The organism is Haloarcula terrestris, assembly GCF_031624315.1.
In the GTDB taxonomy this organism is placed as follows: domain Archaea; phylum Halobacteriota; class Halobacteria; order Halobacteriales; family Haloarculaceae; genus Haloarcula; species Haloarcula terrestris.
On sequence record NZ_JAMQOM010000005.1, the window covers coordinates 1 to 57,671 of the forward strand.

General features: G+C 58.0%; 45 protein-coding genes and 13 pseudogenes (1 of these 58 running past the window's edge). 28 read left to right on the top strand and 30 right to left on the bottom strand.

The window, feature by feature from the left end; all coding sequences use genetic code 11:
• Positions 1 to 95 (top strand): annotated as a pseudogene (locus NDI54_RS13075) (IS5/IS1182 family transposase); the annotation flags it as partial.
• A gap of 123 nt (positions 96 to 218) precedes the next feature.
• On the opposite strand, the gene NDI54_RS13080 reads toward NDI54_RS13075, so the two are convergent.
• Complete coding sequence (locus tag NDI54_RS13080) at positions 219 to 1,382, bottom strand: RNA-guided endonuclease InsQ/TnpB family protein (protein WP_310897111.1); 1,164 nt, start codon at positions 1,380 to 1,382, stop codon at positions 219 to 221.
• Between the two features lie 198 nt (positions 1,383 to 1,580).
• Positions 1,581 to 4,283: a cation-translocating P-type ATPase gene (locus tag NDI54_RS13085; RefSeq protein ID WP_310896885.1), complete on the bottom strand. Its 2,703-nt coding sequence runs from the start codon at positions 4,281 to 4,283 to the stop codon at positions 1,581 to 1,583.
• 198 nt (positions 4,284 to 4,481) lie between these two features.
• Between NDI54_RS13085 and NDI54_RS13090 the strand changes: the two genes are divergently transcribed.
• On the top strand, positions 4,482 to 5,063 hold the full coding sequence (locus NDI54_RS13090; protein WP_310896886.1) for an SDR family NAD(P)-dependent oxidoreductase: 582 nt from the start codon (positions 4,482 to 4,484) through the stop codon (positions 5,061 to 5,063).
• A 23-nt stretch (positions 5,064 to 5,086) separates the two neighbouring features.
• On the opposite strand, the pseudogene NDI54_RS13095 reads toward NDI54_RS13090, so the two are convergent.
• Positions 5,087 to 5,491 (bottom strand): annotated as a pseudogene (locus tag NDI54_RS13095) (site-specific integrase); the annotation flags it as partial.
• 79 nt (positions 5,492 to 5,570) lie between these two features.
• Between NDI54_RS13095 and NDI54_RS13100 the strand changes: the two are divergent.
• Positions 5,571 to 6,083 carry a TspO/MBR family protein gene (locus NDI54_RS13100; RefSeq protein WP_310896887.1) on the top strand — a complete coding sequence of 171 codons (513 nt, stop codon included), beginning with the start codon at positions 5,571 to 5,573 and terminating at the stop codon, positions 6,081 to 6,083.
• A gap of 127 nt (positions 6,084 to 6,210) precedes the next feature.
• Here NDI54_RS13100 and NDI54_RS13105 read toward each other — a convergent pair.
• The 4 genes and pseudogenes from NDI54_RS13105 to NDI54_RS13120 all read right to left on the bottom strand — a co-directional run.
• Positions 6,211 to 7,041 (bottom strand): annotated as a pseudogene (locus tag NDI54_RS13105) (HAD-IC family P-type ATPase); the annotation flags it as partial.
• Positions 7,042 to 7,051: 10 nt separating this feature from the next.
• Entirely contained in the window at positions 7,052 to 7,480 is a 429-nt protein-coding gene (locus NDI54_RS13110; protein ID WP_310896889.1) for a universal stress protein, read from the bottom strand.
• Positions 7,481 to 7,771: 291 nt separating this feature from the next.
• Positions 7,772 to 8,656 (bottom strand): CPBP family intramembrane glutamic endopeptidase, encoded by an 885-nt coding sequence (locus NDI54_RS13115; protein ID WP_310896890.1) that lies wholly within the window; start codon positions 8,654 to 8,656, stop codon positions 7,772 to 7,774.
• A gap of 279 nt (positions 8,657 to 8,935) precedes the next feature.
• Complete coding sequence (locus NDI54_RS13120; protein WP_310896891.1) at positions 8,936 to 9,787, bottom strand: CPBP family intramembrane glutamic endopeptidase; 852 nt, start codon at positions 9,785 to 9,787, stop codon at positions 8,936 to 8,938.
• A 346-nt stretch (positions 9,788 to 10,133) separates the two neighbouring features.
• On the opposite strand from NDI54_RS13120, the gene NDI54_RS13125 reads away from it, so the two are divergent.
• The 5 genes from NDI54_RS13125 to NDI54_RS13145 all read left to right on the top strand — a co-directional run bounded on the left by NDI54_RS13125 (position 10,134) and on the right by NDI54_RS13145 (position 15,603).
• Positions 10,134 to 10,751, top strand: a complete 618-nt coding sequence (locus NDI54_RS13125) for a DUF998 domain-containing protein (RefSeq protein ID WP_310896892.1) — start codon at positions 10,134 to 10,136, stop codon at positions 10,749 to 10,751.
• A 102-nt stretch (positions 10,752 to 10,853) separates the two neighbouring features.
• The gene (locus NDI54_RS13130; RefSeq protein WP_310896893.1) at positions 10,854 to 12,809 is read left to right on the top strand and encodes a serine hydrolase domain-containing protein; all 1,956 of its coding nucleotides are present in this window, start codon (positions 10,854 to 10,856) and stop codon (positions 12,807 to 12,809) included.
• A 57-nt stretch (positions 12,810 to 12,866) separates the two neighbouring features.
• Complete coding sequence (locus tag NDI54_RS13135; protein WP_310896894.1) at positions 12,867 to 13,751, top strand: CPBP family intramembrane glutamic endopeptidase; 885 nt, start codon at positions 12,867 to 12,869, stop codon at positions 13,749 to 13,751.
• Between the two features lie 53 nt (positions 13,752 to 13,804).
• Entirely contained in the window at positions 13,805 to 14,614 is an 810-nt protein-coding gene (locus NDI54_RS13140; protein ID WP_310896895.1) for a CPBP family intramembrane glutamic endopeptidase, read from the top strand.
• Between the two features lie 95 nt (positions 14,615 to 14,709).
• On the top strand, positions 14,710 to 15,603 hold the full coding sequence (locus tag NDI54_RS13145) for a CPBP family intramembrane glutamic endopeptidase (protein ID WP_310896896.1): 894 nt from the start codon (positions 14,710 to 14,712) through the stop codon (positions 15,601 to 15,603).
• Between the two features lie 81 nt (positions 15,604 to 15,684).
• On the opposite strand, the gene NDI54_RS13150 is transcribed toward NDI54_RS13145, so the two are convergent.
• Both NDI54_RS13150 and NDI54_RS13155 read right to left on the bottom strand, forming a co-directional pair.
• Entirely contained in the window at positions 15,685 to 17,367 is a 1,683-nt protein-coding gene (locus NDI54_RS13150) for an alpha/beta fold hydrolase (RefSeq protein ID WP_310896897.1), read from the bottom strand.
• A gap of 5 nt (positions 17,368 to 17,372) precedes the next feature.
• Positions 17,373 to 18,122 carry a hypothetical protein gene (locus NDI54_RS13155; RefSeq protein ID WP_310896898.1) on the bottom strand — a complete coding sequence of 250 codons (750 nt, stop codon included), beginning with the start codon at positions 18,120 to 18,122 and terminating at the stop codon, positions 17,373 to 17,375.
• Between the two features lie 291 nt (positions 18,123 to 18,413).
• Here NDI54_RS13155 and NDI54_RS13160 point away from each other — a divergent pair, with 291 nt between their 5' ends.
• Together NDI54_RS13160 and NDI54_RS21435 are read left to right on the top strand one after the other, a co-directional pair.
• Positions 18,414 to 18,995: a flavodoxin domain-containing protein gene (locus tag NDI54_RS13160; RefSeq protein ID WP_310896899.1), complete on the top strand. Its 582-nt coding sequence runs from the start codon at positions 18,414 to 18,416 to the stop codon at positions 18,993 to 18,995.
• Between the two features lie 39 nt (positions 18,996 to 19,034).
• A pseudogene (locus NDI54_RS21435) lies at positions 19,035 to 19,250 on the top strand (hypothetical protein); the annotation flags it as partial.
• Between the two features lie 10 nt (positions 19,251 to 19,260).
• Here NDI54_RS21435 and NDI54_RS13165 read toward each other — a convergent pair.
• Positions 19,261 to 20,260 (bottom strand): annotated as a pseudogene (locus NDI54_RS13165) (IS630 family transposase).
• A 75-nt stretch (positions 20,261 to 20,335) separates the two neighbouring features.
• Here NDI54_RS13165 and NDI54_RS13170 point away from each other — a divergent pair.
• From NDI54_RS13170 to NDI54_RS13185, 4 genes and pseudogenes are all read left to right on the top strand, one after another.
• Positions 20,336 to 20,806, top strand: a pseudogene (locus NDI54_RS13170) (YqjF family protein); the annotation flags it as partial.
• A 111-nt stretch (positions 20,807 to 20,917) separates the two neighbouring features.
• Positions 20,918 to 21,367 (top strand): CPBP family intramembrane glutamic endopeptidase, encoded by a 450-nt coding sequence (locus NDI54_RS13175; protein WP_310896900.1) that lies wholly within the window; start codon positions 20,918 to 20,920, stop codon positions 21,365 to 21,367.
• Positions 21,368 to 21,391: 24 nt separating this feature from the next.
• Positions 21,392 to 21,637: a hypothetical protein gene (locus NDI54_RS13180; RefSeq protein ID WP_310896901.1), complete on the top strand. Its 246-nt coding sequence runs from the start codon at positions 21,392 to 21,394 to the stop codon at positions 21,635 to 21,637.
• Positions 21,638 to 21,670: 33 nt separating this feature from the next.
• Entirely contained in the window at positions 21,671 to 22,327 is a 657-nt protein-coding gene (locus tag NDI54_RS13185) for a hypothetical protein (protein ID WP_310896902.1), read from the top strand.
• 73 nt (positions 22,328 to 22,400) lie between these two features.
• On the opposite strand, the gene NDI54_RS13190 is transcribed toward NDI54_RS13185, so the two are convergent.
• Positions 22,401 to 22,823, bottom strand: coding sequence for a hypothetical protein (locus NDI54_RS13190; RefSeq protein ID WP_310896903.1), 423 nt, complete (start codon positions 22,821 to 22,823; stop codon positions 22,401 to 22,403).
• On the opposite strand from NDI54_RS13190, the gene NDI54_RS13195 reads away from it, so the two are divergent.
• Positions 22,806 to 23,138, top strand: a complete 333-nt coding sequence (locus tag NDI54_RS13195; protein ID WP_310896904.1) for a CPBP family glutamic-type intramembrane protease — start codon at positions 22,806 to 22,808, stop codon at positions 23,136 to 23,138. The two genes, NDI54_RS13190 and NDI54_RS13195, sit on opposite strands and share 18 nt — an antisense overlap.
• Before the next feature lie 70 nt (positions 23,139 to 23,208).
• Here the strand turns inward: NDI54_RS13195 and NDI54_RS13200 are convergent, their stop codons facing one another.
• The gene (locus tag NDI54_RS13200) at positions 23,209 to 23,511 is read right to left on the bottom strand and encodes a DUF7521 family protein (protein WP_310896905.1); all 303 of its coding nucleotides are present in this window, start codon (positions 23,509 to 23,511) and stop codon (positions 23,209 to 23,211) included.
• Positions 23,512 to 23,837: 326 nt separating this feature from the next.
• Positions 23,838 to 24,182 carry an ArsR/SmtB family transcription factor gene (locus tag NDI54_RS13205; protein WP_310896906.1) on the bottom strand — a complete coding sequence of 115 codons (345 nt, stop codon included), beginning with the start codon at positions 24,180 to 24,182 and terminating at the stop codon, positions 23,838 to 23,840.
• Between the two features lie 100 nt (positions 24,183 to 24,282).
• On the opposite strand from NDI54_RS13205, the gene NDI54_RS13210 reads away from it, so the two are divergent.
• Complete coding sequence (locus NDI54_RS13210) at positions 24,283 to 25,233, top strand: CPBP family intramembrane glutamic endopeptidase (RefSeq protein WP_310896907.1); 951 nt, start codon at positions 24,283 to 24,285, stop codon at positions 25,231 to 25,233.
• A gap of 423 nt (positions 25,234 to 25,656) precedes the next feature.
• Entirely contained in the window at positions 25,657 to 26,547 is an 891-nt protein-coding gene (locus tag NDI54_RS13215; RefSeq protein WP_310896908.1) for a hypothetical protein, read from the top strand.
• Here NDI54_RS13215 and NDI54_RS13220 read toward each other — a convergent pair.
• The 3 genes from NDI54_RS13220 to NDI54_RS13230 form a co-directional block, all read right to left on the bottom strand.
• A complete protein-coding gene (locus tag NDI54_RS13220; RefSeq protein WP_310896909.1) occupies positions 26,512 to 27,126 on the bottom strand; it encodes an LURP-one-related/scramblase family protein in 615 nt (204 codons plus the stop codon). The two genes, NDI54_RS13215 and NDI54_RS13220, sit on opposite strands and share 36 nt — an antisense overlap.
• A 1,097-nt stretch (positions 27,127 to 28,223) precedes the next feature.
• Positions 28,224 to 28,778, bottom strand: coding sequence for a DUF4188 domain-containing protein (locus tag NDI54_RS13225; RefSeq protein ID WP_310896910.1), 555 nt, complete (start codon positions 28,776 to 28,778; stop codon positions 28,224 to 28,226).
• A gap of 1,080 nt (positions 28,779 to 29,858) precedes the next feature.
• Positions 29,859 to 31,034 carry an FAD-dependent oxidoreductase gene (locus tag NDI54_RS13230; RefSeq protein WP_310896911.1) on the bottom strand — a complete coding sequence of 392 codons (1,176 nt, stop codon included), beginning with the start codon at positions 31,032 to 31,034 and terminating at the stop codon, positions 29,859 to 29,861.
• Between the two features lie 243 nt (positions 31,035 to 31,277).
• Here NDI54_RS13230 and NDI54_RS13235 point away from each other — a divergent pair, with 243 nt between their 5' ends.
• Positions 31,278 to 31,655 carry an ArsR/SmtB family transcription factor gene (locus tag NDI54_RS13235; protein ID WP_310896912.1) on the top strand — a complete coding sequence of 126 codons (378 nt, stop codon included), beginning with the start codon at positions 31,278 to 31,280 and terminating at the stop codon, positions 31,653 to 31,655.
• Positions 31,656 to 31,755: 100 nt separating this feature from the next.
• On the opposite strand, the gene NDI54_RS13240 is transcribed toward NDI54_RS13235, so the two are convergent.
• A complete protein-coding gene (locus NDI54_RS13240) occupies positions 31,756 to 36,165 on the bottom strand; it encodes a PAS domain S-box protein (protein WP_310896913.1) in 4,410 nt (1,469 codons plus the stop codon).
• Between the two features lie 379 nt (positions 36,166 to 36,544).
• The gene (locus NDI54_RS13245) at positions 36,545 to 36,760 is read right to left on the bottom strand and encodes a hypothetical protein (RefSeq protein ID WP_310896914.1); all 216 of its coding nucleotides are present in this window, start codon (positions 36,758 to 36,760) and stop codon (positions 36,545 to 36,547) included.
• Positions 36,761 to 37,400: 640 nt separating this feature from the next.
• Here NDI54_RS13245 and NDI54_RS13250 point away from each other — a divergent pair.
• A complete protein-coding gene (locus tag NDI54_RS13250; protein WP_310896915.1) occupies positions 37,401 to 37,601 on the top strand; it encodes a hypothetical protein in 201 nt (66 codons plus the stop codon).
• 384 nt (positions 37,602 to 37,985) lie between these two features.
• Here the strand turns inward: NDI54_RS13250 and NDI54_RS21440 are convergent.
• Positions 37,986 to 38,375: pseudogene (locus tag NDI54_RS21440) on the bottom strand (hypothetical protein); the annotation flags it as partial.
• Between the two features lie 3 nt (positions 38,376 to 38,378).
• Positions 38,379 to 38,969 carry a DUF7342 family protein gene (locus NDI54_RS13255; protein ID WP_310896916.1) on the bottom strand — a complete coding sequence of 197 codons (591 nt, stop codon included), beginning with the start codon at positions 38,967 to 38,969 and terminating at the stop codon, positions 38,379 to 38,381.
• 465 nt (positions 38,970 to 39,434) lie between these two features.
• On the opposite strand from NDI54_RS13255, the pseudogene NDI54_RS13260 reads away from it, so the two are divergent.
• Positions 39,435 to 39,712, top strand: a pseudogene (locus tag NDI54_RS13260) (hypothetical protein); the annotation flags it as partial.
• A gap of 40 nt (positions 39,713 to 39,752) precedes the next feature.
• On the opposite strand, the gene NDI54_RS13265 reads toward NDI54_RS13260, so the two are convergent.
• From NDI54_RS13265 to NDI54_RS13280, 4 genes are all read right to left on the bottom strand, one after another.
• The gene (locus NDI54_RS13265) at positions 39,753 to 41,402 is read right to left on the bottom strand and encodes a histidine kinase N-terminal 7TM domain-containing protein (RefSeq protein ID WP_310896917.1); all 1,650 of its coding nucleotides are present in this window, start codon (positions 41,400 to 41,402) and stop codon (positions 39,753 to 39,755) included.
• Positions 41,403 to 41,574: 172 nt separating this feature from the next.
• On the bottom strand, positions 41,575 to 42,513 hold the full coding sequence (locus NDI54_RS13270; protein WP_310896918.1) for a UbiA family prenyltransferase: 939 nt from the start codon (positions 42,511 to 42,513) through the stop codon (positions 41,575 to 41,577).
• Positions 42,514 to 42,898: 385 nt separating this feature from the next.
• Positions 42,899 to 44,125 (bottom strand): MFS transporter, encoded by a 1,227-nt coding sequence (locus NDI54_RS13275; RefSeq protein ID WP_310896919.1) that lies wholly within the window; start codon positions 44,123 to 44,125, stop codon positions 42,899 to 42,901.
• Positions 44,126 to 44,268: 143 nt separating this feature from the next.
• Positions 44,269 to 45,081 (bottom strand): aldo/keto reductase, encoded by an 813-nt coding sequence (locus tag NDI54_RS13280; RefSeq protein WP_310896920.1) that lies wholly within the window; start codon positions 45,079 to 45,081, stop codon positions 44,269 to 44,271.
• Positions 45,082 to 45,200: 119 nt separating this feature from the next.
• On the opposite strand from NDI54_RS13280, the gene NDI54_RS13285 reads away from it, so the two are divergent.
• Entirely contained in the window at positions 45,201 to 45,593 is a 393-nt protein-coding gene (locus NDI54_RS13285; protein WP_310896921.1) for a DoxX family protein, read from the top strand.
• Positions 45,594 to 45,649: 56 nt separating this feature from the next.
• On the opposite strand, the pseudogene NDI54_RS13290 reads toward NDI54_RS13285, so the two are convergent.
• The 3 pseudogenes from NDI54_RS13290 to NDI54_RS13300 all read right to left on the bottom strand — a co-directional run.
• Positions 45,650 to 45,745 (bottom strand): annotated as a pseudogene (locus NDI54_RS13290) (VapC toxin family PIN domain ribonuclease); the annotation flags it as partial.
• Positions 45,746 to 46,337: 592 nt separating this feature from the next.
• Positions 46,338 to 46,549: pseudogene (locus NDI54_RS13295) on the bottom strand (hypothetical protein); the annotation flags it as partial.
• 9 nt (positions 46,550 to 46,558) lie between these two features.
• A pseudogene (locus tag NDI54_RS13300) lies at positions 46,559 to 46,819 on the bottom strand (hypothetical protein); the annotation flags it as partial.
• A gap of 502 nt (positions 46,820 to 47,321) precedes the next feature.
• On the opposite strand from NDI54_RS13300, the gene NDI54_RS13305 reads away from it, so the two are divergent.
• Positions 47,322 to 48,488, top strand: a complete 1,167-nt coding sequence (locus NDI54_RS13305; protein ID WP_310896922.1) for an ISH3 family transposase — start codon at positions 47,322 to 47,324, stop codon at positions 48,486 to 48,488.
• Positions 48,489 to 49,499: 1,011 nt separating this feature from the next.
• Here NDI54_RS13305 and NDI54_RS13310 read toward each other — a convergent pair.
• Positions 49,500 to 50,330: a hypothetical protein gene (locus NDI54_RS13310; protein ID WP_310896923.1), complete on the bottom strand. Its 831-nt coding sequence runs from the start codon at positions 50,328 to 50,330 to the stop codon at positions 49,500 to 49,502.
• Between the two features lie 24 nt (positions 50,331 to 50,354).
• Here NDI54_RS13310 and NDI54_RS13315 point away from each other — a divergent pair.
• From NDI54_RS13315 to NDI54_RS13325, 3 genes and pseudogenes are all read left to right on the top strand, one after another.
• A pseudogene (locus NDI54_RS13315) lies at positions 50,355 to 50,671 on the top strand (PadR family transcriptional regulator).
• Between the two features lie 598 nt (positions 50,672 to 51,269).
• The gene (locus NDI54_RS13320) at positions 51,270 to 52,013 is read left to right on the top strand and encodes a hypothetical protein (RefSeq protein ID WP_310896924.1); all 744 of its coding nucleotides are present in this window, start codon (positions 51,270 to 51,272) and stop codon (positions 52,011 to 52,013) included.
• A 189-nt stretch (positions 52,014 to 52,202) separates the two neighbouring features.
• Positions 52,203 to 52,400, top strand: coding sequence for a hypothetical protein (locus NDI54_RS13325; protein WP_310896925.1), 198 nt, complete (start codon positions 52,203 to 52,205; stop codon positions 52,398 to 52,400).
• Positions 52,401 to 52,550: 150 nt separating this feature from the next.
• Here the strand turns inward: NDI54_RS13325 and NDI54_RS21445 are convergent.
• Positions 52,551 to 52,785 (bottom strand): annotated as a pseudogene (locus tag NDI54_RS21445) (ABC transporter substrate-binding protein); the annotation flags it as partial.
• 213 nt (positions 52,786 to 52,998) lie between these two features.
• On the opposite strand from NDI54_RS21445, the gene NDI54_RS13330 reads away from it, so the two are divergent.
• A complete protein-coding gene (locus NDI54_RS13330; protein ID WP_406600181.1) occupies positions 52,999 to 55,158 on the top strand; it encodes a dipeptide ABC transporter ATP-binding protein in 2,160 nt (719 codons plus the stop codon).
• 34 nt (positions 55,159 to 55,192) lie between these two features.
• Here NDI54_RS13330 and NDI54_RS13335 read toward each other — a convergent pair whose 3' ends face one another.
• A complete protein-coding gene (locus NDI54_RS13335; protein WP_310896927.1) occupies positions 55,193 to 55,954 on the bottom strand; it encodes a class I SAM-dependent methyltransferase in 762 nt (253 codons plus the stop codon).
• 76 nt (positions 55,955 to 56,030) lie between these two features.
• Between NDI54_RS13335 and NDI54_RS13340 the strand changes: the two genes are divergently transcribed.
• Positions 56,031 to 56,885, top strand: a complete 855-nt coding sequence (locus tag NDI54_RS13340; protein WP_310896928.1) for an HpcH/HpaI aldolase/citrate lyase family protein — start codon at positions 56,031 to 56,033, stop codon at positions 56,883 to 56,885.
• Between the two features lie 116 nt (positions 56,886 to 57,001).
• On the top strand, positions 57,002 to 57,671 hold the start of the coding sequence (locus NDI54_RS13345) for an acetate--CoA ligase family protein (RefSeq protein WP_310896929.1). Its footprint extends 1,496 nt past the window's final position; the window shows 670 of its 2,166 coding nt (coding positions 1–670); it begins with the start codon at positions 57,002 to 57,004; its stop codon lies beyond the right edge, outside the window.

Sequence of the window (57,671 nt, forward strand, 5' to 3'; positions counted from 1 at the left end):
GCGACGCCGTGCGTGCGCGAAGTTGGTACGGTGAATTTCGTGAACTTGTCCTGATGTGTGCAGTTCACAACATCAAGCAATCTCTGAAACAGTGAAATCAAGCTACGTCTGGCGATTCACCACGGCCCCCGGCCTCTGTATAGCCAGTTGACATCCTCCCGCGCCTGAAGACGCGGGAATTCCACGGTACCGCTACCGCTGATTTGGGATATTAGGGTTTACGACACTACCTGTTCTTGAGGTGCGAATACACCAGTTTCCTTGTCAAACAGGAGCGTTGATGGCTGTGCCAACCAGCCGTTACTCCTATCCTCGCTACGAGGATTCGGAGATACTTGTTGTCGAATATTTTCAGCACCATTCACGTCAGCATTCGCAACCAGTTCACACTCATTGCACACGTACAACCCACGCTCAACGCGATTCGTGTCACGGTCACAACCACACGAGGAACACGACTTTGAGGTGTTCTCTTCGGACACACGCTCGACAGAGATACCAACTTCTTCAGCCTTGTATTCAAGCATGTCTGTGAATCGGTCGAATGCCCACGAGTGCAAGTCCAAGTTCCCGTGCTTGCCCCAATCCTTCATTTCACCGTCTTCGTCCTCGCGGATTCCACTGAGGTCACCGATTGCAATCACACCAACGTTCTCGTCAACACATCTTTCCACGATGTGCTTTGAGAGCGTGTGGAAGTAGTGAGTGCGACGATTGGATTTCTTGGCGTGCAACCGTGTTGCCTCCTCAGAAGATGAATCATGACAGCGAGCAATATGCTTGCTGTAGTAGTAATCATCTTGTTTGAGGCAGTTCAACGGGTATAGCTCAGACTCCTGATTCTCAAAGGCAAGGGCGGCAAAGTTACAGATTCCAAGGTCAATACCGACAGTTTTCTCGGCGTCGTTCTCTGAAACACCGATTTCGACATTGCAGACGATGTGGAGTTCCCATTCGTTTCGTTGCTTATTCCAGACAGCACGAACCTGCTGGACATTCTCAATCGCAGAGAGGTCAGTATCAGGTCGTGTTTGGATGTCACAGAGAACGAAGTCCGACCAGTATTCTTTCAGGTTCTCGCCCTTGGATAGTCGGATTCGACCGTTGGTAGTATCGAGCTTGAAACCAGCGCCTTTGAACGTGAGCGTTGAGCGTGGATGCTCGTCGTTGTGTTTGCGATATGCTGGTGGATTCGCTTTCGAGTCTCCGTTCTGGCGTTTCCCGAACCATCCGTTGAACGCTTCAGAGAGTTCTTCGAGAACTCGCTGACTTGACTGTGAATGCAAGTCACTATAGCGTTCGTGAGATTTGAGGTACGATTTGAGTTCGCCATCCTCGGGGATGTGGCCAGTTTCGTTCCAGACCCGCCACGGCGGCAACAGACGACCTCTGTTGCGGTGGGACTCCCAGTGTGTTCGGGTGTCACTGGTTCCACGCGAGTCCTCGCAGAGACGAGGGCGGGTGGAATTAAATTCGCCATCGGTCGTTCCGCTGGCTTCGCGCCAGAGATCACGGCGAAGCCACGGGCCACCGCGCCTGTGGTACTTCACCGAGGCAATAAAGAGACCGTGACTCGCGTTTCATTCTTCATCAGAGTGCTTCGGATAACGCAGTCGCCAGCTCACTTTGTGAAGTTCCATTGCTGCTACTAGAATCAGGGCGATACCAGCAAGGGTGACCCAAACGCCGATATCAACGGGGGCCGTCCCGAGCACGAGTTGTGCTGGGGGGAAGTAGAGCGCGCCGAGGTGGATCAAGAAGGCCCCCGCAGCACCGACAAGGAGGACCGGGCTCTTCCACGGCGGCATCCGGAAGATCGACCGGGTTTCTGACCGTGTGTTCCCCAAGTGAACGTTCTCGAACAGCACCATCAGGAGAAGCAGTGCATTCCGCGCTGCCGGTTCATCCCACCCGGTGTCAAGCAGCCACCCGAAGGTGAGAAGGCCAGTAATCCCCATCACGATGGCAGCAACCACCGTTCGTTCGATCATAAGTTGGTTAAAGATGCGTTCGGTAGGGGAGCGCGGTTTCCGTTCTAGGACGTCTTCTTCCTTTGGTTCGAATGCGAGCGCTACGTCCTGAATGCCGTTTGTGACGAGATTAAGCCAGAGAAGCTGGACGGGCAGTAATGGCAGCGGTAATCCCGCAGCGAGACTGAGGAGGACGAGGACCACCTCCGCGGCGCCTGTGGAGATGAGGAGATAGATCACTTTCCGGATGTTGTCGTACGCAACCCGGCCCTGCTCAATTCCAGCGACGATAGTTGCGAAGTTGTCGTCTGAGATTATGAGTTCGGCTGCATCCCGAGCCACATCGGTGCCCTCCTGCCCCATTGCAATCCCGATATTTGCAACGCGAAGAGCAGGGGCGTCGTTGACACCATCGCCCGTGACGGCAACGAAGTGCCCCGCCTGTTGCGCGGCGGTCACGATATCAAGCTTCTGATCCGGGGAGACACGGGCAAAGACGCGGATCCGTTCGACCGCAGCAGCGAGTTCCTCTGGCGTGAAGTCAGCCAGGTCAGCACCCGTCAGGACTTCCTCACGACTGGATGCTAACCCAAGTTCACGGGCGATGGAAAGCGCGGTTTCCGGGTGGTCGCCAGTCACCATCGAGACCGAGATTCCCGCCCGGTGTGCGGACGCAATTGCGTCTTTTACACCGGGTCGGAGGGGATCAACCATCCCCACGAACCCAAGAAACGTCAGCCCCGTCGGATCAGGTAGCACCTCCTCAGCGGTGATATCTGTATCAAACGTGCCCTCTGCAAGCGCGAGCACACGATAGCCCTGTTTCGCCATCTCTGTGGCCCTGTCAAGCACCTCTTGGCGAGCACCATCGTCTGACCACGTACACATCTCTAGAACCCGCTCGGGTGCACCCTTGGTGAAAACGCGTGTCTCGCTGTCGGTTGTATGAAACGTCGCAGCGAATCGACGTTCCGGTTCGAACGGGATCTGATTGGTCTGCGGGGCGGCAACGAGTTCGGATTCGCGATCACGGCCTGCTTTTCGAGCAAACGACAAGAGCGCAACATCGGTCGGATCACCACTCCACGTCCACTCACCATCACGTCGATGAATGCTTCCCTCGTTACACAGTGTAGCCGCTTGGGCAAGGTGAGCGATATCGTCCGCCACATCCGGATCGGGCTGACTCCCGTCCTGTAGGATCGTCCCGTCGGGGGTGTATCCAGCACCGGTTACTTCCAGCGTCGTTCCATCTGGGAGTCGGAGCTGCCGAACAGTCAGTTCATTCTCGGTCAGTGTGCCCGTTTTGTCCGTGGCAATCATCGTACAGCTTCCCAGGCCTTCAACAGCGACGAGCTGACGAACGATGACGCCGACTCGCACCATCCGGTTGGTCGCGACGCCGAGTGCAACCGTCATAGCGACTGGGAGACCCTCAGGAATCGCAGACACAGCGAGAGCCACAGCAAACAGGAACATCTCGACGGCTCCGAAGCCGCGAACGAAGATCCCCAGCAGCGCAGCGACGATAGCCGCGAATAGAACCACGACGGCGACGAGCCGAGTGAATCGCTCCATCCGGACCACTAGCGGTGGGTTGCCGCCCTCAACGGCCGACACATCGCGAGCGAGGCGTCCGATCACCGTTTCGGAGCCGGTCTCGACGACGAGGCCACGTCCTCGTCCCCGGGTGACAGTTGTGCCAGCGAAGGCCATGTTACGGCGATCTCCGAGCGGGGCGTTTTCCTCACCCCGCCAATCGGGGTCTTTCAGGACCGGAGCAGATTCGCCGGTCAACGCTGATTCGTCGACTTCTAGGTTCGTCCCCGATGTCAATCGGATATCTGCAGGGACCCGGTCGCCTGACTCAAGAAGAACCACATCGCCAGGGACGATATCCTCGCCATCGATATCGATCGTCTCACCGTCGCGAATGACAGTTCCTCTGGTCCGAAGCAACTGCTGTAGTGCACGACTACTCCGTTCAGCCTGAAACTCCTGAGTTCCGCCAATAATCGCGTTGACGACCAGAACAAGCGCGATAAATCCCGCATCGGTAGTTTCTCCAACAGCGATGGAGATAATCGCCGCCACAACGAGGATGTAGATAAGCGGGCTCCGAAACTGTCGAAGGAAGATGAGCCACGCTGGGGTAGGCTCCTTCTGCGGGAGTCGATTCGGCCCATATTCTGCCCGCCTGGCGGCGGCATCCTCGGAAGAGAGTCCCGAACTATCACCAGCTAACCGAGAGTATACCGCCTCGAGGCACACTGTGTGCCATGATGTATCCTCCTCAGTGGCGGCAGCAGTCATATTCAAATTCCTTGTGTTTTGACAACACTAGGAAATAGTATATACGTTTGTATGCTCGACGACAAAATCGCAATCGTCACAGGGGGGTCGACAGATATCGGGAAAGCGATCGCGAAAAATATCTCGAGTACGGTGCAAAAGTCGTTATCGCGAATCGCTCAGAAGAAGCGGGCCGTGAGGCGCCCGCAGAGTTAGGCTGTGACTTCCAGCAATGCGATGTCCCCAAATTACGAACAGGCTCAGCATCTCGTCGAGAGCACGATTGACGAGGACGATCGGCTGGATGCCATAGTGAACACTGCGGGGATCGGACGGGTTGGGACGGTTGAAGATATGACGCTCAAAGACTGGACCGACGCCATTCAGATCTTTCTCACTGGAGTGATGTACGGCACCCGCGCTGCGCTTCCCTACCTCAAACAGACCGACGGTTGTATCATCAATGTGGCCTCTATTTACGGACTCGTCGGCAGACCGGGGGCAGCGGCGTATTCAGCAGCCAAAGGTGGGGTCGTGAATCTGACCCGGGAAATCGCCGTCGACTATGCGAGCGATGGGGTACGGGCCAATGGCATCTGTCCCGGCTTCGTCGAAACGTCAATGACCGACGAGTATCTCGACCAAGAGCAGTTCTACGAGCTCTTACGCGGGCAAACACCGATGGCTCGTGTTGCCCAACCCGAAGAGATCGGTGGGATAGCGATGTTCTTGGCGTCGGATGAGGCGTCCTACATCACAGGGGCGAACATTCCAGTGGATGGCGGATGGATTGCCCATTGAAATCCAATATCACCTAGAGCCAGCTACCCGTCAACCTCTGAGAGTGCCTCGGTCGCAACATCCCCGAGTTCGCCGGTCCCAATATGGGAGTCCCGCTCGCGAACCATCTCCTCCGAGTTGTCGAGGTAGCGGGCTGCCACAGTGTATCCGAATGCCCGAACGAGAACCTCACCCATCCCCCGGCGACCGCCGTGCGGTGTGAGATAGTCGTGTTTCGGGTGGTCAACGTCGATCTCCACGGCTGTCGGGAGTCGCTGGAGAATCGACCGAGCGCCGTCCGTCGTGATCGACGGCGGGCGGGTGTCCTCGTCGAGCGCCAGCAGGCGGACGCGAGCGTACTCCTCACGCCGCTCTTCAATCACATCCGGATGTGCCCCACGATCAGCTAGCACCTCCTGTATGAGTCCTGAGAGCGTCCGTTGGTCGAATCACGATGGAATGGAATTGCAGTTGCTTCTTGAGTCCGGCTAAACATACGTATTTGACGCCTCAACCTGAATTATACATATGCCATCATACAGAGCCAAGGCCAGCCAGCTCGCTCGGACTCACCCGCTTCTCGCGCTTGCGCTTACTATTCTAACTGTCGAGATTATCGGCGCTTCGGGGGCTATATTCACCGCCCAGGGACTCAGCGAGTGGTATGGAACACTACAGCGTCCCGCACTTGCGCCACCGAACTGGGTGTTCGGCCCCGTGTGGACTTTTCTGTTCGTCCTGATCGGGGTCGCCCTGTGGCTGGTCTGGCGACAGGCCAATTCGGCACCTACTGCGGTCCGTCTCGCATTCAGCGTCTTTGCTCTCCACTTTGTGTTTAATATAGGCTGGTCGACAGTCTTTTTTGGAATGCAAGAGATTGGCCTCGGCCTTGCGGTCATTCTCGTTCTCTGGGTGCTCATCGTGGCAATGATGTGGGTCTTCAATCGAGTTGACCGACGTGCGGCCCTGCTACTTGTTCCATACCTCCTGTGGGTCTCCTTTGCCGCATATCTCAACTACCAGTTTTGGGTGTTGAATTAGATTTCTGGAGTGGATGTGTTGGTGAAGGAATCGTCCAGAAGCGATGGGAGGGCATGGGCGTGGACTCCCGACGATACTAGCTGTTGCTGATCGGCGTCATCGGTCCATTCGTCGCCTTCAGCGACCGCTATTCGCGAGATCCGAGTGACCGGAGACCGTTCAGGGACACGAGGACCGTCGAACCCTCGTGACCGACCACGGCAAGCGGCAAGGGAATGCCTCGCAACAGAATCGTGCCAACCATCAGCGCAATCGCACCAAAGGCGATTGCGAGGTTGACTGTCAGCGTCCGGCGCGTCCTGCGACCGAGTCCGAGCACGTAGGGAATCTTCCCGATGTCGTCGCTCATCAGGACGACGTCAGCCGTTTCGAGAGCAACGTCAGTCCCAGCGCCACCCATAGCGATCCCGAGCGTCGCCGTCGCCAGTGCCGGTGCGTCGTTCACCCCGTCACCCACCATCGCCACGTTCTCGTATCGTTCAACCAGATCTTCGATGGTTGCCACCATCTCTTCCGGCAGCAGTTCCGCCTGCACCCCGTCGATACCGACTTCGTCGGCGATCTGCTTGGCGACGCGTTCGTTATCGCCGGTCAGCATGACGATGTGCTCCACGCCGAGCGACCGGAGGTCCTCGATCATTTCTGCAGCCCCGGGACGGGCTGTGTCGGTAAACGCAAGCCAGCCCAGTACTGTGACATCGTCGCCGTGCTCGCGGGCGACAAGGACGCTCGTCTTCCCCTCCGCCTCCAGAGTCTGAAGCCGATCGAGCCCCGGTTCGAGACCCTCGATCGCAGCGTCTTCGAGAACCGTCTGGACGTAACTTCGATCCCCGATGTGGATGATCACGTCGTCGACGTCGGCGCGGACGCATTTCCCGGCCTCCGACTGAAACCGCCGTGCATCGGGAACGTCGAGTGCGCGGTCTTCAGCTTCCGAGACGGTCGCACGAGCGAGATAGTCGGGGATTTCATCCAATAATTGTTACCGGGATCTGTGCTCGGCGGGTGACTGTCTCGGCGACACTTCCGAGGAACGTCCGATCTAGGCCTGACCGGCCGTGACTACCCATAACAATCTGGTCGATGCCGTGGCTGTCAGCGTAGTCGAGAATCTCACGCACCGGTTTCCCGACTTCGGTGACGGTGTCGAGAACACAATCATGTTCCACTGCGAGATCTGTCGCCGTCGTGTGAATGTTGGTGGCACGTTTCTGGGCGTTGTCGTACCAATCCTCAGCGACTGGCAAGCCACCAGCTTCCACGTCGATTATCGAGTCGATGGGGTTGATGACGTAAATCGTGGTGATCGTGGCGTTCGGAAAGGTCTCGAGTGCGTACGTGAGTGCACGCTCGGCAAGCGGGGAACCGTCCAAGGCGACGAGAACGTTGTCAGGCATACGATATAGGTCGAGAGGGAGTGAGAAGAGTGTGCTGCCGAAAACACAGTAGCTCGGAGATCCGTTAACTGTGACGTGTCCACGGGTGGTCGTCTCACGTTTCGAGGTGTTGATGACCGTCGGGCTATGACTGTGTTCGGTGAGCATATTCGACAGGGGCTGCCACCTTTCGGAGTTTGGCCTTCACCGGTTCCGCAGCACACCAGGACGGATGCCATTCGGTAGATTCCAAAACCGGTTGGGTGAGTCTTTATCCGATATCCATTGAGAAGGTGAGATGTCCTGGTAGCGTCAATCGAGGCCGACGACTTCGGGCCCGGGAATCTCACCATCTGCGAGCCGTTCGCCCCCGTAAACGACTACGAGAAGAACCGCGAACAAGAGGAGCGGGACGGCGCCAGTCACTTCGGCGAGGAGGTTCAACGCCGTATCCGGAACTCCGCCGGGGGCCAACGCTTCCACGTCAGCGGGATGGAAGATGCCCATTCCGTTGATGCCGGCGTGAACCACGGCGACAGCCAGGACGCTGCCGGTACTGTTGTACATCCAGGTCCAGATGATCGCACCGGAAAGTATCGAGACGACCCAGATAAGCTGCTGGGAGAGCGGCCACGCGCCCTGGGTCGTGGCTGCGTTGAGGAACAATGGGAGGTGCCAGGCGGCCCAGGAGACGCCGACGATGAGACTGGAGACCAGTGCACTGTACTTGTCTTGGAGGAGTGGGAGCATAAAGCCACGCCAGCCGAGGTCTTCCTGGCCACCGCCCCAGATAGTGCCCCAGACCAGCACGAAGAGATAGATCCCCGGGAACGGGAACGAGTTCAGGTCGATAGGGCCGCCCAGCGCTACGAACAGGATGACTCCCGAGCCAAGCAGTACAAATGGCAGTCCGAACACGATCACCCACCACTTGACACCGATACGCCATTTGAAGAACTGCCCAATCCACTTGCGGAGGTCGCCACCGCTGGCCCAGATGACGACGGCGGCGCCGACGGGTGGCCCGAACCCGCCGAATCCAATGAGAATCGACTGGGTCCACGACGCCTCGAGCCCCATGGCCGCAACGATTCCCTGAACCACCCACGTGAACGAGTAGGTGATCAGCAGGAAGGCGACGAGGCGGTGGCGGTCTATCCACGACCGGACTCCGGTCTGTTGGGCCTCGTCAGTCATCTGACCCCACCCGTTCTCTGGAGAATTTGACAACCTATTTTTGTGAGTGCCATACGCGTAGCCGATTTCCAGCGTCCATTAAGAAAAGGATTGTTATTATATCGACATTTAATCAATTCTGAAACTCAAAGATTTTGGAGGACTTACAGACGCTGTAGGTTTACTGAGTTTGAGAGGTGTTGAGTGTGAGAGTCTTGTTGACTCGAGGATCTCTACGATGAAGTTATGGAATATATCTTGGCGTCTCTTGAGTTCGATGTTCGGTCGTATGGATACTTGCTACTTGCTTACTGGTGACGGTTGAGGTGCTACAGATGCGTGAGACAGCTGGCCGCTGACGACGAGAACGGCGACAACCAGCACGAGTGCAGGAAGCTGAAACGGGAACATCTCGTCCGCGAGACCGAAGAACTCGCCGGTGAGGTTCATCAGCGAGTGGATCAGGAGGACAGCGAGAATACTCCGTTCCGTGTTGTTGTAGATCCAGACGAAGATTAGCGTGTGCAAGACGATACTTGGCATCCACCACCAGAGCGCTGGGTCGTAACTGGTGTTTGCGTAGTAGCCCGGAAAGAAGACAAACGCCGCGTGCCAGGCGGCCCATGTGCTTCCATTGAGTATTCCGGCGACGACTGGACTGAACCGTTCCTGGAGGCGGTCGAGATAGTAGCCTCGAAGACCGATCTCCTCGATGGCAGGAAACAGCAGCCCAAGTGCCAGCATAAAGCCGAGCGTCGCAGGATCAGTCAAGATTGCCCAGACGACGCTAATCGGCTGATCCGTGACTCCCAGTGTGATTGCAGCCCCTGCGGTGACGAGATTGAAGAGCGGCCAGAATACGAGGATGACGAGCCACCATTTCGCGGAGATTCGCCCAACGTCAACGAGCCGATGACCTAGGTCACGCACGCGTTCTGTGCCGCCCGTGAGCCATCCCATCGTGAGCGCGGCGAGCAGCGGGCTCGCGCCGCCGATGAGGAAGAGCAGGAGGTTCGCTCCCTCCCAGACAGAGGTTTCAGAGCCGAAAATCGGGAACCAGAACAGGTACGCCCACCCGAGATAGAGGACGGGGAACCCCCACGGAGTGAGCGACTGTGCCAGGGTTTCCAATCGGGTGGTGGTCGTCGTCATCGTGATAGCCCTACTGTATTACCACCTATCATCGGAATAAAAACACGGGCATCTATCAGTTAGGAGGACTCGGAACAACCGTGCTGCTATGCCGTTCGTCCACATCCCGACGTGGACCGGTGGGCTCGATCTGCTGGTCGAAAAAGGAGCCGTCAGCGTTCTCATAATCTCGCGCTCGTCGCCTGGCTTTCCGGCCAGCAATATCGCCACACATGCCACGAGATCTGCAAATCAGCCCTCTCAGGGTGGTGAAATCACCCTTCTAGCTTAAGCCCTCGTCAGACCAAAGTGTATAGATGACTGAAATATGACGAAATTCAAATCCTACGACGGAAAAACATTCTCGATGCATGGCATCACGGTCGAGACGCAACAGCTGGCGGGTGTGTTCTTCTTCGCACTCGCTGCACAGTTCATGACCGTCATCATGCTCGGGGCGGCGATGGTCCCTGGCTACGACTTCGGCGCGGCTGCGATTAGCGACCTCGGCGTATTCCCGGAGACGGCGCTCCTGTTCAACGTCTCACTGATCGTCGTCGGCATTTTAAACCTTCTCGGCGGGTACTTCTTCTATAGAACCCACGGCAAACGCTGGTTGCTGGCCATCTTTGCACTGGCGGGCATCGGTGCGATCGGTGCTGGCTTCTTCCCACTCGACACCGGCGGGCTCCACGGACTCGCCGCGCTCCTCGCGTTCGTGTTCTTCAACGTGCAAGCCATCGGGAGCGCGACCCGCCTCAGTGGCGTCATGCGAGTACTGTCCGTCCTCGCCGGCGGACTCGGCCTCGTCTTTGTCGTGCTGATGGCCCTCGGCGATGGGGGTAACACTGCGGCATTTGGCCCCATCGGTCACGGTGGGACCGAGCGGATGATCGTATACCCCGTGATGCTCTGGCTGGTCGCCTTCGGTGGATACCTGTTGGGAATGACTGACCGATTAGACGACGTTCAGGAGCCGGCATGACGCGAGTCAGCGTACTTTTATAACCTGCCACTGTGGCCAATCAGGTTTCGCTACGGTCCGATTCTGGTGTCACTCGAACTAGCCCACGAAACAGGAAATGCCATGCAATATCGACACATCCGATCCATCGTCGTAGTCGCCCTGAGCATCGCTCTCGTGAGCACACCGGTTGGAACGACAACAGCCCCCGCCGTCCGCTCTGCCGATACCCTTTCTGACCAGATTGAACTGACCAATCGAACGGAGACAGAGGCGTGGCTCGACGAGACGATGGCTCGCCAGTTGGAGGAGGATCACGTCCCGGGTGCGGCCGTGGTCATCGTCAACGACGGAGAGGTAGTCCTCGCGAAGGGTTACGGGTACGCGGAACTCGGATCCCAGCGACCGGTCGTCGCGAACGAGACTGTCTTCAGTATCGGCTCGACTGGTAAGCTCGTGACGTGGACCGCCGTGATGCAAGGCGTCGAGGACGGGCAACTCGAACTCGACCGCGATGTCAACGGGTACCTGACTGACTCTACGGTCACGGTGCCGGACACCTACGCCCGACCCGTCACGCTCGAACACCTCGGTACGCACTCGGCGGGGTTCGAGGATACTTTCTCGGGAATGGTCACCGACGACCCCGACGAGATACGCCCGATGGAGGAGATTCTCACCGACCACCAGCCGTCGCGGGTCAGGCCGCCGGGTCAGTACGTCGCGTACTCGAACTACGGGACGGCGCTGGCCGGACACGCCCTCGACGAGCGGTCCGACGCGAGTTTCAGTGAGCTGGTCGACGACCGCATCTTCATCCCGCTTGGCATGACCGATACGACGTACGCCCAGCCACTCCCCGACCGACTGGAGTCACGCCGAGCCATCGGATACACCCACCAGAACGGCGAGTACCAGGCCCATGAACCGGTTACCTGGACGCTTCCGCCCGAAGGTGGATCGCTCCGCACGACTACGACCGACATGAGCCGTTTCATGATTGCACACCTGAACGAAGGTTCTTACAACTCGGAGCGGATCCTGAAGGCTGCGACGGTCCGCGATATGCACCGGCGGCACTTCACGAAGTCCGAGGAGGTGCCGGAACTCAACGGAATGGCCTACGGGTTCATTGAGATGGACCGCAACGGCGAAACGATCGTCGGCCACTGGGGCGATACACCACGGTTCAAGAGTCTACTGGCACTCTATCCCGAGCGCGATACAGGGGTTTTCGTCGTCTACAACAGTCCCGGTGGCGGCCCCGCTCGGTTCGAACTCCTCCAGGCATTCACGGATCGGTACTACCCACGGGCAGATACTCCCGTCGTGGAACCACCGGCTGGTGCCGCCGAACGGGCGCGCGAACTGACTGGTGACTACCGCTCGCTAACTATCTCGGAGTCCTCTTGGGAGCGCGTCCTCGGCGTGATGACGCGGACCTACACCGTCGGAGCCACCGATGAGGGATATCTGACGACCGCTTCCCTAGGGGAAGAAACTCGTCGGTGGGTCGAACGACGACCTGGCGTCTACGAGGAGGTCGGTGGGGGCGATCTGCTGGTCTTCCAGTTCAACAAGAACGAACGCGCGACCCACCTGTTCCGACACTCCTTCGGGCCAGCTACGTACGAACGCGTCCCGTGGTACGAGAGTCAGACTGTGCTCCAGTCCGTTCTCGGAGCAGGCATCGTGGCCTTCCTCTCTGTCCTTTTGCTATGGCTCGGCGGGCCGGTGTGGCGACGCTGGCGAGGGAGGGGAATTCCGAGCGACCACGAGCGGGCAGCCCAGTGGGTTCTGGGAACGACGAGTCTGCTCTGGCTGGTCGTCCTCGCTATCTTCCTGTTCGCCTGGATCAATTTCAACGCCGAAGCCGCCTCGCCGTCGTTGGCGCTTCAGGCCGGGAAGGTCCTTCCGTACGTCGCCCTCGCCGGTACAGTCGGCGCCGTCGTGGCAACGGGCTTCGCGTGGCGCGATGGTTACTGGAATCGGCCCGCTCGAGTGCATTATTCGGTGGTGACGGCACTCGCCCTGCTGTTCGCCTGGCAACTGTCCTTGCTCGGCATCCTACCGGTGTAAAACCTATCCAAGGAACATGATACTAGAAGCAACAATCGTCCCTCGGAGTATTGCACAATGAGACAGCAGATTCGCGAGCGTGTCGATGCCCATCCAGTTGCGGCGTTTTTCGCGTTCGCCTACGCCATCTCGTGGGTGGCGTGGCTAGGTCCCGTCCTAGAACTGTCCGAGCCAGTCGAAACCGTTGGATTCATCGTCGGGGGGTATGGCCCGTTCCTCGCGGCCCTCGTCGTCACGTGGCTCGGGAGCGATTCGGTTCAGGCGTGGTCACGCCAGATCGTCGACTGGCGCGTCGCGCCGCGGTGGTACATCGCTGCGGTGACCCTCCCACTTCTGATCATCGCACTAACGAGCGTCGGCCTCACCGTCGTCGGCACGTCCGTCGACCCCGGACTGCTCCCTGAGCGCGTAACACTCGTCTTCGCCTCGTTCGTCACAATCGCGCTCGTTGGTGGTGGGAACGAGGAACCCGGCTGGCGAGGGCTCGCGCTCCCGAAGCTTCAGGAGCGATCCGCTCCCGTGCCAGCGACGCTCATTCTCGGCGTGGTCTGGGCGTTCTGGCACCTTCCGTTGTTGGCGACCGGTCCGACAACGTTCCACGGGCTGGCGTCGTTCGTCGAGGTCGCGCCGACGACCACCGTCCGAATCCTGAACATTGTCGGTGTCGCATTCATTCTGACGTGGGTCTACAACGGGACCGGGAGCGTCCTGCTCGCCATCCTAGCACATACTGGGTTCAACACTGCCAACAACACGCTCGTCCCGCTTCCACTGGACATCATCAGTGCCGGAGACTCCACGACGATTCTCGTTGTCACGACGGTCGCTATTTGGGTGGTTGTCGCCGTGTTGCTCGTCGTCACTCACGGTCGTCTCGGGTACGAAGCCGAGCCAGATACAGTGACGACGCCGACTCTCGATCATAGTTCGGAGATCCAATGATGGAAGACAACAGTTCCACAACTGCTATCTCGACGCTGGGAGTCGACGAACCCATGACCCCGACTCCGAACAACCCTTCCTTCAGCAAGCGGTTCGGTGTGGCCCTGCTGTTGGGCGTACCTGGAATCGTGGCGCTCGCCGGTTACATTTACTTCACGACGCCGCCGAGCGCCGTCCCGACCGGCCTGACGCTCTCGCTGCTCGCCGTCTCGTCGGGCGTCAACTCCTTGCTTTTCCTCGGCGTCGCATGTCTACTCGGCGCATATGCAGCGCCCCGCGTGGGATTGCGGTCGTACGTCATCGACGGGACGGGGGCTGACGGCGGACGCTGGCAACGTCTCCGGAACGATCTCGGACTGGCCGTCGGGATGGGCATCGTCGGAGGCGTTTTGATCGTCGTCCTCGACGCGGTGCTGATGCCCTTTGTCGCCCAGGACCTGCCGCAGTCGGTAATCGGAGCGACGAGGCCGAATCTCCTAAACGTCTTCGCGTACGTACCCGTCCGCTTCCTCTACGGAGGAATCACCGAGGAACTGATGCTCCGGTTCGGGCTCATGTCGGTCCTCGCGTTCGTCGGGTGGCGTGTCACCGGCCATCGGTCGGATGGCCCGGGACCGGCCGTCATGTGGGCCTCGATCGTGGTCTCCGCCGTGCTGTTCGGCGTGGGTCACCTCCCCGCGCTCGCCCAATCGGTCGATCTCACTCCGGCACTGATCGCCCGGACGGTCCTTCTGAACGCAGTCGCGGGGATCCTCTTTGGATGGCTCTACTGGCGACGGCGTCTCGAAGTCGCGATGATTGCACACGCTGCGTTTCACGTCCCTATCGTCGTGCTCTCGCTCGTCCAGGTTGCGTTGGTCTGAAAGGACTGCCTCCGGCTGTAGCTTCGTTCTCTGTCCTGGAGAGCCGGGAATAGCGTTATATCAGGCATTCTCGAAACAGTATCCGTGAGTATGATATGGTAACGCTCCGCGATTTCGTCCGCGAACGTCGATTCTCAACGTTCGTCGCTCTCACTTTTGTCCTGACCTGGGTTCCCTGGGGGATCGTCGCGATGGAACTTCAGTCCGGCCGGTCGGCTCTCGTTACCCCGCTCATTCTGCTCGGCGGATTCGGTCCCTTATTTGCGGCCAGTATCGTCGCCGTGGCCAGCGGTGACATCCGCTCGTGGGCCAGGAATCTCGTCGACGTGGGAGCACCCCTGCACGTATGGGGCGCCGCAGTCTTCGTCCCAATCGTCCTCTATGCCGGTGCGCTCGTGCTGTTCGTCGGCGTCGGTGGCGGATTCGACCGCGCCGGCGTCCTGCCGGCCGCGGCAATCCCCGCAATCGCGTTCGCGACGCTCATCAGAGGTGGCCTGGAAGAACCGGGGTGGCGCGGTCTCGCCCTGCCGGTCCTGCAGCGACGGATCGGTGCGTTCCAGGCAAGCCTCGTCATCGGGGTCATCTGGGCAGTCTGGCACGTCCCGCTGTTCCTAATGCCCGGAAGTTCGCAGGCGGGGACGCCCTTCGCACTGTACGCCGCCGCTGTCCTCGGCATCAGCGTCATCACAACGTGGCTCTACAACGCGGCCGGCGGTCGGACGCTCGTCGTCGTCGTCTTCCACACGCTCTCAAACGCGGTGTCGGTGACGACCGCCGGCGGCGTCATCGGCGACGACGTGGCATCACAGATCGCGCTGCTCGCCGTCGTCTGGACGGTCGTGGCAATTCTGGTCTGGCGGTACGATACTGACTGGCTATCCCCGAACCCGCTCCCAGACGGTGGACTCGCCCTCGCGACACCCACTTCTGAACCTGAGCAGGATGGGAATCCAAGTGACACGCCGCCTCGGCCGGACAGCTCGAGGTGATTCCCTTTGGCGCCCTTCGTCGCTTCGTGGCTTTCGACTGGGCCGGATTCATTCTCCGCTTAAGAACCTCTGGCCGGCGCTTTAGAGCACCTCGCGAAACGAATCCCCGTCGCATTCACACCGTGTTGTAACGAGTTCGCGGACGATGTCTGTGTAGGCCGCTGGTCGTTCGAGATTCACGGTGTGGCCGGCATCACGGACGACGACCGGGGTAGCGTTTAACAGTTCCATACACCGGTCGGTTGCTGCCGGGCGATTGATCCGGTCGTCTTCACCGTTGATCAGACAGATTGGCCCACCGAACGTCGAAAGTCGCGACGGAAAATCCTTCCCGACGAGTGCTAATCCGGACTGTCCCCACGCGTCTAGCGAGAGTCCCGTTCGCAGAATCTCGTCGATCACCGCGTCCGAAAGCGGGAGTGACCGGAGCCGCTGGGCCATCGTTCGCTCGAATCGGCCTTCTACGCCGGGAATCCTGGCCCCAAGTCGAAACAGAATGCTACTGCCGGTCGTCCGGATTCCTAGCAGGCCGCGGTAGTCGGCACTGCTACCGGAGAGGACCAGCCCCGCCACCTCGTCGGGGTTACGAGCCGCTACTTCAGTCGCGACGTAGCCGCCGAGCGACTGGCCGACGAGCACAATGCAGTCGCTCTCCACGTCGGCCAGGATCGCTTCCACGGTTTCGACAGCCCCCTCGAATCGGAACGGTTCGTCGATCCGGTCACCGTGTCCCGGAAGGTCCGGTGCTATGGTTCTGTACTGGCCCGAGAGTGATTCGATCTGGGGAACCCAGAGCTTCCGCGAAATACCGGCACCGTGGACGAAGACGACAGCGGGCGCGCCGACTGGGCCACAGATATCGACCGACGACGTCGAGGGTCCTCGGATCACACCGTGAAGGTGCTCGCGGAGCGGCGTCGGGTTCAGCGTTGCAGTGATGTGCCCGCGCTCGACGACCGCTATCTCGGACTCGCCGTAGCATTGCCGCTGGAGGTCGTACTCGACGTATCGGTCGTGTCTCGCCAGCAGCGGATAGACCGTCCCTGCATCACTGCGTCGGAACTCCTCGTCGAAATCCAACGTCTGCTCGACTGCTTCGGGATTGGCACGTCCGGCTCGACCCAGCAGCCTGCGGTAGGCCGACTTGGTGAACAGTTTCCCGAGAGCTGCCCCAGCGAGCATCGGGACGTACAGGTCTGCAGTCCCCTCGTATGCGCGATGCAGGTTCGTGACCCAGCCACCGAGACTCACGCCTGCGACGATCACCGGCCCTTCCGCTCGTTGGTCGAGAATTCCGTCGACGGTCCTCACGGACGTTGCGAGCATTGCGACGAAGTTAGCCAGGTCACCCATCTTTCGTGCGTAGTCCCGAGTCATCCCATCGTGAAACGGGGCTCTGAGCCCGACGATGTTCGCTTCGAGTTGGTCCGCGTGATCGACAAGGATATCTCGGAACGTGTTCGGCGTGAAGCGACTCGAGGAGAACGGCCGTTCGTCGTTTCCGTGGTGGTAGACGACGGTCGGATAATCTGTACCGACCCACTGAGCCACTTTGATGCCAACGTCGAGGGTACCAACGGGCATTTCTGCGGATAGTTTATGTATCCCCTCGCCGGTTAGGGATGGCACTGAAACGCTGACCGACTGGAGCATCTCGTCGAATCCTGGGGAGTCGACACTCCGAGCGAAGAAGCCGTCGTCACCGACGAGTAATGAACCGAGTCGGACAGTCGCCCTGTCGACGATTGCGTGGTGAGATGGCATCACTCTCACGGCACAGGCGAGGGATAGTTTCCACGTCCCGTTTCAGTGTATCCGTCAGCGGTGGTCCACCCGTTCTGCGACCCGGTGGCCGTGAAGTTGACGCGGTCAGTGTACTCGTTGCCAGTCCAGCCGCCAGTGAACCATTCGTTGTAGCCACCGAACGTCACGATTCCTTCGACGCTCGCGTTCGCCGGTGCGTCGTAAGCGAGATACATGGGTGCGTTGTACTCGAAACAGACCGATTCGCCCTGGTTCGGAAGCCGACATTCGGTCGCGTTTCGCGTTACTGTATCGGCAGCATAGAACGACGGTTCAGTCCCGAGCGGTGCCCGGGTTTCGATCGGATACTCGGTGTTAACCGATACGCTGGCGCTTACGGTCCTGAAGGCGACACGCTGATGGTTCGGATTGGACGGATCGTACTCTGACTGTGATATCTCCTCTCGCCGTCCCTCTTCACCTTCTTCGACGATCCGGTAGTACTGTGTTTCTACGTGTAATTGGTCGGCAGTGAGTTCCAGCATCGGACCGTACTCGGTCTCGACGACCGTTGCGTCGAACGCATCGACGACTGTTCCATTGGGTGCGACCACGCTGGCGTTGACCGCCGTCGTCCCGTTGGTCTGTGGGAGTGGTACCCGAATCGTCGCGTTCTGGATGGTCGTGTCCGCATCGATACCGACCGTGTACTCGTAGGTACTCGTGTAACTGTCTGGGTTCGGCCCGAGAAACGTACAGCCAGCCGTCAGTGTCAAACACGCAAGCAACAGTATCGAAAGAGCCCTTCTACACATAACTCATTGACGGCTACTTCTAACACAGGTGACAAAACCTTTCGCATCATTCGCGTATTGAGATCCGGTGTGCCAGCACGGTATGAATCCGACGGTCGATCAAGAACAGGGGTTCGTACCACGCGCCGCCGACTAACTCGACTGTTCTCGACAACACTTGAAACCCTGTCTACCACGACCCCATCGGATTTGAAGGTCGAACAGTACTTATTGCCGGTCGCAGTCTACAGCCCCAGTGAGGGCTACGAGCCAATGAGTTCAATTCTAATACTGTACGGGACGGGTGAAGGTCAAACGGCGAAAATAGCAGACCGAATCGCGACGACGATCAGCGAGCGCGGCCACGAGACGAGCACGCTCGACATCCGTGAGCGACCGAACTCGTTCACTCTCGATGGGTACGATGCCGTGGTCGTTGGCGCGTCGATTCATGTCGGTAAGCATCAGGGAGCGGTTCGTGACTTCGTCACCAACAATCAAACCGCCTTGTCGGGAATGCCGACCGCGTTCTTCCAAGTTTCGCTATCCTCGGCAAACGAGGAGAAACGCGAAGAAGCCGCAGGGTACGTCGAATCATTCCTTACGGAAACCGGGTGGCATCCGGATCGAATCGGTCAGTTCGGCGGCGCGCTTCGATTCTCCGAGTACGGGTTCCTCAAACGCCTAATGATGAAGCAGATCGCGAAGGACCTTCTCACCGAGAGACAAACTCCGAGCGGAGATATCGAGTTCACGGACTGGGAGGCAGTCGACGCGTTCGCAGCGGACGCCGCTGCGTTCGTCGAAAGCCGTCTCGGTGTCAGCCCGGACACCACCGAGGATTCAGCAGAATGACCGCTACGCAACATCCTCACCATCTCAGTCCCCCACTCTATAGTGGCATCGTCGCTCACCCTCCTGCTTACAGTCGTTGCGGCCAGTGTCGGACTGCTCGTTCCCGAGTTCTACCGAGACGCCGAAGTCCTCCTCCCACAGTTGTACGGGCAGGACCTACTGACGCTCGGCGTTGCCATTCCCATACTCGCCGGCGCCCTCTATTACGCATATCAGAGTTCACTCCGTGGTTACGTCGTTTGGCTTGGTGTCACTATAGTAGCAGTTAGAAATAGTTGCTCACTTTTGGGATTGTGAGTTGGTCGAGAGCGATATCGATCGCTGTGGTCAGCCCGTCGAGTGAGTCAAAGAGGCGGTTGCTAAGAAACGCTTGAAGCTGTCTCCAGCACTCCTCGACAGGATTCAGTTCCGGCGAGTACGACGGTAACGTCACGAAGGCGAGGCCGTCACGGGCCGCTAGGTCCGTGACGGCCGACGCCTGGAAATACTGCGCTCCATCTAGGACGATAATCAAATTATCTTCGAACTCTTTGCATGATGCGAGAATGAAATGTTTCGCGTGTTCAGCGGTGACGTATTCTTCGAATCGGGAGAAAAAGCGATCACCGTTCTCGGTGATCGCACCCAGAAGACATGTCCAGTCGCGTTGGCCAGAGAGTTCGACGGAGGGCCGCGTGCCGCGCGGAAACCACGCGGCACGCGGCTCGACTTGCACGGATTTCTTGGTTTGATCGATACAGACTACGGTGGCGTCCATCTCCCGCCGCTTTTTTTGAGAGTGTCGTGGAACTCCTCTTGCTCATCTTCGTCGGCTTCGGCGGCTGAACGGCGCGGTTTTTGATAGCTCAATCCCGCTTCTTTCAGCAACCGATGACAACTCGGGATTGAATACGTGACACCGTACGTTTCTTCGAGATAATCTTGAGCGAGCGCCGGCGTCCACGCCGGCGCGTCGATCCCAGCTTTTTCCGGCGGTTCGTGAACAGTCTCTTGAAAATCTTGCTGCTCTGAATCTGATAATTTTCTCTTTCTACCAGTTCGCTTATCATCAGTTACAGCCTGCTCAAGCGACTCGTCAGTGTCGAGTCGCTTGAGCCAGCTATAGATCGTTCTTCGACCGGTGTCGTGCCACGCAGCAAGTTCGGTCTGCGTGACACCTTTTTGTACGCGATTGCCGCTAACAACCGTTGTGTCGGCTTGTTTCCGTCCACGTTTTCGAGAGCGACTTGAGGTTCCTTGACGGAGATTTTGTCAAGATGATCGATTAGATCACTCAACGTATTACGGGCGGTAAATTCTAACGGCTACTATAGCTACCTTCTCTATACGTACGCTTCGTACGCGTTACTCACGGCGGCCACGAGGGAGTGTACTTCTTCAGTCTTGACGCCCAGGGCATCCTCGGCGTCGTCAGCGCTCGCCTCTTCCACCACCTCCCGTACTATTACGCGCGCTGCTCACTTGCCGAAGACGACGGCAACATCCAGTTCAAGAGCAGGCGGTTACATCTCGGTTCTCTCCCCGCTCACTTCGAGGGAACCTACGGCCCAACCAACTCGAAGGTCGATGTAGAGTCGGGATCGCTCGAAGAGTTTCTCACAGAGCGGTACCGGTACTACACAGAGGCGCAAGACGGCTCGTTGCGGTACGCGGCCATCGACCACGAGCCGTGGCCACTGTACAAGGCCGACCCGACAATCGAGACCAACACGCTTTTCGAGGCTAATGGGTTTGCATACCCGGAGACCGAGCCAATGCACTACTACAGTCCCGACGTGACGACGATCGCATCCCAGAATCGCCGGGTGTGACTGAATGCCCGGTCATTCGCATATCGTCGCTGACGAAGACTGGTCGTCCCAAGGAACCCTCTTCGGATTCACCTCCCTCACGTACGCCATCTCGTGGTCGCTCTGGGATGTGTGGGCGATCAGTGGGGATCGAGCCCCACAGGGACAGTCCTGTTCGTATTCGGCGGGCTTGGGCCATTCGCCGCGAGTGCCGTCCTCGTTTGGGTATCTGGGCGCTCCGTAAAGTCGTGGTTTCGTGGCATCTTCGAAGGCCGCATTGCACTACGGTACTACGTACTCGCGCTCACGATTCCGATCCTCCTATTGCTCGGTGCTGCCGTGATCCACGTCATTTTCTTCGATGGCGTCGTGACACCGGACTTGCTCCCCGGCGTTATCGAGTATCCGCTATTCCTCGGATTCGTGATCCTATTCGGCGGCGGTCTGGAAGAACCCGGCTGGCGCGGGTACCTCCTGCCAGCACTCCAAGAGACATATTGGCCGCTCACGGCCGGGCTCATCGTCGGCATCATCTGGGCCGGGTGGCATCTCCCGCCGGTCTTCATCCCGGGCACTATCTAGCACACGCTCCCACTCGGGCTCTATATGCTCCAGCTCGTTGAGCTCTCGATTCTATTGACGTGGCTTACGAACCGGGTTGGCGAGAGCGTTCTGCCGGCCATACTCTTGCATGCGGGCGCCAACGCACTCCTGAACTACCCCGTCGGCGGTGTCGCGGGTGCGACGACACCGCTTGGACTCGGACTTCTCGTGGCGGCACTCACCGTCGTAGTCACTGCCCTGGTCATCACTGCTGGGAAGTCGCTTGGCGCAGACCATCCAACTCGCTAACGCATTTATCAGGAGCGAACGATGATTGACCGTATGGCGGCGTCGAACGCCACCGGGGCAATCGGTCGGGTATCGAGACGAATCGGTCGATACGTCAACCACGACGACGTCCTCGTCCGGTTCGTCTCCCTGTGGGTCGTCGTCGCGAGCGTGTTCACGGCGGCGTGGATCCTCAGCTACCTGTTTCTCCCCCAGGGACTATTACGCGGCGGGAACCCGGGCGCAGCCACTGGGTATGCGGGGAGTATCACGCAGGAATTCCTGTGGCTGTTCGGATGGAACGTCAGCGTTTCTCTGATCGCCGTCGGCGCGAACACACTTCGATCGGTGAACACACCGATGGGCTATATCATCGAGGTCGTCCAAGCGCCCTGGTACGGTGCAGTCTGGGGGACCGGGTCGCTCGTTATTGGGACAGGAGAGCGCATTTCACCGTCTTTGGCCGTGCTCGTTGAACGGAGCGGTCCGATGGAGATCACGGCAATCGTTGCGATCGTGGTCGCGACACGGGGTGTGATGCTCTGGCACCAGCAGTCCGGTCTTCGATGGCGAGAAGAGTTCGAACGCGTCCAATCACCCACCGACTGGTCGCTGACCCGCCGGGAGTGGACGCTTCTCGCTGGAGGATACCTGCTGTTGGCAATCGCTTGCTATCGGGAGGCCGTCGCAATAGCACAGGTCGCTGGGTGAGCATGCGATCTTGCGAACATGGGTAGGACAGGACATCCAATATCGGGAATGTAATAGTTCGCAACAACTGACTCTAATTTTGTATTCGGAATCTGGGCGTCGTCATCGGCGAGATGCCGGCGAGAATCACCACGTAGATGGGTAGATCCATTACCCAGTCGGTGCTTCCGAGTTCGGCGATGCCGTCCAGCGCTTGCCAGACCGTCCGAACGACGACGCTGACGTGATTGGCGCATGGGCGCTTTGCGGGGTCGGACGGGACGACCGCCGGGCCGGCCCACGCCGAAGTGACAACTAGGATATGATGAACTGCGTTGCGACAATCACCAAGAATTCCGGGAGCGACAGTCGCAATAGTACCGTTAGATGAGGACAGCCAAGACGTTTGGGAGAATGAGTGCATCCCGACACCCATCCGGCAATTTGGGGTGGCGAAGCCTGCCGCGCAGTCGTCACTGGCGTCGCGGTCGTAGCCGTCATGTTCGCCATCTGCCACCTCCCGAGGTGGTTTCTCGCGTTAGGACACGGAGTCGGCCTCGCACTGGCCAACCACCTCCTTGGCCTGACTCTCATGGGCATCACTTACGGGATCGTCTACGCGGTAACTGGAAACCTCTGGCTAGTCGCTTTCATCCACGCGACGATGAACAGCCCACCTGTTCTGGTTGCCATGAGCGTTCCTCCTGAGCTCCACTTTGTCGTCGGTGTCGTCGAATACGCTACCATTATCGCGGTCGTATATCTGGCCACGCGAGTGACCAAGGCAGATGGGACAGTTCTTGCCGGGTTCCAGCGAGGGGCAGCGTTCTGAATCGCCTGCCTGATAGCGGACGCACTTGTCGAGCAGTTGTTCGTAACGGTCGGACGAGAGAGTGTACTCTTTACTGATTCAGAAGGGCCAGCAGCACGGCACAAAGGCCAGCCACGGTCACGATCCCACGTGCTATCAGAATACCTCCTGTGTCAGTTCCTGCGAAGTTCGCAATTGTAACTGTCAGGAAAACCCCTGTCGTCAGGAGCCCGATTCCAAGAGCGAGGAAGCGCATCTTCGGGGCGTCGTTTCGTTTGAAACCACGATAGGCTAGCGTTGCGACGAACAGACCAACGAGAGCGGTCAATCCCCGTGAGAGCCAGGCGATACTACCGGCCGAAAGCGCGTCCCCACCGAGGAAGCCCAGTATCATTGCGACTCACCTCCGTAGACAGTCCAGAGGATGATTCCTAGCCCGGCAAGTTCACTCCCACTCACGAGTACAGATCGACCGACGGCATCCACACTCGTGAGAGTCGGCAATCCGATCCGAAGAAGCTCCGGAACGGTCGTGAGCAGAATTAGCCCGACCGCGAGATACAGCATTCCTGGGCGTCCTGGCCCCCGACGATAGCCGCGAAGAAGTACGAGCGCGATCCCGACAGAGAGACTGATCGACAGCAGCGTCAGGACGACGACGGTGAGCGCGATCACCGGATCCGACGATGGCGAACGTAGTTGTAACAATATGTCCAGCATTCAGGACAACCCCTCGAACAAGTCCGTGAATCGGTCGGCCGGATTCGTCGCGGATCTCGTCACGGCCACTTCGTACGCACCATCTTCGAACGTGACCGACACTTCGTCTACGGTCGCCACGTATCGTTTGTAGTGGTGGCCATCTGGGTCGATCGTCTGTTGTTCAGCCACGAGATCGGCCTCCTGTAACCGTTCGAGGCGCCGGTACGCTGTCGGATCGGACATGTCACAGGCTGTGCAGAGTTCGGAGGCGGACATCGGTTCAGTGGTGAGTTCGGCGAGGATGGCTCGCGCGTACTCGTCGTCGAGCAACGCGAGGAGTTCATCGTCGCCGTCCCCTTCCATACTGTCTTCCTGAGAGTGGTTGCAAATAAAAAGCCCTCCCGACTTCTGGATCGGAAGCCGGTACTGGGGCGCTACTATGATGCCGGCCTTCCAATCAGGTATGCCCACCACAGAGACCCAAGGCCGGACTACGTGGCGTGTCCGGTACTGGCTTACCTGGCCTGTTTGGAACCACGACGATCGACGACTTCGGGCCCCGATCCGGGCGCTGTTACCCCTCGTCCTGACGTTTCTGGCTCTTGCTATTATCCAGACGGCGGCCCGGGCCCGGTTCGAGCATCCAATCCGCGAGTTGATTGAGCTGAGCGGCTTGATAGTCGTTCTCACCGGGGGGATCCTCGTCGCCACGAAGCTCCTCGATCGACGTCCGGTCGTCGACTACGGGCTATCGTTCGACCGCGATTGGTGGAAAGCGGTCGCCGTTGGGAGCGTGACGGGCCTTGCAGTCAACGCCGGAGCTCTCGTGGTGTCCTTTCAGGCTGGCTGGGTTTCCGTGACAGGATTCGCCGAATCCCCCGGTGTTCTCCCGTTCGTTCCGGCGGTGATCGTCACATTCGCGTATATCGCTGTCGCGGCAATCTGGGAGGAGTTCATCTTCCGAGCGACCATGTTGAAGAACCTCGCAGAAGGCGGAGCAGGATATGTGGGCCGGAAGCCAGCCGTACTTCTGGCCGTCCTCCTCAGCACGCTCGTCTTCGCGGCACTACACGGCGGGAAGGTAACTCACGTCAGTCAGTATGGCTACTACGTGATAGCTGGTCTCGTGCTCGGGAGTGTGTACGTGCTTACCGGCGATCTCGCACTTCCGATCGGCTTTCACGTGTTTTACAATTTCTCACAGGGACTCTTCGGGCTCGGTGTCTCTCAAGTCACGCCCGAACTCATCGTTGTCGATCTCGTCGGCCCCGACAAATGGGTCGGTGAGGAGGGGCTGATCCACGTCATCTTTGCACTGCTCGGTGGTCTATTGCTTCTCGTGTATATTCGTTGGCGGGACGGGCAGTTACAAATCAACGAACATGTGACCCAGTGGAATCCAATTACTGAGTGACAGGAAAACAAGGCGACTGCCCTGAGTCAAGCCTCGATGAAGTCCACCTGTGCATCACGACGACGGGCCTCGTCCGGCGGCTTGCGAGTTCAGAGTGGAGGGCCATAGGGCGTATACTCATCGATCAGCACACGGGTAATTGATGGTATCGTCCGTGGCGTGGGTATTCCCCGAGACGGGAAGGGACAGTGTATTCCGTACAACCATCCCGAATCGATACTCGTAGTCGGTCGGAGCACCGAGTCACATTGAACCTATTCAGGGGTTCGCTCATCAAGGGCTCACGTCAGCCCGGTTGTCGCGCAACGACACTACAACTGACGTGACGAGTCCGTGAGGCTTGAATATCCGATCCACATACATCGCTTCAATGCCCTCCAATCGGTTCGACCGTTCCCAACAGTATCCCGGCTTATGGAACCAATGAAACGTCGTGACTTCCTCGCAGCAGTCGCGTGTGGAACCGGAGTGCTGGCCGGGTGTTCGACGAACTCCGGTCCTGTTCGTGACCCGAGTCCGACGCCCGAGCCAACACCGCCACCGGGCGTGAACACCCTCACTGAGGAAAAGCCGCTACCGACCCCGGATGCTGTCTCGGACGAGACAGCCGCGCGCTCGTTCGTCGAGACACACGAACGGCGGTACGTCTACAACGAACTCGTCGACGGGTTCGGAACCACCCAACCCGCCACCGATATCACTGTCGAGTCCACGGACGCTGCCGTCGTGTACACTACTGATGAGGGCTATTACCTGTTGTCGACGTGTCGTGGCTCCGCACAGTACTACGACCCGGACGGCTCACCGCGGGGCGCGGGCCGAAATGCCGCCAGCGTCGCCCACTTTGTCGGGTCGGACATCCACCGGCGAATTCCGTTCAATGCCTACCGGTGTGCGGAGCCGATCGTCACCGACTCCGGCGAAGGGGATGAGGACAGATCGTCGGCACGGTTCCAGATCTACGATTTCGAGACGCCGCCGAACTACGACCAGCCAGACCAAGGTGGTCACGAGGTCACTGTCCGGGTCTCCGATGCCATTGGGGAGGTCGTACTGGATCGAGACTACCAAACCTCGCTCCCGCTGACTGTGCAACCGAAGGTGACTCCGACGACCGGTGAGTATTCGCTTTCGGTGTCGACGACGGACGGCGGCCAGGTCCAGCACGACTGGTCGCTGTCCGGGGCGATCGACCCCACTTGGTGGGCGCTCACCGTCTTGATCACTCACAGCGGAGACGTGACGGTCCAGACGCTGTATCCCAACGAGATGGTTGGCTTACCCTCTACATCCCTGTGTACCCGGATGGGTTAATATCTGGAGCAGTCGTCGCAAATCCACTGAAACTCCGGAGCGGTAACACCGAAATCCCTGGGGAACACAGTCCGGACGATGCCCTCCAGACGTCCGCTCGTTATCAGTCTCGTCGTCGGCGTTGAATATCTCGTACTTGTTCGGGATGAGGTTCGCAAAGGAGACGAGGTGTCGGAGTGCCGCGAGGGGTTTGCTCTTCGATCGAATCGTCGCCAGTGACTCTCCCGTGTCGGGATCACGGATCGTCCAGTTCTCGACGAACAGCGAGAAGTCTTCGTCAAGGACGACGACCTCCTCACCGGTCCCCGCGTCCGTGATCGCGTAGTTCCCTGCCACGTCCATGGTACCGCCAGCCTTCACGGTGAACGCATCCTCATCATTCCCGTTCACGAACGGGAACTCCTCTTTCATCTTGAACATCTTCTGCTTCCCGCGCAGGACGACGTTGCCGGTACTGTCGCGGACGACGTACTTGTTCCGGATCGCCGACTGTGTGACCTCGTAACGATCGTCGTCGAGGTCGACCGTAGAGATGTCGTACGGAGTCGACGCCGGTCCGGACGTGGAGGGAACGGACATGGATTCTGGTAGCTCACGTTCGGAAAAAAGTTTTCTGCTCGGGTCGATAACCCGGCGTCAATACTCTACGAGTAATTCAGGCAACAGCCATTGCAAGCGAAATGAGTGCACCGTTGATGCCAAGAAACCCGACCACGTATTCCACGAGTCCTCGAGCGCCGGCTCGACTCAGGCCAGCCACCAGCCCGTCGTTTCCTGGCCGTCGGTATCGTCAGTAGTCGTGTGCCCAATCAACCGCCGTACTGCGGATAGACCGCCCGTGATCACCAGCGCGATGAGAGAGGTCCGACCGATAGCGACTACTACCGGCACCGAGACGAGCTGTGACTGCACAAATAGAACGTTTCACATGAGGTTGTTTTCATTCACCTGCGGAGAGGGTAATTGAGTGATCCATCCCTCAATCTACTCTCGTTCGATTGCCTGATCGATCAATAAGAGCTTCCTAACAAAGTGACGAGCAGATCTTCGAAAGTGGATGGAACGATCCATATTCTCTAATTCAATCACCTATCCAACAAAAGGGGACACCGCGCTTACCACGCTTGCTATCGGGAGCATCCTCGTCATCTCAATCTCTGTCAGTAACGGTGTGACCGATACAGAGGGAGTATCGACTAAACCTCTGATATCGTATCTGGTCTGTCCAATAGGGCAAACAGGATTCAGGAAACAGGTTGTTGCTTACACCCAAGTTTCGAGACAGTCTGTTGAACAGAACGAGATGTCGATGTCTGAGTCGGACTCTTTAGGGTGCACCCGAAGCGTGTACGCCTTGATTTCGGTGTCGCAATTCGCGCAACTCATATCCCTACCCAGATTTTGCTACTCCTTTGTTATAGAGTATTTACTAGGCAGTTACGAGGTGCAGAGACTCCATGCCTCGGTGCTGCTACTAGAAGCGCTACTGACGTCGAAAGTCTCCTCCGCCTCGTTTGATCACCATTGTAATTGAAGCGTGCTGAATATGCGCCCTACATCTTGTACGCTCAGTTCAACGTTTCCAGAAGCTGTCAGAACCAGCGTGCAAGATACAGAAGATGGGGCCATTATGGCCTTGGAACGATTCCCATAAAAGTCATAATAACCCGACAGCTTCAATCATTTTTGCCCGTTTTAGGCGGCTCGACTGCGTCACTCTCTACGCTCTTCCCGTCGTACGATACGTCGTCCCCCTCAGTCCATCCGAGCCTTCCAGCAGCTGTTCTTCGGCATTCGGTGGCGGGAGAAAGCGTCCCCGCTTTCCCCAACCCGATCGGTGGCGCGTTATGATAGATAGTTTCGTACTCGCCCGCTCGCACCAGATATGTCTCATGCCAGATTCCGACATCGTCGCTCTCATGCATTTGCTCATTCGTCCATTGCATTGCGGGAGCGTGCCGAGCGTCCGCATCGAGCGCGTACTCTCGCAAGTCCTCAAATGACCGCCAGTACTGGACGGATTCGTGGTTCCGGATTCCCAACTTTGTGTCGTGCGCCAGCAATCCGCTTCCCGGGTCGGACTCAAGCTCGTCAAGCATGCTCGGCATCGCTCGGATGACAGGGAGCCACTTGTGGATTTTCCAGAGCGTGTTCACCCGCATTCCGATCCGAAATACCACGAAGTCCCCGTCGATCTCCGCTGTTACCCGTTCGGTGTTGAGTGCTGTCATGCTTCCCTCCTGTCACGTTCGAGACGGACTGTCCGTGCAGCGAACGTTATCGAGATACTTCGATACGTGTTCTGTTAACAGTTACCGTGATACTTCGCACAAAATAGCCAGTGATCCATTGTCGGTGATAGATGCGAGCCCTATATGCAGCACGACCGTAGAAACCCTACCAATTGCTGTCAGTAGTTGCCTGCGAGACACAGAAAGTGGATTCAGCAAAGACACGTGTCGACATTGGTGTTTCCGAGCATGAAACCGTGACCTGACTTCTTTAGGATTGGGAACGCAGACGGATGTACGTCCAATGAGTGAACGCCACTGTCCGGATTGTGATGTCCAAATGGAGAAGACGAACGTAACAGCAGAAGGAGTCGGTGACCTCTACGTTGAAACTGAAAGAGATGGGGGTGTGCTTAACCGGCTCGGCGTCGGGCATCAAACGCCGCTTCATGCGTTTCTTTGTCCCGAATGTGGATTGACTCAGCTCTATGCCGAACTTTCAGGATAACACATCGAAATCGGTGACCGACTTTTCGAAGATACACGCCCTCTACTTTGCACGCGGGGCCTGACAGAATTTAGAGAGTACTGTCCCTCAGTCATTATTGTTCTGAGACACTCTCATTCCGTTCTAGAATTACCGTGAGCCCATCTGTATTGATATGAACGGTTAGTCGGTCCCGCTGTAGTTTGTAGACTTTACAGTGGTGACCATCAGGGTCAGCCACTGTCTCGGTTGTGAGGAAGCCGGCTGCTTGAAGACGGTTGAGTCGGCGGTATATCGTGGATCGTGACGTGTCACAGGTGACAGTGAGGTCACGTCCACGCCGCGGCCCCCGACTGAGAGCGACGAGAATTTCTCGTGTGGGAGTATCATCCAGTAGGTCCAGACGCGATGGGGCCGACCGACTGTTGTGGGAGACGAGGGGGTCACCGGTCGAGTCAGTTTGATCGTCGGGTGCGGTCGTTCGATTGGCAGTAGTCGCCATCGTATCTATGCCGTCGGACCAGCCCTCTGTAGCCGTGTTGTCTATCTACACTACGGACGGCAACCGCCGGGGGCTATTCAAATTGATGTAGTCAGAGAGATTCCGGGACATCGCGGGCGAGCGGTGGTTGTGGACCGTCCCAGATATGGCTGAACACGAGCCGACGGGCGCGCCACAGTTGGTGGAGGGATGGCGATAGCGTCGTCTCGGGCTCGGTTGCGTCCGACTCGGGCGGATATGCCCACAGACGGGCCGCCCGTTGGCGGTAGCGGCGTTCGTACTCGGCGAGCGCGTCCCCGACGGTCGTGGGGCCGTACATGAGCGCGTCGGCGAGGATCCACGCTGCCTCGATATCGATAGCCGGTCCCAAATGGCCGCCGGGAAGGGCCACACGGGCCGCCGTCCCGATACGGGCGACGTGTCCCCGTGCCAGCGAAAGCGGGGCCACGGTCGGAACGCGCCGGTACGCGAAGCCGTCACGGTCGAGCCCATCGAGGGGGGCGCTGTTGGGAAAGAGGGGGCCGAACCGGTCGGCGATGCCGTCGGGCGAGACGACGGCCCTGGCCGGCATCTCGGCCGCGGTTACGAGCTGAACGTAGGTGCTGTCAGTCGTGGGAACTGTGAACGCGGCATCCGACGTGGCCCACGCCTCCGTCGGGCCATCGGGTTGCGCTCTCTCGTCCGGCCACGCGAACGCCCACGTGTGCAGGCTGTCCCCTAGACGTGGACCGTCGGTCCCGAGACACGACCGATCGGCCGTGACGGCCGCGTCGAACGGCTCCGTGACCCCACTTTCGAAGGTGGCCTCGACGCCGGTCGGTGTCGACTCGACAGCCGTCACCGCACCCGCCGCCGTCCGGACGCGCGCTAAGACGTGTGAGGCCAACAGTTCCCGCAACGTCGAGCGATCGATGGCGACCAGCGCCGGCCGCCCATCTTGATCGGCACGCCACGAGTGTTTGGCCACCGGACAGGCTAGTGTCGCGAGTTTTCGGCCCCGATCAACCACGGGCCGTCGTAGGCCGAGACGTTCTAGCAACGTCAGCCCCGGTTGCCACATGACTGCGACGGGAGGGGCTGCCGACTCGCTGGCCGACGGCGCGAGTACGGGGTCAAGGCCGGCATGGTCGAGGAAGCCAGCGGCCATTACGCCGGCGAAGTCGTCACCGACGACGAGTACCTGCCGGTCAATAGCCCGGCTGGTACGCTCGACGGATTGCTCGTGCCCACCGTCGTGACAGAGCACGGCGCGGAACGCTCCCATCATAGACTCACTCTCTCCCACAGATGACCGGACAAGACTCCACGGTCCGCACATCGTTCATGACGAGTCTAGGGGAGACCGAACGGCGGTGCATAGACGACGGTAGGACAGACGACCACGTAAATAGGTGTCGCGTGTTTCTGATCCTGAAAGGTCCCCAGGGCAATATTGATAGCCCCTGTGACGGCCGTCGGGCAGTCTGTACTGCCACTACACTCTGGGGGACGGACACCGTGCATTCATCTGATGACGGCAGACAACGGTCCGGTCAGTTCGGCAACTACGTCGGACAGCCACGATGGCACCTATGAGACGGATAGCGGACCCACAGACGAGCTACTGGCGCTGTTCGGTGACGATTACACGTGTAAACTCCTCCGAACACTCCGAGACGGTGCGATGCCGGCCCGCGCGTTGGCCGAGGCCACGGGCATGTCACGCCCGACAGTGTATCGTCGCCTCGACCGACTGACCGACGCCGGTCTGGTCGAGGAACGCCTCCAAGTAGCCTCGGACGGCCACCACCGCAAGGAGTTCCGGCTTACTGTCGACTCCGTTGCGTTCGAGGTCACGCCTGACGGTATCGACGACACCGTCGTCGCGGGCCAAATTGTGGATGACTGAATGCCGGTGCCGTCATCGGCCCCGTTGACGAATTCGGCCCTCCCCACTGAGTCACCCGTCGTGCCCCACACATCCGTCTATTCGTCCAGAATCCAGCCGATCAGGTATCCGGGTCGAACAGCAGGTCGAACACCTTGCGTTCGCCGAGTCGGATGTGTTTGTTCACTGTCGGCTGTGTGATACCTAAAGCCGCTGCCACCGCCTCTCCACTGCTCTCCCGGGGCCAGTCGAAATACCCCATCGCGTGGCCGGTTTCCAGCGCCTCGTACTGGCGGTCGCTCAGCCGCTCGCGGAGCTGCTCGCGGATCTCGCCTGGCGTCATGTCGGCCTCCCGGTGCTGGCGCTGTGCGGTCAGTTCCAGGGCGGGGTACGTGTCTCGTATCCGCTCAACGATAGTGCGTGTGTCCGCCTCTTGGGGCAGTTCGACGACTAATTCGACGCCCTCAGGTGTCGCGCGACCGCGCCGAAGGACGCCGCCGTACTCCGAAATAAGCGAGCCGAACCACGACGAGCCGCTGCGTTCAAGCACGGATCGGTCTTCGCCCTGTGAGACGACAGTCACGTCGCCCGGCAACACATCGGCTGCCCGGTCATGGAGCCGCTCGGGCCCCTCGGATTCGAGGGTGTAGTAGACGCTGACCGAGCCGTCCTGCCGGCGAACCGTCCGTTCAAGCCGGACAGGTGAGTCGACCTCGCGGGCCAGCCGGGCAAACGGGAGGTCCATGCCACCCCCGCGGAATTCGAGTTCGAGGGTGTCGTCGGACTCCAGTGCCCGCTGGCGCTCGATGGCCGTGATGGCGTAGCCGACTGACGTCCCCAGCTGCGAGAGGACCTCGACCGCATGGTCACTGAGCGCGTCGGGTTCGTCGGTGATGACGGTGAGGACGCCGTAGGTGATACCGCTGTAAGCAAGCGGGACGGCACAAACGGACCCCGCGCCCGACCGGAGAAACTCCTGTCGCCAGTCGCTGCGCCTGCTCCCGCCGACGAGGTCGTCGACGACGCGGGTCTCCCCCCGCTGCCACGCGTCCTGGGCCGGATGTGGGTCCGACCGGTCCGGCTCCCCACGAAGGGTCTGTTCGACGGCGTCCCGGGTGGTGCCGGCGACAGTCCGGGGCGTGAGTTGGTCGGCTCCAACCTCGGCGGCGGCGGTCCACGCTGCCGTAAACGGGGGGACATCGACCAGTTCCTCGCAGACGGCTTCCAGAATCCCCCGACGCGAGGAGCGTGTCGTTATCGCCGCTTCGACCCGCCGTGTTAGTTCCGTTATCGATTCCAGTCGCTCTGCACGCTCCGTCTGTGCGGCCAACTCTTCGCGCCTGTCTGCCAGTTGCTGCTCGCCGCGGAGTCGATTGAGGGCTGCCTCTAGCGTCGCGGCGAGAATGGTCGCCGCCTCGGTGTCGACCCGCTCCGCAGACGCCCAGACTACGAGCAGGCCGTTCCCGCCCAGCGGAAGCAACAGAGCATCGTTGCCGGCGTCGACGCCTACGGCTGGGATATCTTCTACATCGACCCGACGCATGGTCTCGTCGACGAACGCCTCCCACGCAGCGGTGTCCCCATCCGTCAATGGGGCCAATTCGGCGACGTCGGGGGCGTCGGGACCAGTCGCCGTCGGGACCAACTCGCCGCTCTCGGATGCGTATCGGTACACCGCTGCCGCGGGCATGTCGAAGACGTCGGCGGCAGCTGTCGCCGCGACCGTGCTAGCCTCGGTGACGCCGTCGGCTGTGGTCAGTTCGGCAGTGGCGTCGTGGAACGATTCCAGTGTCCGCTCGCGGGCCTTACGATCGGTCACATCCCGACTGACGATGACGATACGCGTGGATCCCGTGTCCCACTCGGTCGGATAGAAATCCGAGTGGACCCACCTGATCTCCCCGTCGGGTCGCTCAATTCGGTACTCGATGGCGTAGCGCTCGTCGGCATCGCCGCGGCGGACCGCGCCGACAAGCCGTTCGATGAACGCTTGATACTCCTCGTCGTCCTCCGGATGGAGTGTATCAAAAAACCCCTCCTCGTAGGTCTCGTGTAACTGTTCGAGGGGCTGGCCCCATATCTGCTCGTAGCCGGAACTGACGAAATCCGGAGCTGGCTGCGTGCTGGTCAGCTCTCCGACCGGCGCGAGGAAGATGGCCTCCTCGATACGGTCGATGATGGCCTGCAGTCGGCGCTCGTTCTCGCGTAACTGCTTGGAGTTGGCGACCCGTTCGAGCGCGGTGGCGACATGTCCGGCCAACACCCGCATGATGTCGACGAGGTACGTCTCGTACTCTTCGCGTCGCTCGTGACCGGCGGCCAGTAGGCCGTGTTCGCCCAGCGGCACGACAATAGCCGCGGTCAGCGGGTTGTGGTCGTGGTGGTCGCTCGGGTTATAGGTTGTCGCCTCGCCGCGTTCGAAGAGTTCATACTCGCGGTCCCCGGGAGTGAAGCCAACCGGTCCGACCTGCATCTCCTCGACAGGAGCAGTCCCAGCGACGTACTCCAGGCGGCGAAGGTTGCCGTCGTGTCGCCAGCAGGCCGTCATCGGCAGGTCGAGCACGTCCTGTGCCGTCTCGACAGCGATGTCGTAGACTGCCTCGCGTGTCTCCGCACCTTGGATACGTTCGGTCGCCGACTGTAACTGTTCGACGGCCCGCTCGCGCTCGCGGCGCTCGGTCACATCCCGTAGGGTGGCCAACGTCGCCGGTTCACCCCCGTGGCGAATACGGGAGACGGACGTTTCGAGTGTCAGCCGCGTCCCGTCTGGCCGCTGTAGTTCGAGGTCGTACTGGTCGGGCGGGGACTCGCCCTCGATGCGCCGTCGGTAGCGATCGGTGACCATCTCCTGACACTCGGGGGTAAACACCTGCTCGAAAGACATCCCCAGTAGGTCCTCCCGGTCGTAGCCCGTCAACTGTTCGAACTGTTCGTTAACGAAAACGTACTCCGCGTCCCGGACGACAACGATGCCGTCGGTACTTTGCTCAACGAGCGTAGAGTACTTTTGTCGCTCCTCTTCGATGGCGAGCTCGCGGCGCTTGCGCTCGGTGATATCGGTGTACCAGACATAGGCCTGCCGTCGACCGTCGGCTTCGAACGGCAACACCCGCAGGAGGAAGTCTCTGATGCCCTCGGCGGTCTGGCGCCGGACTTCCGTCTCGACGGGCTCGCCGGCGATGGCCTGCTGGCGGATGCGCTCGTACCCCTCCCGTTCCGAGTCGGGAACAACGGCATCGGCGATGGGGCGGTCCGCGATGGCGTCGCCGTCGAAGCCAAAGACCGTCTCGAACGCCCCGTTGACCTCCATGATGAACGGATCGCCGTCGATGAACTCGACAGCCATGATGGGGTCGGGCGTGTTCTCGAACAGGATCGACCGACGGTCACGCTCGGCTTCGAGACGCCGCTGACGTTCGCGCCGCTCGGTGACGTCACGCGAGATAGCGAGAAAACGCTTTTCGCCGTCGATGACCGCCCGCGTCGGGTTGACCTCCAGCCATCGTCGTTCGCCGTCAGCCGTCTCGATGGCCTGCTCGTAGGGTTCGACATCCTCGCCGTCCATCACTCGCCGGATGATGTTTGGGATCTCTGCGGGGTCGAACTCCTCAGTCGCCATAGTCAACCCCTCAGCACCGAGTTCGAGGACGGTCTCACGGTCATATCCCGTCAATTCACACAGTGTCTCGTTCACTGTGATGAGGTCGCTCGTCTCCGGATCGTGGACGGCGATAGCATCGTTGACGCCGTCGAAAATTTGTTCGTACTCACGCCGGCGGCGCTTGCGGTCGGTCACGTCACGCTGAATCGAGAGGACACGCCTCGCCCCACCGATCGTAGCGGGCGCCAGCGTCGCTTCAAGCCACAGCGTCTCGCCGTCTCGGGTCCGGCCGCGCCACTCGACGGTACGGGGTTCGCCGGTGTCGGCCACCTCCCGAATGAGACGCCAACCTCGCTCGGCCGTGTACCCCTCCTCGGTGATGCTGAGCCCCTCAATACCGAGTTCGCGTATCGTTTCTAGGTCGTCGTATCCAAGCAGTTCGTGGTATGACTCGTTGGCGTCGACGATGTCCCCGCTTTCGGGGTCGAAGACGACGATGGCGTCGTTGACGCCGTCGAAAATCTGCTCGTATTCCGGTGTCAGACGCTCGGTCCGTCCGCCATCTCGCTCGCGACTGACGACAGTTTCGAGTCTCCCAACAGCCACGGCTGGGCGGCGTTCGACCAGCGACCGCGGGAGGTAGTCGGTCGCGCCGGCCGTCAACGCCGTCGCGACAGCGCATTGTTCTTCGACAAGGGCGACCACCGGGAGATCCGGCCTTCTGTCGGTGACCCGATCGAGAGCGGATGGCCACGAACCCGAATCGTACCGCTGGTCGACACATAAACAGTCGATCCGGTCAGGGATGTCGTCGGGGTCGGGCATGGATATGACGGAGACTTCGGACGCCTCGGTCTGACTGTCGAGGGTGTCCGCTACAGCCTCGTCCCCCACCACACCGACCCGGAGCGGTTGGGTCGTGAATGGCATCGGTACGAACTCCGATTATCATACATGTTTTGCGAACGTACAAAACGGTTATCACGTCTATTTCATCGTCATGCGTTTCCGAACCAAGATACCGCGCTGTTGTAACCCGGGGTACACTCCCAGCCGCCCGGAGTCCCCTGTGTCTACAGAACCTAGCCTGTATCATATTCATTGATATCCGAAATAGATCTCGCTCGGCTTGCTGTCGAGTCAGTATTAGTTTGATAACGCAATTGAGAGTTCGATGATGAGACGGCGACAGGCGGTCTCCACTGGCACGGTATCCAGTTGTCCCTCGGTATCGAGAATGACCCCGTAATGAGCCAGCAAAGAAGCGTCAGGGCAGTTACCGCCCATCGAAGTCCCGTCAGACCCTCACTCAACGTAGTTCTGAAAGATCAACAAGTATATCGACTTCCGCGGTGATCCACGCGGTCGTCGTGTCATCCTCGATTCGCTTCGAAACAAACGTTACCGTGTTCGATTCCGGGTCGGAAACCACATCGAGTTGGGAGAGGTCTGACACTCCATCTGATCGCTGAGACTGGTCGTCGATCCAAGGGACAGCCTCATCCTGCACATCAGGGTCGGTCATACCCGAGACAATGAGTGCCGGAGTCATAATATGGAACGCAATGTTTCCGGGTCTGAAACAGACGTGTGTGGTCAATTAGCCCAGCGATGTCTATTATCGTGTTGCAGCGTCAGAAACACTCGGTGGGGGTTGATTACCTACCGGCCGGTATGTACAGGTAGCCGCCGGTCGGAGGCGGTCCCCGAAAAGTATCCGACACACCTGCCCACCATCGCCCCCGCCCGTCCCCCGCATGGGGCTGGAGCCCACCAAGTGCCCTCTGACATGCCCTCCTCACGCGGTCCATTCCCCGTACTCCCCCTTCGTCGCTTTACTATATTTTCAGAGCCCGCCGCGCTCTCGCTATGGGCTGGACTCAAATTAGTACCATGTATACGTGGATAGAAGCCTGGCAAACTTTCTGCGGCGGCGGCCTACTTATAAACTGACCACCCTTTCGCGGCTCAGTAGAAAGTACTAGCTTTAGACAGCAAGAGTACTGACGTAGTTTCAACATCGCTTCGTCTGAAACTCTACCGACCAGCGCGGAGTAAGGCTGTGTGTGCCGATCTTCAACCCCACGAGAGTTCGTCTGAAACTAGTGAAAAATATCATACGCCAGTAATATAAACTTGAGAGAATATCTCTACTGCTCATGATTATGACTGTAAGTGCCTATCAGACACCCGAGAGAGCGTATGGTTCAGACACTGACGAGCTTTCCAAGAGTGAAGCACATGAGATCCTTCTGGCTGAGTCTGAGCATATCGAGGAGCAGACTGATGCAGAATACGTGGTCGATCGGCTTCTTGACCGGGGCTGGCTCTACGAGGTCGATGGCCAACTCCGCAAAACCGATTGACATCCCCCCGCGCTAATGCACGGGGCTTTCTCCTCAACTCTCCGTAACGACGAGGAACCAAGACAGCTATCCCGAACTGAACTCACCGAGTCCGATCGCTCGTGGTCCAGCAACTCAATGAAATGGGGTCGTTGCCGGGGTTGTTGACCCGCGTCGAAATCTCGTCGTCGTCTACGTCTTTAACCAACAAACAGACGCAAGAAATTAGAAATGTTGGGTAACTAAGTGGCACTGAGGAGTCCGATCCTGGAAACGTTCTCGGAAACCATCGAATCTCCCGGAAACTCAGTAACTGAAGACGAATACCCATCTGTTCGGGGCTTACCCTGAAATGCAGAAGCGACACACCGCGCCTTATCAGAAATATGGACAACAAGTCGAGTCTTCAGGAGATTGTGAAATACAAGACGCTTCGACCTCGTCCGGAGCAGAACTCGCATTCGGCGGTGGATGATAGTGTTCTAATCCGGGGACGTGGATGTAGTCTCCTGCGTGTGGGTGCTTCCCCCAGCGTAGATTCACCCCTTCCGTGTCCGTGTAATGGAACTTGTAATCATTTCGTGTCGTCCACTGGATATCGATTCGGGCGTCATCGGCCGCACACAGTCCATCGTCAAGCACGACTTCGAGGACTGACGGATGGAGGTAGTCGTCGAGTTCAGGTGTCGCGAGCGGTTCCATCTCCTCGACGACGTCACGAATCGTCAGTAGCGCTGGCCGATCCGTAGCCCCCCGGAGAGTATGGGTTTCTGCTTGGTCCGGAGAATCCCGCATTGCTCAGGCAGGGACGCTGTCGTCAGTCGGCCGCCGGTCACTGTCGACAAATTGCTCGGCGTTGCCGATCGAGAGCGCAGCGTTCGCAAACGCGAGATTCCGACGGAGTGTCTTCCACTCACGAATCGTCTCTGGGTCGATCTCGTCCTGTGGGGTTCCAGCCTCGGTAAGGGCCTGGTTCGTCTGGTTGATCGCCAATTCTTCGGGTGAGTCGACACCGAATTTGGACCGATACTCGGTGAGCTGCTCGCGCATTTCCTGGATTCGGGTGACGAGTTCATCGGTCGAGACGTGCTCAAGGATGTCGGCAGCCTGTTCGACGACGAGTGATTCAGGTGAGCGCCGATAGAGCGTGCCGCCCTGTTCGCCGGGTGTCGTCTCGACAAACCCCTCGTCTGCGAGTGTGTTCAGGTGCTTTCGAGCGGTCTTTGGAGCAGTTCGTGCATCGTCAGCTACGGCATCAGCTGAGACGGGGCTGTACGTATGCGCAACGACGTGTCGAATGCGCTCATAGGGTGTTGTTTCTGCCTCCCATTCCTCGCCGACCGCTTCGTTGACATCTGCAAACTCATCTGGTGGGCTTCGGTCGTTCATATGGAAACGCACGGATCAGGGGAACATAGTTCTTTGGCAAAGTTACATATTCCTCTCTATGGTGAAAACACCGGCTAAATCCAACTAGGTGAATTCCGGAAATCGCTCAGAGATAACGGAGGACAGGCAACCGGGCAGAAAACACCAGTAGAGACATTCTTGAAAACATTCGTTGAAATCCGGAAACGACACGCCATCGCTTATCGGCGACTCGAACGTCATAGAGACCCCAGATGCCGTTCACAAGCGACTTCCTAAGCGACGGCCGCGTCCTATAGTGGGAGGCAACCGCCGGACGAGGAGACAGTCATCGCGGTCGATGTCGCCCACATCAACCCCGTCACCGCACTCGTCCGGCAGGCACGCCAGCTGTCGGACTATCCAATCAGAATCTCGCCTGTTTCAACGTCGACTTCTCGCGGGAGTTCCGATACTGTCTGGAGACTGACGCCGATCCGACGGCTGGATATCGTAACGTATCGTATGGGTGTCGCGGAAAAAGAGTCAAATGATTTCCTCGTTAAACAGGGGCTGCTCGTTGGTACGACTGAATCCTTCGCGAAAAATCTCGTCCTCAAGCGAGAGTACGAAGTGAGGAACACCCATTCGGCTGGATGCAAGACGGTGTCTTCGGATTGTTTGATCGGGAGGTGCGGCTGTATCGCTTACGAACGGAGGAAGGGCTCGTTGATGGATTGCGGAACTCCGATGAATCACGTATCCCGATATTACTAGCGAATTAGGAGGAGCCGATGAAACGACTGGACATATCCCGATTCTGATCTAATCGTGTGACAGAATCGGGGCCCGCAGTGTAACAACTGTTCCAGTCGAGTCAGTAGACTCGAAATCGACGGTTCCACCTGCGATATCAGTCCCCCAAGCGGCCAAGGCGAGTCCGAATCCACTCCCATGTTCTAACGGTGTTTCCGTTCCCTGTTCAATAAGCGCAAGCTCGTTCTGATCAATACCCGGACCATTATCCCGAACACGAATCAGAACTGACTCGCCATCCTGCTCTACAGTAATTGCTACCCGTGGATTGGGACTGGTGTTGTGTTGTGCTGCATTTTGAATAATATTCGAGCAGACAACATTGAACAAGCTATCTACTGCGATACCGTCGGGTCCGTGAGTATACTCAACCGTGACTTCGGGATACTCCGCTCTAATCGAGGCCACATGTTCGCGAAGGATTGAGTTTAAATTGAGGGGTTCTCGATCTTCCCGCCCCTGTTCAAAGATATCAATGACTGCACGGACTTGGTCGCTAAGTTCCTGGATTTCAAGAGCGTGTTTCTTCAGCGTTTCTGCCTTCGCGGTACTGTTGTGCGTGGCTAGATATTCGGTATTGCCGAGGATGACCTGCACGTTCGTCCGGATGTTGTGCCGGAAGATTCGATGGAGAACCTCCAACCGTTGCTGATCTCGGAGCAGGTCACTGACATCATGTAGTGTAATAACTTGGCCGATAGTCCGGTCATGGATGTCCGTCAAGAGGCTTTCAGACACGTCGTATGACTTGCTGGTCCCAGATGGATTGAAAATCGTTTGACCGGTTCGTGCTGTCCTGCCAAGCGCCGACAAGTCCGGACTCACCTGTTTGAGTGGCTGGCCAAGGGCTTCGTCTGGAGGTGTCTGAAGGATCGTCGTAGCTTGATCGTTAATATCAACGATATGCCCGTGAGTGTCCAACACAACAGCACCTTGCTGCATCCGTTTAAACAGCGAATCGCGGGCATGTCGAATTGGAGTCGGAGTTGCTCCAAAGAGTTGAAACCGGGTTAGCGCTCCCAGGTATGCCACCCCAGAGAAAGCAAACGCAATCGGCGTTGGATCAACACCAGCTGTGGGGAGCAGATCCAGCAAAAATAGGACATTTGTCGCCCAGGGAGCCAGAAGGCCGACCAGAAGTGACAGGCTCTGGCCGCGAAACGTATTCACTCGACTCGTTACGAGTTGCAACAGCGGCAACGCTCCCAGAAAGCCCAACAGGTACGTGTAGATCGCTATGACCCAGAACCAGATTCCTGGCGTTCGAGTAAGCGTCGCAACCCCGTTTTCCTGAATAATGACGGAGCTCGTGTACAGTAACTGGTGATGCTGGCTCGTAAGTCCGAAAAAGGCGGTAATGGCAGGAACAATGGAGTAGAGCAAAATATAGCGGCGAGTCGTATACTCTTGATACCCTGCATATTCTAGTGCAAATAACAGCCACGCTACTGGGATGAGCGCAACACCGATCCAGGAGACGTCTACCCAGAAAACCTTCGATTGGAGCGATACCGCATTAATTCGAAAAATCAGCGTTACTGACCACCAGCATTGGCCCACCAAGAAGAGGACAAGCGGGTCTGCACCCGGTTTCGGCCGCTCTCTCCATGCGAGTAGGGCACCTGTAACGCCGACCCCAACCGTAGCGACCAGCACCATCTTAATCAGCGTCAGTGTAAGCACAGCTACGTTTGGATTACATGGTTCTCCGTCTTTATAACGTATTTCCCCTCGAAATTAAATATGATTGATATAATACTGATAAACGTTCCATTCACACTGGTACTATCCGGCCGACCTGAAGGCGAATAGGTTCGCCTTTGGATTTCTGTTATCTAAGCATCGGGAGAACCGCGAGAACAAGTGCAGGTAAACGGGTACATTCAGCTGCAATCGCAAGGGCCCCGTTGTTCTCGATACGATTGAGACAGAAAATGACGCCAGCTAAAAAGAGAAGACTAGCCAAGAGCACGCTGACTTCTCTAACAGTGAGGACACTCTCACTAACAGCGACAACAAGGATGGCCGCTGTCAGAACCGTGATTCCGTAAAGGACAAATTTGGTCCCTCGAACCCCAACTACGACCGGGAGCGTCCGGACGCCGGTCTCACGGTCACCCGCCGTATCACGGACGTTTGGAATTTCAGTATTCACAAACGTAGCTAACACAAAGAAGAAGAATACGACACCGGCTGCTGGAGACACGGACGCATCAACAAATGCGAGTGGCAGAAAGACAATCACGAGTGACCACGCAACTGCAACGAGAGCCGAATTGAGAATAAATATCTCTTTGAGCCGCCGGGTTTGCTCCGCAAACTGTGGTATCCAATTATACGCATAGAGAACCCAGACTGCACCCGGTAACAGCGAGAGGCCAAAAGAGAGCGGCCCACCGAAGACGGAAAGTGCCACAGCAAGTCCATATGCGATAGCTGCCAGAACGTAGAAGCGATCTTGATACTGGCGCACGAAGGCGGTTCGTGCTGGTGCCGTCTTCGCATCGGTTTCAATATCAACCAACCGATCGTTTCCGTATACTGCAAACGTTAGAAGTCCTGCCACGATGGGGGCTGGACTCAGCGGGAGTGAGAGCAGTTTACTCACAAGAACAACTTCTGCGGCCGCGATAAGAGCGAGATATACGGAACTGTAGAGTAATAGGTTCCGAACTGGTTTCGTGCGGGTAGATAGTTTTGTAATTAGAGAGCGGTACGTTCTAGACTCCATACCAGGCTTCTTTCCCTGGTTTTGTGGATCAGTTACCATTGCTGCGGTAGCCCATTGGGGAAACGCTGCAGTAAATCCCTAGAAGGAAGTAAAATTTTTTTCTTACCGGCCTGTATTAATGGTGAAGCTTTGTGGATTGGTAGCAATCTCTGTTGGTCAACCAATTATCGGGTGGGTAGTGTTTCGTTAGCAGCATTGAGCCACCGAGCAAGGCACTTGTACAGCCCATCAGAACGGCACAGCGGTTCTGAGGACGGCGTACACCCAGAATTACTGGTCGGTGACGGACACAGATAGCAGTCAATATCCCATGCTATCAGACTGATTGGCTACTCTTCCATGTGTTCTTCAGCGTGAGTGGTTGACGGTGGCCACCGTTAGTCGTCGAAATATCCTTTATCGCTACTTTGCATGGTATTCACGACTAGGTCTCCTCTGGCTCCGGTGCGTACCACGCCAGGAGAACCCCAAGCCCCCCGAGGATGCCAGCGACGAGGAAGGCCGTCTCGTAGTTCGAGGCGTCGATGAGCCATCCGGCGGCGATGGGTGCAATGAACGCCCCCGCCAGGCTGACGCTCGTGAGAAAGGCAACGGCCGTCGCGGCGACGGCTGGCTCGACCAGTTCACGGACGTATGCGAAGACAAGGCCAAGACACAGCTGGATGGCGAATCCGGCGACGAGCAGCGCCGCGACGACGACAGGGACGGTTCGAATCGCAGTAAACCCCGTGATGACGGGCGTCGCTATCAAGAAGGAAAGCAGGACAATGGGGCGGCGGTTGCCACCGAAGAGGGTATCCGAGAGGACGCCACCGCTCATTCGCGAGAGTGCGCCAACGGCGGGAAACAGGGCAACGAGCGCGCCACTGAGCGCCAACGATAGCTGGAGGTCTTCGGTGAGATACGACGGCGCCCAACTGTTGACGAACAGATACAGCGCGTAGCCAAGGAACCCAAGGAGGCCGACCGTCCAGACGCGGCGGTTCGTGACGACGCGGCCGAGGTCCGACAGCGTCGGTGCCGGGGTCCCAGTAGCGTGTCCGCTGCCACGACTCATCGGCCAGAAGATGAGCACTCCCACGCACGCAATGCCCGTAAAGATGGGAAAAACCGCCGGCCATCCGAACTGCTCGGCGACGATAGGGCCGGTACCCTGCCCGATTGCGAAGCCGACAGGACCGCTCGCGGTGAACGTCGCCACGGCTGTCGCCTGTCTGGCAGGATCGAACGAGCGCCCGACGATGTCGATGCCCGCGTTCCAGACGACAGTGTAGGCGACGCCGCCAAGGACGCGTGAGGCGACGAGCGACCAATAGGCGCCGGTGGTGGCGGCCTGCCAGCCCCACACGCCGGCGACGAGAAGGAGACCGACTGCCACCGCGATGGCGTAGCGTGAATTCGTCCTGTCGAGCACGATCCCGACGGGAATGCTCGCGAGGACCACCGTCCCGAACATGACACTGACGAGGAGTCCGGCCTCCGAGGCACCGACTCCCAACGAGTCTCGAATGAGCGGTGTCACGCTTGCCGGAACGAGTTCGTAGGCGGCGAGCGCCACGGACATGAGAATCGCGCCCGCGAGCAGCCCCCAGCGGGCGCGCTCACTCGTCACGGCCGTTGTAGCATCCAATGCAGCGTCCTCGCTCGACACACCGACACAGTCCATGCCCGCGCCGTATTAACCTAGCGCGATGCGTTCGAGCCGAGTCTATTCCGCTGTGCATTCACTGAAAGGTTAACACGCTGTAAGCTCTGACCAGAATCAAGGAGTCCGGCATATGACAGATTGCGGTACTATATCCCCAACATCGACCGAACCCGATCTATCAATCCTCCCTGCAGGTCGAAGATCTGTGCCATCTCGTCGTCGGTCAACTCGAAATCGAAGATCGAGAGGTTGGCCTGCAGATGGGCTTGGCTGGATGCCTTCGGTATTGCAGCGACCTGTTGTTGCTGGAGGAGCCAGCGGAGCGTTACCTGTGCTGGCGATTTCCCGTATCGGTCACCAATCGCCGCCAAGGTGTCGTCGTCATTGATGCGGCCTTTCGCCAGCGGACTGTACGCCGTGAGCATGATATCGTGGTCGATACAGTACTCAAGCACGTCGGACTGGTCAGTGTAGGGATTGTACTCGACCTGATTCGTACAGATCGGTGTCTCTGAAGCTTCGCGTGCATTCGCAAGCTGTGCCACCGAGAAGTTGCTCACGCCGATGTGTCGAACCACTCCATCGTTCTGGAGTTCGTTCATTGCTCTGATCGTCTCCTCGATGGGGACGGACCGACTCGGCCAGTGGATCAGGAGCAGATCGATCGTCTCAATGCCAAGTTTCTCCCGACTTTCTCTGGCGACTCGCTTGGTCTCCTCATAGCTGAGGTTCGTTCGCCAGACCTTTGTCGTAATGAACAGGTCGTCTCTGCTGACAGCCGTGTCTGCGAGCGCCTGCCCGATGGCAGCCTGGTTCTCGTAATACTCGGCGGTGTCGATGTGGCGATAGCCCATTTCCAGCGCCTGAGAAACCGTCTCGGTACAGGTCTGGCCACGTAGACGATAGGTTCCGAGTCCGAGTGCCGGGACCTCTGCACGCGTTGTGGTGACGTATTCCATGATATAGCTTAGACCGACTGCGAAAAAGCTCCTGTGCCGACGGTCGTGACGAGTCTGTGTCCCCACCATTGGACGCATATCCCAACTTGCTTTCCGCTGGCTGCCGTACCTCGTTACAGATGCGTGTTAGTTTGAGGCAGTTCAAACAGCCGCTGTGCTACGTGATGGCGCTTCTGTACGTCGTCGCAGGGAGCTTGCATTTCGTCGTGCCGGACCTGTATGTCCAGATCGTACCACCAGTCTTGCCCGCACCGCTTGCGCTGGTGTATCTATCCGGTGTCGCCGAAATCGCTGTCGGGCTTGGTCTGCTGGTGCCACGAACACGCTCGTACGCCGCATGGGCGACGATTGCGTTGCTCGTTGCGATCTTTCCCGCAAACATCTACATGGCTGTCTCAATGGTTTCCATCGAGGGAGCTCCCGGTGGCGGCGATCCCTCTGTGTTGGCCCGCTGGGCCCGGTTGCCGCTTCAGGGTGTGTTGATTCTCTGGGCGTACTGGTACACCGACTGAGCGTCGAGACTCCCCCAAGTGACTGACTGGACGCTGGTTCGCTGGCCGGGTACTCTGCTGGTGAGTCCGTCGATGTGGAAACGGGCGTTTTCTTCAATTCGATCTGAGAGAGCGACGGCTTCGTCATGGCCGGCGTGGGTCGTGAGGTCGTTGTTACCATTGCTATGTTCCATGTAGCCGGTGCATTACTGCTTCAGCGCTGAATACTATCCATAGAGGCCCCCGCCACATCGAAACTAAGCGATTACAGCTTCTCAACCGTTGGAAATTAGATTCTTTGCTCAGCAAAAAGAGTGAATCGGCTGCTCAGTGAGACTGCGAATTTAGCACGTCACCCACTGGCTATTTACTCTTCTACACCAATTTTTCGAACACGATGTATTCCGCCTTACAAATCGGTCTTGAAGGGTCGGGAAGTCCCATCGGTTTCCTTTTAGCGGTATTGGTTTTGTTCGGTGCATTCGTCGTTGTCTTCCTGATTGGCAGGCTATTTGATGGCGTATTTTGATACTGCGAATATCGGCGCAAACAGCTATATGGTCGCTGTGTCCCCTGTACTTCCCATATTACGAACCGGTTCGCTGTACGTAGACCAACTGATGTCCGTTCGCTGGTGAAGTGTTCATAACAGCGCAATCCCGTTGTTCAGGCCGAGACCGCCCTATTAGTGGCGCAACCAAGCTCGAAGTCCGAATCTTGAGCTGCGCCATTGGGCTTGCTCGCTCGCCGCTCGTCCAACGTGGACTCGTTCTGGGTGGGCGTCGGCTGCAGCGTCAACCCAGCCAATGCCAGCTCCCGCAGCACCTCCGGCGGCACCCCCTCAGAATCCTGCAACACAGCATCAAGCGTCCAAGCGTCGTACTAACTCGCGTTCGGCGCAAGCCATCGACGGACTCAGTCTCTCCCTCCTCACGAATAGCCCTCGCGGCCCGCCGAACACACTCCCGCTCCTCCACGGTGCCGCTTCACGCTTCAACACCTCGAACGAGATGGCCGACGAGCGACCCGCCGACCTGCGGGCCGATATCCCACTCGCGCTTGCCACGAGTATATTCACACCACTCAGCAAGCGTCTCGAAGGGCGTTTCTGCCAACACGACATTCTCAGCGTCACCATCCGCCGAAACAACCGCTACAGCGAACTCGTAACTGTCCCAGTAATGCGCCGCACCCTCGCCGTCGACACCGAGAAACAGCGAGTGGTCTTGGGCGAGTAGTTCGCGTGCGGGACAGTCAGTACAAACAAGCTATCCATTAAAAGGATTAGACATATATCGTGTGAAATTTTAGATGCTATCGAGTGTTTTTTGCCACTGATGAGTTTCAACCAGTACAACTGTCCAAACTGCGGCGCGGGATTGAGTTATCAGACGACGAAGCACAACGGCTGTTCAAACTGCGGTTTCGTTCCTCCACACAGCGCTGAGTGACGAATTTGATCGGGGTTGCAGGCGCAATATGCATACCCACTGGGCGGGCATTTCTGGTGAGATTGTGAGCAACAACCGACGGGCAGAAATCAATCGATAGTCGGCTAACCAACAGTCCGGCTATCGATCAGCTATTGTTGGTTAGCGCTTTTCGCTACACTGTCGCTGCGAAATGCTGATACGCGGCTTGCGACGGCGTCGGTTGCAACGTCGACCTAGCGGACCCTGACGCGGTGCCTGATAGACACGTTCAGTACTTCACAAAGCTGGTTAGTTGAGAGGTCTGCTTGCTGAAGGTGTGTCTAAGACCAAGCAAGCAGACGGTGAAATACACGAAGACCAGCTTCTTAACTTCCTCGTCAACACGCTTGACGAGGAAGTTTCACTTGGACTCGGCAACAACGCTGAAATCGATGCTGAGGATATCTTAGAGGTCCTCGTCGGCGCATGCGCCGACGGGACCTCGATATCTGAACTCTGTGAGACCAGTGAAGACTCCCCTCACGAAAACACGATTCTGTACCACCTCCGCGAGAAGTTCGACCTAACGTCGGTTGAACAGGTTGGGAACGCACTCTTGCAAAAGGACGTTCTAGAGATCCTTCCCAAGCAGGTGGAGGTCGTCGTAGACCTCCACCTGCGGCCCTACTACGGTGACGAGGACGAAACAGCTGGCCTCTATCACTCAGAAGCGAAACGTGGAACCACCGCATTCCATGCCTATGCGACACTCTACGCGCGTGTGAAGAATAAGCGATACACGCTGGCGGTGCGCCGTCTCGTCGACGGCGACACCGCCAGCAGCGTCCTCGCCGAGTTTTTTGGTCTGCTTGACGGCCTTGACCTCAGCGTCAAGGCCGTCTATCTAGACCGAGAATTCTACGATAGCAAGTGTCTCACGCTCCTTCACGCGCACAACTACGCGTACGTGATGCCGGTCGTCCGGTGGGGAAAAACAATCAAGCAGGAACTCTCGGAAGGATGGAGCCGCGTCATCCAACATGAGCTGTCGGGGAAACTCGACGGTCACAGCTGGACCGTCGAGTTTCCCGTCTATATCGATTGTACCTATCAAAACGGACGGTACGACGAACACGGAGTGGCGCGTCACGGCTACGCCGCTGACGCGCCGTTCATTGACACACCACGAGATGCTCGATACCACTACGCGAAACGCTTCGGTATCGAGGCGAGCTACCGACTCTGCGAACAAAGCATCGTGACGACCACGACGCAGAATCCGGTTGTACGGTTGCTGTACGTCGTGGTAAGCCTACTCTTGCAGAATGTGTGGCGGTATCTCCATTGGGAGTATGTGGCGACGCCCCGCCGTGGCGGGCGTCGCCTCTGGTCTTGGTCGTTCGAGGAGTTCATCAACATGCTGTGTCGGGCAGCGTGGACGGCCCTCGCAGTGCGTCGGGCCGTCCCCGCAAACCGGCCACCGGACGACCGGTTCCACCGGTAATTACTGACCGAGGACACCGCATAATGAGTGGCAACGCTGCCGCGTCGGCGGCTGATCGCCGCCGACAGCGGCAGCTCCACCTTCGATTAGCGTTCTTCGACCACTGCCGACGACTCTTCTCAACAGAACAGGTGACTCAGCTCAGGTTAACTGGCGATGCTTTGTGAGGTACTGACGTTAGATGAGAGGATCTATCGACTCGCCGTCCCGGGCTAACTCGGACTGCTCAGGCGAGGCGTCCGTAAGACATTGCTGCCTCTCAGAAGCGCTGTCGAGAGGTCGATATCCAGATCACGCTGACAAGTCGTTACTCTCGTTCTTAGTACTGTATCGGCCAGGTATGAAACGATGGCTGATGTGCGATTTCAATTGCTATGAAACAGATCTGCTATGAGGTGTTGACTTCATCGGTTTATCGAATTTTCCGGTCCTACGATCTGTCGTAGGCTGAAGCTGATTTCCGCTTAACAGTTGTTGTGAGTACGGTTTATTTATTCGCCGAAGGCGCTAAAACGGCTGCATCGTAGGCATGCGAATTTAGCACGTCACCCACTGGCTATTTACTCTTCTACACCAATTTTTCGAACACGATGTATTCCGCCTTACAAATCGGTCTTGAAGGGTCGGGAAGTCCCATCGGTTTCCTTTTAGCGGTATTGATTTTGTTCGGTGCATTCGTCGTTGTCTTCCTGATTGGCAGGCTATTTGATGGCGTATTTTGATACTGCGAATATCGGCGCAAACAGCTATATGGTCGCTGTGTCCCCTGTGTTGAAAGATCTACGATTCCCCTGTATCGGGTACACCAGTACTGACAGACACTGAGTAGTTCGTCCAGCCGATGCTGCAGAAACAGCGCATATCTCGCACGAGTATACCTACCGATTCGGTCTGATCAAATCGGTCAGTACAGGCAACGTAGTGAGCGCCAAAATCTACTGACTCTCAGGAATTCATCAGAATGTTCGTGCAAGATGTGGACGATGGATTCAGGACGAATGACAAAAAACTTCAAACCCTACCGGCGAGCTGTAACATCTGCGCGAAACTACTGGCATTGGCCACGAGAGTGCCTATGCCGATGATATCGAGTCCCAGCCCGAGAACCAGCAGAAAGAGCCCCCGAGCACCCGTTCTCAACGCGGCACTTTCCGGCTCATCGTTTGCCACTATCAGGTGCCCCTCCGCTGGTGTCATGACTCCATCTGCACCTCCGACTTCTCTCTCCGGCGCTGTGCTTGCTTTCCCGACAACGCTTACTTTTTCGCCGACACTGAGTGTTCCCTCTACCAGTTCGATATAGCTATTGAACAGGCCGGTGTCTATATTCGATGACGGCTCCAGATCAAGTCTCGCTTCGTTCACCTGTTCCAGCAGTTCTTCACCTGTGACTGTCTCCGTCTCCTGTTCCAGTGAGAGACTCTCCTCCGAGGGATTGACATATATCTCCGCCGTCCCATCAGAGACAATAAACGGACTGTATCCGATACCAGCGTCGATAGAAGGGTCCCCAGTCCCCTGCACCTGATGGTAGATATTATACTCGTATGCGACGCATTCTTCCCCCCGGATCGGTGATTCGAGGGTGTCGTCTGGCCGAGGGGGGCGAACGGTCCCATGGACCCGAACTAACCCATCAGTCGCGACAGACTCACGAAGTGGCACTGAGTCGATGGTCGATAATCTCCACCAGTCGCTCATGTTTTCGACTCCGCGGATCGTCGCGGCCACCCCTATCACAGTCGCGATGACCCCACCGGCTACTCCGGGTAGCACTCCGTAGATATCCAGTATGGGGATTCCCAACAAGACAGTGCCTGCGAGACTGTTGTCTACAAGCACGTCTTGTACCTCGGAACTCTCGGTATTAGGCCTACTGTTCGTGTCCCCACCGGTTTCCAGCTCGACCCCTGGAAGTCATCGCCGCCGTCGACGATGATCCCTACGGCCTCGCGCTCAAGGACTACCTCGACGAGCGTTACGCCGACCCCATCAACCACAGCCGCCTCTACCAGAACCTCGACCAGCTCGTTGAGCAAAACCTCATCAATCGGGACGAACTCAACGCCCGAACCAATGTGTATACGCTGACTGACGCTGGCAGACGACTCCTCCAGCACCACGCCGAAACACTCGTACAACTCTGTGACCAGTCCCGGCTGATAGGAGGGTCACAGCAATGACGGCAACAACCGTGGACGCGGCTGTAAGTACCAGACAGCTAGGCCGTCGCTCCTGGGAGGAACATGGTGGGCAGCAATGGGCACCTTGCGTAGCACCCACCATGCAGCAATGTCAGAGGCACGGCTGGGTTCTGGACCCGAAAAACCCAGTAGGGCAACCGGCGATGAGGGCAACTCGGAGCGGGGACCAGAACCCATCCGGATGTGACAGCCGCTTCAACAATAGACTTTTCGGGACCACGTTACAGAATACCACGCCTTTGTCCCCGAGGTGAGAGACGGTCCCGCCATAGTATCTGTCCTTCCAGCGGATCAGACGCTCACGCACACGAACTCGCGCTATCACTGTGCCGAATAATATTCCTGCGTTCGAAAATTGCAGTTGGTCTCTCGTGGAGCGTTGCTTGTGACTGATACAGTAGAATCGCACACCAATCAATCCGGGCAACTATCCATATTGTCAATAGTACCGTATGAGATACGCAGGATACGTTTCGCATGAGATTCGTATTCTATTACGAGCGTCTACGGGGATCCAACGTCGAGCCGGAAATCCATCAGACCGTAATTTTTCAATTAATCAATACAACCACGAATAGTGAAAAACCACCTGTATTATCGTTTCGCTGGTGGTATCCGAAAGCGCATCATGTCACACAATACCGAACCACGGGCCGCAGCTCTTGATTTCCTTAATCCAATTGATCCCAAATACTCGTTTGTTAGCGTGGGAGAAGTTCTTATTGACGCCTCTTCCGACGACGAAATAGGTGAAGACGTTGTTGAGACATTCGAAAAAGTACACGAATGGTTAACAGATGAGGAAAATCCTATTGTTGATGCTGAACAAATGAAACAATGGGAGATGATCCGGAGTCGGGATGATGACTTGGGACTGATTGAAGACCCTGCATTCCTTGAACCGATTGTTGTAGCACTTTATCTACGCGCGAAAGTTGCCCTGTCAAACTCGTCCCGTGGGGAGTTTTTCAGCGACTTAGATGATTCATTAGAGGATGTTCAGAGGAACATCGATGAGCTACCATCAGGCCTCTTTGGTGAAGTGCTGATTGAAACTGAGCGCCGAGCAAATCGAGATAGAGAATTTGCACGCACACTTAAAAAAGGGGCCAATGAACTCAATGATTTAAAGCCATATTTAGAGTCGCTAGGAGAACGAGCCAGCGCCAGAATGGTTCCCGATGATCCGGATGGTGATGATTGCTGGTGCGAGGTTCGCGGATGTAACTCATCTGGGCATTGCAGAGATTTTTGTATTGAGAGTTTTTGGACCTGTGCGGCAATCCTTGTGGGAATAATCCTCGTCATAGTATTGGCGTGAAATCGAGAGCAGTGGCGTGACTTTCTCTGTTCTGTCTGGATCAGCATCCGGCGATAGAGACCGATAGCGCGGACCTCCGTCTTCAGGCACCGGAGGAGATCAATGTTCGGTCTCTTCTGAAGAGTAGTCTGACTCCCCAGCCCTGATCGTGGGGAAAGGGTTTGAGAGGCTCCTCTCCGTATGGGACACATGGACAAAGATCAACTGCTGGAACTCGCGCCACACTATCTTGCGATGTTGCTGCTGGTGTTTTTCATCTTGGAAGTCTCTCAGACAATTGTCGGTCAGGTCGCGTTCTGGCTCGAATTAGCGCTTATTATGCTCGTTGTATTTGGGTATCGATTCATCGTGGTGCGGCTTGGTTTCGCTCCCAGTAGCTGGGAGTAGCGGGAGCGATGCATCCAGCGAACCAGATCTAAGTGCAATCCACGCATGGGGTATTTTTGATCACTCGGAGAGTGACTCAGATAGTGAGCTACAACCGGTAGAAAGACGAGCTGTGGTCTGAGTGGGTAACAGAGACCGTTCTCGCGGAGATCAGACGTTTCCGTTGCCGATGTCCGCGACCCGTTGGCGGAGCTGTTCCTCTAGTGGGACCGCATCGATCAATCCAGGCCATTGACCGAATTCCTCGGGATACAGCTGTTTGGCGGGAGCCTCCACCGAGAATAGATCAATGATCGGCCCATGTACTGGCCACCAGTCCTGACGAAGTTCCGTTTTGGACGGCACTCATTTCACCTCCCATTTCATGGTTCTTGGCCGTCTCGATGATGTGTAATGTCCTTTTTCAATCCGACTGAAGAACACACCACAACTGAAACACCACAGATTCAATAAACAGGGGATTGATAACTATGAAAGAATTGGTAGAGAATAACATGAATCGATGCGAGCGTGATTCCAAGAGGGAATTAAAAGTGACTGACCGCCCTCTAATCTCGGCTCATTCTGTGACACTACTCGGCAGAAAAAAGTTGAAAATATGACACTACTTGATGTCGACAATTTGGTGGTGCGATACGATACGGAAGACGAGCTACTCCACAGCGTCAACGGCCTTTCGTTCACTATCGAAGACGGTGTCAACTACGCGCTATCGGGCGAATCAGCCTCGGGTAAATCGACCACTGCGATGGCGATTCTCGGCCTGTTGCCCGACCATGCGGTAATCGAGTCAGGTGAGATCGAATTTGAAGGACGAGACCTCCGGTCAATGACCTCGGCGGAGCGCCGTGACCTCCTCTGGGAAGAGATTGCGTTCATTCCACAGACTGCTATCGACGCACTTGATCCCATCATGACTGTCGGTGCACAGATCCGTCAGGCCATCCAGACCCACCGTGAGGTATCCGAACAAGGCGCCCGTCGGCAGTCCCGTGAACTGTTCGAAACTGTTGGGCTGGACCCAGAACGGACCGGCGAGTATCCACATGAGTTCTCGGCGGGGATGCGCCAGCGGGTCGTCATCGCAATGGCGCTCGCACTCGACCCGAAACTGATTATTGCCGACGAACCGACCACCGGGCTCGATGTCGTCGTTCAAGACAAGATCATCGAGAACATACTGCAGATTCAGGAGAAGACGGACAGTTCGCTGCTGTTGATCACCCACGATTTGAGTGTCATCGCCGAGACCTGCGATGAGATGTCCGTGCTCTACGGCGGGATGGTCATGGAACAGGGCCATGTCGATAACGTTCTTCTTAACCCATCGAACCCGTACACGATGGGGCTACAGAACGCGTACCCTGGGCAGGACGACGGCGGCGACGAACTCATCTCGGTCCCCGGCGAACCGCCAACCCTGGCTGAGGTTCCGACAGGCTGTATCTTCGAACCGCGATGTCCCTTCGCCACCGATAAATGTGAGAGTACACGCCCTCCGTTGGAGAAACTCCCGTACCGAAACCAGCGAGTCGCCTGCCACCATACTGAGCGGGCAGCCCGAATGAGACACAGTGCTGACGACCCGTCGACGTGGGGTGGCACCAATGACGGCACCCAGTCCGTCGACAGAGAGGTCCTTCTGGAAGTCGATGGACTGTGCAAGTGGTACGACCGCAAGCGATCACTCCTTGGTCAACTCCCTTTTGACCACGGCTCGCCGTCAATTGCGAGAGTCACGAACACCATCCGTCAAGCGTATGAGCAGCAAGGGGACGTGCTCCGTGATGTCTTCAACAACGAGAAATCGCAAGTCCGTGCTGTCGATGGAGTGTCGTTTTCGGTCGCTCGGGGCGAAATACTTGGTGTCGTTGGCGAATCTGGCTGTGGCAAGTCGACGCTCGCCCAGACGTTGGGGCTCCTTGAGGAACCAACCGCAGGTAGGTTTACGTTCGATGGTCAGTCGCACGAGTACTATCAGGACGGGAATCTCCAGTCGTTCCGTCAGCAGCTCCAGGTCGTTTTCCAGAACCCGTACGAGTCGTTGAACCCCCGACTCACTGTCAAACAACTCGTCAAGGAACCGTTGACGATTCACGACTACCGCCTCGGCGAGCGAGACGAGGCTGTCAGGGAAACGCTCGAACGGGTCGGACTGGCACCAGCTGAGCACTATTTAGATTCGTACCCGAACGAGCTTTCGGGCGGGCAGCGTCAACGGGTTGCCCTCGCTCAGGCACTGGTTATCGACCCGGACTTCCTCATCTGTGACGAACCCGCCTCGATGCTCGACGTATCGCTGCAGGCGGAGGTGTTGAACCTGCTTCGGGGGCTGGCAGACACCGAGGGAATCGGCATCCTGTACATTTCACATGATCTGGCCAGTCTCACACGGGTGGCCGACCGGTTGGCGATTATGTATCTCGGTCGGTTCATCGAGCGTGGTGAAACCGACCGTATCGTCACCGACCCGAAACACCCGTACACGGAGGCGCTACTCGCGGCGATTCCGGAGATGGACCCACGAGGGACCCGCGACCGCGTTACACTCGACGGCGAGCCACCCAACCCCGTGAACTGCGGGACGGGATGTCGGTTCGCTCCCCGCTGTCCCAAAGAGACTGACCGGTGTCACAGCGAAGAACCCGAACTCGACACCTGGGTCGGTGAGAACCACGAATCGGCCTGCTTCCACCCTCTCGAGAACGCAGTCGACGATGGTCACCAGCGGAGAGACGAATCGATCAAAAACGATTGACCGGACACGGTACTCTCACCATGACGACGGACGTTCACCGGGTCGCGCGAAGCAACAGTTTGAGATTAGCGAACGACTCAATCTCGCCGTCTGATTCGGTGATTTCGAATGTTTCGGTTGCACCGGGTGGCCGGTCGGCGAAGGCCGCTGCAAGGCGCCTGCGGTGCTCGGCCGACAGATCGACGTTTGCGACCCACTCGTCGTAGTCGAGCGTCTTCGTGATGACTCGCGATGTCTCGACGGTAAAGCCCGCCTCCGAAGCCCACCGGAGCCAGTCGCTGACGCGGTGTGAGCGGACGTGTGTCGGATCCCGAATCCGCTCCACACGGTTGAGAAAGTCGTCGAGGGCATCGTCGTCGGGTGCGACGTTGTCTTCAAAGGCCAGGGTTCCTCTGGGTTCGAGGACTCGGGCGACCTCCTCGACGAATTTTGTCGGATTGGGGAAGTGGTGGGCAGCGATACGACAGGTCACTGAGTCGAACGAATTCGCGACGAACGGGAGGCGCTCAGCATCGCACACGACGCCCGTCACGTCGGGAAACGCCCGCGTTGCAGTTCTGACCATCTCGGGTGCGGCATCAGTTCCGATGACTTGTCCGACACCGCTTTCAGCCAGTGCACCGGCAGTGTGACCCGCACCTGTGGCAATGTCCAGCGCGCGATCAGCAGTGTCGGCCCACTCGACCAACTGCTCGAGATCGTCGCCCGCCCGGTGGACGCGACTGTCTAGATACGCTTCGGCGTGGTCGTCAAATAGCGCCGCTACCGACCGCTTCTGCTCCACTCCATCGTCCATGCCTCCGTATTAAGCTGGGTCGTCAAAGTGGTTCGGGCGGCTATGGGTTTTTCCCACAGCCGGTCGATATGGTCCCATGGTTCGCCGTTCACTCCTGTATTGTCCGGGCGACGAACGAGAGATGATGGAGAAGGCGGTCGAGTCCGGAGCCGACGTGGTGATATTCGACCTCGAGGACGCCGTAGTGCCGGCGGCACGCGACGAAGCTCGTCGGGCAGTCAGAGAGACAATCGAGGGGCTAGAACAGCCCGACCCATCCATCAGTGTCCGTATCAATCCCTTGGACCGCGGCGGGTCCAGGGATTTTGCGGCGGTCATTCGCGATGCCGAGACACTCCCCGATAGCGTGGTCCTTCCAAAAGCCGAGAGCGCCGAGACGGTAGCGGCGCTGACCAGCCAACTCGCTGACGTTGGGGCGGAGTTTGTCGATGTGATCCCACTCATCGAGACGGCGGCAGGACTGGTCGCTGCCGAGGAGATCGCGGGCGAGTCGGGTGTCGTCGCCGTCGCCTACGGCGACCAGGACTATACCGCCGACGTTGGAGCTACTGTCACCGACGAGAAGTCGGAGTCGCTGTACGCTCGCCAACGCGTCGTCGCTGCCGCAGGTGCGACTGGCGTCGATGCACTGGATACCGTCTACACGGACATCGACGACGCTGACGGTCTCCGCGAGCAGACCGAGACGGTCATCGGGTTCGGGTTCGATGGGAAACTGGCGATCCATCCCGCGCAAGTCGACATCATCAACCAGACGTTCACGCCCGATAGCGAGGAAGTCGAGTGGGCCGAGAAGGTGATCGAGGGGCAAGAACAGGCTAACAAAACGGAAACCGCCGTGTTCACCGTCGACGGACAAATGATTGACCCCCCGCTCGTCGACCGCGCACGGACCATCCTCGACCGGGCCGACGCTGCGGGGAACCACTGACTACGGCTCGCCTGCACGTCGATTCCGCCCTGAGATATTGCTCCCCATATAAATGGCGATTGTCATTGCCACTATTCGGGAGTATGGTATTGCCCTTCGGCGGTGTCTCCGTAACTATGCCGGTCGATGATGTACATGATGGAAACAGCCCACCTGACAACTCCCACCCGGCCCCCGACCTAGATCCGCTGTTCGACCCGAAGTCGGTCGCAGTCGTCGGTGCGAGTCCCGACTCCTTCTACTCGGGTAATCTCGTGGAGAACCTGCTCGACTACGGGTTCGACGGGACGCTCTATCCCGTCAACCCCGGTCGCGACGAGGTCTGGGACCGGCAGTGTTACGACGACATCGATGACATTCCCGAAACGGTCGACCTGGTCGTCGTCAGCGTTCCGCGGGAGCACGTCGTCGGGGTCGTCGAATCGGCAGGCGAGCGCGGCATTCCGGTCGCGCTTGTACTGACTGCTGGGTTTGCCGAGGCCGACGAGGAGGGGACCACCCTGGAGGCGGACCTCGGTGAGGTAGCTACCGAAGCCGGGATTCGTGTCGTTGGCCCGAACTGTATCGGTGTGATGGCCAGTGAGGGAGCGACGCTGACCTCAACGTGTTCCCGCGAACCGCGCCCTGGCGGTATCGGTCTCGTCAGTCAGTCAGGAGCGCTGGCGTTTACGACATTCTTCGAGCGGGCCGCCGACAGCGATGTCCACTTCAGCCACATCGTCTCGACCGGCAACGAAGTTGATCTTGCAGCCGCCGACTACGTGGCGTACCTCGCCGAGCAGGACG

Bases quoted from the DNA above. Each gene is read 5' to 3' on its own strand.
- NDI54_RS13085 (WP_310896885.1), bottom strand. From the start codon at position 4,283: ATGACTGCTGCCGCCACTGAGGAGGATACATCATGGCACACAGTGTGC.
- NDI54_RS13100 (WP_310896887.1), top strand. From the start codon at position 5,571: ATGCCATCATACAGAGCCAAGGCCAGCCAGCTCGCTCGGACTCACCCG.
- NDI54_RS13110 (WP_310896889.1), bottom strand. From the start codon at position 7,480: ATGCCTGACAACGTTCTCGTCGCCTTGGACGGTTCCCCGCTTGCCGAG.
- NDI54_RS13115 (WP_310896890.1), bottom strand. From the start codon at position 8,656: ATGACTGACGAGGCCCAACAGACCGGAGTCCGGTCGTGGATAGACCGC.
- NDI54_RS13120 (WP_310896891.1), bottom strand. From the start codon at position 9,787: ATGACGACGACCACCACCCGATTGGAAACCCTGGCACAGTCGCTCACT.
- NDI54_RS13125 (WP_310896892.1), top strand. From the start codon at position 10,134: ATGCATGGCATCACGGTCGAGACGCAACAGCTGGCGGGTGTGTTCTTC.
- NDI54_RS13130 (WP_310896893.1), top strand. From the start codon at position 10,854: ATGCAATATCGACACATCCGATCCATCGTCGTAGTCGCCCTGAGCATC.
- NDI54_RS13135 (WP_310896894.1), top strand. From the start codon at position 12,867: ATGAGACAGCAGATTCGCGAGCGTGTCGATGCCCATCCAGTTGCGGCG.
- NDI54_RS13140 (WP_310896895.1), top strand. From the start codon at position 13,805: ATGACCCCGACTCCGAACAACCCTTCCTTCAGCAAGCGGTTCGGTGTG.
- NDI54_RS13145 (WP_310896896.1), top strand. From the start codon at position 14,710: ATGGTAACGCTCCGCGATTTCGTCCGCGAACGTCGATTCTCAACGTTC.
- NDI54_RS13150 (WP_310896897.1), bottom strand. From the start codon at position 17,367: ATGCCATCTCACCACGCAATCGTCGACAGGGCGACTGTCCGACTCGGT.
- NDI54_RS13160 (WP_310896899.1), top strand. From the start codon at position 18,414: ATGAGTTCAATTCTAATACTGTACGGGACGGGTGAAGGTCAAACGGCG.
- NDI54_RS13180 (WP_310896901.1), top strand. From the start codon at position 21,392: ATGCTCCAGCTCGTTGAGCTCTCGATTCTATTGACGTGGCTTACGAAC.
- NDI54_RS13185 (WP_310896902.1), top strand. From the start codon at position 21,671: ATGGCGGCGTCGAACGCCACCGGGGCAATCGGTCGGGTATCGAGACGA.
- NDI54_RS13195 (WP_310896904.1), top strand. From the start codon at position 22,806: ATGTTCGCCATCTGCCACCTCCCGAGGTGGTTTCTCGCGTTAGGACAC.
- NDI54_RS13200 (WP_310896905.1), bottom strand. From the start codon at position 23,511: ATGATACTGGGCTTCCTCGGTGGGGACGCGCTTTCGGCCGGTAGTATC.
- NDI54_RS13205 (WP_310896906.1), bottom strand. From the start codon at position 24,182: ATGGAAGGGGACGGCGACGATGAACTCCTCGCGTTGCTCGACGACGAG.
- NDI54_RS13210 (WP_310896907.1), top strand. From the start codon at position 24,283: ATGCCCACCACAGAGACCCAAGGCCGGACTACGTGGCGTGTCCGGTAC.
- NDI54_RS13215 (WP_310896908.1), top strand. From the start codon at position 25,657: ATGAAACGTCGTGACTTCCTCGCAGCAGTCGCGTGTGGAACCGGAGTG.
- NDI54_RS13220 (WP_310896909.1), bottom strand. From the start codon at position 27,126: ATGTCCGTTCCCTCCACGTCCGGACCGGCGTCGACTCCGTACGACATC.
- NDI54_RS13225 (WP_310896910.1), bottom strand. From the start codon at position 28,778: ATGACAGCACTCAACACCGAACGGGTAACAGCGGAGATCGACGGGGAC.
- NDI54_RS13230 (WP_310896911.1), bottom strand. From the start codon at position 31,034: ATGATGGGAGCGTTCCGCGCCGTGCTCTGTCACGACGGTGGGCACGAG.
- NDI54_RS13235 (WP_310896912.1), top strand. From the start codon at position 31,278: ATGACGGCAGACAACGGTCCGGTCAGTTCGGCAACTACGTCGGACAGC.
- NDI54_RS13240 (WP_310896913.1), bottom strand. From the start codon at position 36,165: ATGCCATTCACGACCCAACCGCTCCGGGTCGGTGTGGTGGGGGACGAG.
- NDI54_RS13245 (WP_310896914.1), bottom strand. From the start codon at position 36,760: ATGACCGACCCTGATGTGCAGGATGAGGCTGTCCCTTGGATCGACGAC.
- NDI54_RS13250 (WP_310896915.1), top strand. From the start codon at position 37,401: ATGACTGTAAGTGCCTATCAGACACCCGAGAGAGCGTATGGTTCAGAC.
- NDI54_RS13255 (WP_310896916.1), bottom strand. From the start codon at position 38,969: ATGAACGACCGAAGCCCACCAGATGAGTTTGCAGATGTCAACGAAGCG.
- NDI54_RS13265 (WP_310896917.1), bottom strand. From the start codon at position 41,402: ATGGTGCTGGTCGCTACGGTTGGGGTCGGCGTTACAGGTGCCCTACTC.
- NDI54_RS13270 (WP_310896918.1), bottom strand. From the start codon at position 42,513: ATGGTAACTGATCCACAAAACCAGGGAAAGAAGCCTGGTATGGAGTCT.
- NDI54_RS13280 (WP_310896920.1), bottom strand. From the start codon at position 45,081: ATGGAATACGTCACCACAACGCGTGCAGAGGTCCCGGCACTCGGACTC.
- NDI54_RS13285 (WP_310896921.1), top strand. From the start codon at position 45,201: ATGCGTGTTAGTTTGAGGCAGTTCAAACAGCCGCTGTGCTACGTGATG.
- NDI54_RS13325 (WP_310896925.1), top strand. From the start codon at position 52,203: ATGGACAAAGATCAACTGCTGGAACTCGCGCCACACTATCTTGCGATG.
- NDI54_RS13330 (WP_406600181.1), top strand. From the start codon at position 52,999: ATGACACTACTTGATGTCGACAATTTGGTGGTGCGATACGATACGGAA.
- NDI54_RS13335 (WP_310896927.1), bottom strand. From the start codon at position 55,954: ATGGACGATGGAGTGGAGCAGAAGCGGTCGGTAGCGGCGCTATTTGAC.
- NDI54_RS13340 (WP_310896928.1), top strand. From the start codon at position 56,031: ATGGTTCGCCGTTCACTCCTGTATTGTCCGGGCGACGAACGAGAGATG.